Consider the following 52,776-nt stretch of genomic DNA (forward strand, 5'->3'; position numbering starts at 1 on the left):
TGCCACAGTCGATGATCTCACCGGTCTCCACGTCGTCGTGCAGGGACAGTTCGGCCCCACATTCGGGACAGTTCGCCATTGTGTCCCCACCTCACCCGGGAATCCGCTTAAACCCTTCGAACCTGTTCGATAGTTTACAAAAGATATGAACGGCTCTCGACGTCGAAATCGGGCGGTTCGCGCGTTTCGTCGGTATCGACGAAGTGAAATGTTCCCCCTCGCGGGGGCGGTCGCTCAGGCAAACTCACCCACCTCCGCTTCGAGTGCGCGCTCGGCAGCGACGAGCGCCTCGCGACGCTCGGCAAGCTGCTCCCGATCGTCCTCGATCCCGACCTCCATCTCGTCGAGCACCGCCGCGACCGCACCGGGTGCGGGCCCGCCAGGAGAATTACGGCTCGCCACGCTCGCATCCGGGTCGAGCGCCGCCTCGACAGCCTCGCGCTCGACATACGTCGAGAGCGTATCGTCGAGCACGTCCTCGGCGGCCGCCTCGACGGCCGCGTAGTCAGCACCCTCCTCGGCAGCCTGCGCCAGTATTTCGTGGGCAGACCGAAACGGCACGCCGTGCATCGCGAGCAGATCGGCGACGCCGGTCGCGGTCGCGAACCCGTCGCCCGCCGCCGCAGCCAGTTCGGATTCGTTCCAGGACGCGGTCGCGACCGCATCCGCCGCGACCTCCGTCGCGGGGACGACCGCATCGACGGCGTTCCAGATGTGGGGCGTCGCCTCCTGGAGATCGCGATTGTACGCCCGAGGCAGCCCCTTGAGCGTCGCCAGCAACCCATTGAGGCCGGCGCTCGCGGTCCCGGCGGACGCCCGGACGAGTTCGAGCGTGTCGGGGTTCTTCTTCTGGGGCATGATCGACGAGGTCGAAGCGTAGTCGTCGTCGATCTCGACGTACCCATCGGCCGCGAACTCGACGAGATCGGTCGCGAGCCCAGAGAGCGTCACCGAGAGGGCCGCCAGCGCGCTCGCCACCTCGACGAGGAAGTCCCGCGTCGAGACCGCGTCCATCGAGTTCTCGAGAACCGAATCGAATCCGAGCAGCTCGGCGGTGCGCTCGCGGTCGACGTCGAAGGGCGTTCCGGCGAAGGCCGCCGCGCCGAGCGGCGAGCGGTTCGTCCGGTCGTAGGCCGCACGCAACCGCTCCGTATCGCGTCCGAGCGCTTGCGCATACGACGAGAGGAAATGGCCCACGGTGATGGGCTGGGCAGGCTGGCGGTGCGTGTAGCCGGGCATCGTCGTTTCGGCATGTGCGCGCGCTTCCTCGACCAGTGCCTCACGGAGCACGAGCGTCGCCTCGATCGCATCGAGGAGCTCCTCGCGCAGGCGATACCGGATGCACGTCGCCACCTCGTCGTTGCGGCTTCGTGCGGTGTGCATCCGCCCGCCCTCTTTCCCCGTGCGCTCGATAACTGCCGTCTCGATGGCGGCGTGGATGTCCTCGCCGTCGAGCGCGTCGTAGCCCGTTTGCTCCACGTCGGCGAGCGCATCGAGGATCGTGCTCGCGCTCTCGTCGTCGATGATCCCCTGCTCGGCGAGCATCACGACGTGCGCACGGTCGACCGCGAGGTCCGCTTCGAAGAGCCGTTCGTCCGCGTCCATCGAGGAGAGAAAGCCACGGGCGGGGCCGCCGCTGAAGCGCTCGCGGCGCACCACGTCGCCTCTCTCCTCGCTCATCTCAGTCGCCCCCGATCTCGTCGCTCACGCCGCCGTCGGCGGCTGCTTCGGGCGTCTCGGCCTCGTCGATGACCTGTCCGGCCAGCCGCGACTGGAAGCCGTGGTACTTCGCCACGCCGGTGGCGTCGTTCTGCTCGATCCCGCCGCCGACGTCGGCGGTGTTGAACGAGGCTGCCGAGGCCGAATACACGCCGTAGGGACTCTCGCGGCCCACGGGTCTGGCCTGCCCACCTTCGAGTTTGATCGTGACGGTGCCGGTGACGCGCTCTTGGGTCGAGTCGATGAACCCGTCGAGCGCGTCGACCAGCGGCGCGGCGAGCAGTCCTTCGTAGGCTTTCTCGGCCCACTCGTGATCGATCTGCGTCTTGAAACTGCGCTCCTCCTTGGTGAGCACGAGCGACTCCAGGGCTTCGTGCGCGTTGAGGAGCACCGTTGCCGCGGGATGCTCGTAGTTCTCGCGGACTTTGAGCCCGAGCATCCGGTCTTCCATCAGATCGGTGCGCCCGACGCCGTGTGCACCCGCGATCGCGTTCAACTGTTCGATGAGCTCGATCGCACCGGTCTTCTCACCGTCGAGCGCGACCGGACGCCCCTCGTCGAACTCGATTTCGAGCAGTTCGTGTCCGCCCTCGGGGGGCTGTGTCCAGTCGTAGATCTCCTCCGGGGGGACGTAGGAGGGCTCTTCGAGGTCCGACCCCTCGACCGAGCGGCTCCAGAGATTGGTGTCGATGCTCCACGCACCGCCGTCGCCGCCTTCCACTGGAAGATCGCGTTCGGCGGCGTACTCCTGCTCGGCCTCGCGGGTGAGACCGAGTTCGCGCACCGGTGCGACCACGTCGAGGTCGGAGGCGCGCCACACGGTTTCGAAGCGGAGCTGGTCGTTGCCCTTGCCCGTGCAGCCGTGAGCGAGCGCCGAGCAGTCGTTTTCGATGGCGGTTTCGAGGATGGCCTCGGCGATCACGGGTCTGGCGAGCGCCGTGCCGAGGGGATAGCCCTGATAGGTGGCGTTCGCGCGGACGGCGTCGAGGCACGTCTCGGCGAAGGCCTCGCGCGCGTCGATCACGTGATGTTCGAGATCGAGCGCGGCGGCAGTTTCCTCGGCCTCGTCGAACTCGGCTTCGGGCTGGCCGACGTCGACGGTGACGCCGACGACCTCGTCGAAGCCGTACTCCTCTTCGAGGATCGGGACGCAAACGGTCGTGTCGAGCCCGCCGGAGAAGGCGAGTGCGATGCGGTCGGAATCGGCTGTGGATGTCGTATCTGTCATCTGGTGTGGTAGTGATGGTTCGTCCAGCGAACCCTTCGGGTAGGCTGGAGAGCGTATCGGATCGGTTGGAGAGAAGTGTATGCGGGCCTAAAGGCCCGGTCGTCGCGGTCGGAGCGCCCACGCGCCGGCGGTCGAAAACGAGCCGGCGTCGTGTGTCCGCGTCATATGCAGCCTGTGGATGGCCGCCCTATTAAATGCTTCCGGCTCGGCAACGCTTGCACCGCCGACCACCACGGTCATTCCGCTCGCTCCCCTCTCGCGAACGTGTTCAGCCTCAACGTCCCGGCTCCCGGACGAGTGAAACGCCTCGCGGCGACACTCCATCCCCGGCTTGCAGGGTTCGAGCGCGCGCGCGAGCGCCACTCGCTGGTCTGCAAGCGCTTCGAGTCCGAGGACTACGCCCATCTCTCCGAGCGCGTTCGGCGGGTACTCGACGGGACGACATCGATCGAAGCGCGCGTGACGGGTATCGAACTTTTCGAGGAGCCCGTTCGTGGTCCCGGGCCGGTGGTCTATCTCGCCGTTGCGAGTCCGGGACTCGTGGCGATCCACGAGCGCCTCGTCGATACCTTCGGCGCGATCGCCGACCTCGAAGGCGAGGCGTACGTCCCGCACATCACCCTCGCCCGTGGGGGGAGCGTCGATCGTGCCGAAGCGCTCCGTTCGCGCACCGTCGACCCGATCGAGTGGTCGATCTCCGAACTCCGTTTTTACGATGCGATCCACGACGAGCGCGCTGGAACCCTCTCGCTGCCGGTATCGTACTGAAAAAAAAAGTTTACTGCCAGTCGGCGAGCGTGGCTGCCTCGGCGAGCGGGAGCGAAAGCCAGGCGTCGTCCCGCGAGATATCGGCGATGACGAACCGCTCGACGCTACCGTCATCGTCGACCGAGCCCATGACGTCCTCCGCGGAGCCGGCTGTCGCCACAGCGGCCGTATCTGGCGTCATACTATGTGAGTACATACCAACGATATATAAATTCACCGGACTGTGGTAACGACACTGCCGGACGGCAGTTCCCGCCATCGTCGTTCACATCACGACGATAATGTAAAACAACGGCGTCGAAGTTGGGCGAAGCGTTAACACAAAACTTATGCGCATACGGCAAAGCTTCACTAACTGGAATGAGAGACGATAACAGCCAGACGCGACGTCGTTTCCTGAAAACGACCGGTGGTGCGGCGGGGGCGCTCGCGCTCGCCGGCTGTACGGGTGGCGGCGGAGGGAACGACTCCGGCGGCAACGGTTCCGGTGGTAACGGGAGCGGTGGTGCCAACGGCTCGGGTGGCAACGGGAGCAGCCAGCAGACCCAACAGAACATCGAGGCCGACCCCTCGAAGGTGCTCCAGCGAATCAACAGCACCATCACCACGTTCGACCCGATCGAGGCGACCGACGAGGCCAGCGGCTACGTCAATCAGCAGCTCTACGACATGCTGATGAACTATCCGGACGGGAAAGCCGACCCGAAAAAGGGCCTCGCCAAGAGTTTCGAGCTCTCCGACGACAACACGACCTACACGTTCACGCTGAAGGACGCGACGTTCCACAACGGCGATACGGTCACGGCACAGGACGTCGTCTACTCCTGGGAACGACTCGCGGCCTCCTCCAGCTCGAAACGAGCGTACTTCATTCTCGATTCGCTCGGTGTCAAACACGAGACGACGACGCAGGACGGCGAGGAGACGTACAAACCCGGCTCGCTCGGGCTCAACGCCAAGGACGAGAAGACCCTCGAAGTCACGCTCTCGGCCCCGTTCCACGCGGCCCAGGAGATGATGGCCTACAACTCCTTTGCCGTGCTGCCCGAGGGGTACGTCGGCGATATCGAGGGCTACGACGGCGAAGTATCCCAGCAGAAGCTCTCCACCAGCGACCCGGTCGGTGCCGGTCCGTTCAAACTCAAGGAGTGGAACTCGGGCACCAGCGCCGAAGTCGAACGGTTCGACGACTATCACGGCGGGAAGGCCTCCGTCGCGGGCGTTCACTGGCAGATCATCGAGAAGGCATCACCGGTGTTCAACTACGCGATGAACAAGAACGCCGATGTCTTCGGGATCCCGATCTCCCAGTACGACCCGAGCAAGGTCAACGTCCAGCGCGGCCCCGACGATCTCGGCCGGCAGTTCGGCACCTACGGACCGGTCCGCAACGGCTCGACGGTCCAGTATCTCGCGGTCCCCGAGATCAACACCTACTACCTCGGCTTCGATATGTCGAAGGTGCCGAAGCCGGTGCGACAGGCCTTCGCCTACGCCGCGAACCAGCAGCAGTTGACCAAACAGGTGTTCAAGGGCCGCGGCGAGCCGGCGTTCCACGTCACGCCGAAATCGATCTACCCGGGTGGCGGCTCGAAGGCCTACAAGAAACACGCCAAACAGAACTACCCCTACGGCTACAACAAGACCCAGCTCCAGAAGGCCAAGAAGGTGATGAAGGACGCGGGCTACGGGCCGAACAATCGCTTCACCGTCCAGTGGACCCAGTATCAGGACGACTCGTGGCTCTCGCTCGCCAAGCTGTTCCGTGACCAGCTATCGAGCGCGTTCATCGACATGCAGATCCAGCAGACCCCGTTCGCGACCCTCACCGAGCGCGGTCGCAGCGGCAAACTCGAGGTCTACACGCTCGGCTGGATCGCCGACTGGCCGGCCCCGGACAACTTCCTGCAGCTGCTCAACCCGCCACAGACCGACACCTCCTCCGACGCGCCGCTGTCGTACATCAACTGGACGCCGGAGAACGGCGACGCAGCAAAGCAGGCGTCCAAGGCGTACAAGACGGTCTCGAACAACCAGGCACCGACGAAGCAGGCCCAGCAGGCCCGCAACAAGGCCTACGTCAACATCGAAGAGGCCAACTGGGAAGACGTTGGCTTCCTGCCGCTCTACCACAGTCTCGGTGAACGCTTCGCGTACAACTGGGTCGACATTCCGCCGTACGGCGGAATGGGCGACAGCCGCCAGATGTACAACGACGTGAAGATCGCGAAACAGCGTCAGTAACCACACCCTTCACGGTGTGTGGTTTGCAGTTCCGATGTTCGGTGGTGATCGATCGCGCCGAGAGCCGTCCGAACCTAACCGAAAACTATAATGAATCCACATCACATACGAACGTGCAGCATGAGAGCTAGTTTCGCGGTGAGTACTGTCCCATGAGTCGCTGGAGCTACTTCCTCCGGCGGCTCGTGCTCTCGATCCCGGTCATCCTCTTCGGGACGACGATCGTCTTCATGCTCGTCCGTCTGGGACCGATCGACCCGGCGGCGGCGATCGTCGGCATGGGCAACCCGCAGGGGATCGAACGGATCCGTGAACAGCTCGGTTTGACACAGCCGCTCTGGCAGCAGTATATCGACTTCATGATCAACATGTTCACCCTCGATCTCGGCCAGTCGTGGGTGATCCAGCCCGGCCGGGACGCCTACAGCCTCGTCGCGAGCTACGCGCCCCGGACGATCTGGCTCGGCTTCTGGTCGGTCGTCATCGCGCTGTTCATCGGCATCCCGCTCGGCTTCTACGCCGGGCTCAACCCGAACACGGGCGGGGACTACTTCGCCTCGTTCGGCGGGATCGTCTGGCGGGCGATGCCGAACTTCTGGTTGGCGATCCTCCTCGTGAGCGTGCTCGTCCAGTCCCAGGACCTCCTCTTCGGCTTCAACTGGTCGAACTGGCTCGTCACGACCGATATCCTCTCGCCACCGAACTTGCGATTCCTCTCGACCCCGCTCGAAGCCATCACGAACCCGATCGACTGGTGGGTTTCGACCGGCGCGAACGGCTCGTTCCTCGCGGCGCTGAAACAGATCGCGCCCGCGGCGCTCGTGCTCGGATCGGCCTCGATGGGCAACGAGATGCGCATCGGTCGCACCGCGATTCTGGAGACGATCAACTCCGACTACGTCGAGACGGCGCGCGCAAAGGGTGTTTCGGGGCGCAGCCTCATCTGGAAACACGTCTTCCGCAATGCGCTGATCCCGTTGGTACCGATCATCACCGGTGAGGCGTTCCTCCTGGTCGGTGGATCGGTGCTCGTCGAGACGGTGTTCGCCATCAACGGGATCGGCTATCTGTTCTATCAGGCAGCGCTCAACGCGGATCTCCCGCTGCTGGGTGCGCTGATGTTCATCTTCATCCTGATCACCGTCTTCACGAACATCCTCCAGGATCTGCTGTACACGCTGATCGACCCGCGCGTCGGCTACGAAAGCGAGTAATCCATGAGTGAGACACAATCCGACGAAGAAGTACCGCTCCGAGACCGCATCGCGGCGAACCCGCGTCCGGCGCTGCAGTGGCTCGCCGGTGCGATCGTCCTGCTGGCCGTCGAGTTCGGCGCGTTCATCGGCGTCATCATCCAGCTCGCGTTGACGGTGGTCCGCCTGCTCCCGTCGAACCCGGGGGCGGCCGCGCTCGCGAGCGCCGGTGAGGCCGCCGAGTCGATCCCGACGCTGCTCACGCGCGGTCTCATCCCGAACCAGGGCTACCAGACTGCGAGCGGCGAGTGGATGGGGACGTTCCTCGGACTGGAGCCGGCGTACGCGTGGCTGCTGCGGGTCGTCCTCATCTACGCTTACGCGTTCGTCTGGCTCGGCTGGTTCTGGGTCGGCTACCGCTGGTTCCGCGATCACTACCGGTACGCCGACTGGACGCCACGGGACGACGTCGTCGACCGGCTGCGCTCCCATCGGTGGGGTCAGTTCGGCTTCGTGCTCGTGCTTGCCTTCTTCGTGCTGGCGCTGTTCGCGCCGGCGCTCGGCCCCACGACCGTCGACGCGAACATCCAGAGCCCCTACACGCATTACACGAAATACTACGACGACGAGATCGAGTCGGTCTCGAACGTCACCGTCGGCACCGCGAATCTCGGTTCGACCTCGCAGGGGGCCGGCGGCGAGAACGTCGGTCCGTGGAGCTACGACGACTACGGACGATTCCATCCGTTCGGGACGCTCACGGACGGAAAGGACCTCTTCACGTTCATGGCGGCGGGGGCGCGTATCTCGCTGATGATCGGGCTCGTCTCCCTGATGATCGCGGGCTTCATCGCCACCGCGCTCGCCATGCTGACGGCCTACTACAAGGGCCTCGCCGATCTCGCGGCGGTCATCACTAGCGACTCGATTCAATCGCTGCCCGTCCTGCTGGTGTTGATCCTTGCCTCCGCGGTCTTCGGCAACACGTGGATCGCGAACCTCTACAACGGGGCGGTACTGCTGATCGCGATCTTCTCGGTCACGTACTGGCCCTTCTTCTGGCGGGCGCTGCGCGGTCCGGCGCTCCAGATCTCCGAACAGGAGTGGATCGACGCCGCAAAGAGTTTCGGCCAGAAGCCACGAGTCATCATGCAGAAACACATGTTCCCCTACGTCGTCGGCTACCTGCTGATCTACGCATCGCTGACGCTCGGCGGCATCATCATCGCCGTCGCGGGACTGTCGTATCTCGGTCTCGGCATCACGCCGCCGACACCCGAGTGGGGGCGGGCGATCTCCGCCGGCCAGCCCTACGTGGCGACCGCCTCGTGGCATATCTCGCTGATCCCGGGCATCATGATCACGCTCATCGTCGTCGGGTTCAACGCGCTCGGTGACGGCATCCGCGACGCGCTCGATCCGCAGAGCGAGGGTGGCGAGGAGACCGGTGGCGAGGCCGCCGTCGCCGGAGGTGGTGGCGCATGAGCATGCAGTCCCCGCGCGAACGTACCGCGGGCGAGACCGTGCTCTCCGTCGAGAACCTCCGAACGGCCTTCTTCACCGACAAGGAGACGATCCGTGCGGTCGACGGCGTGAGCTTCGACGTTCGGGAGGGCGAGACGGTCGGCATCGTCGGCGAGAGCGGGTCGGGAAAGAGCGTGACGGCACGCTCGATCATGGGGTTGATCAAATCCCCGGGGCGCGTTCTCGACGGCGCGGTCAACTTCCGCGATCGCGACGTCCTCTCCCAACTGGTCGACTCCAATCGGAAGCGTACGGCCGATGTCGCCGGTCTCTCCGATACGGAGCGGGCCAACGCCGTCGACGAAGACGACTTCGCGTTCGTCGAGGAGTGGGACGGCGACGAGCCCACCGACGGCTACATCGACGTCACCCGGGTGCCGGATTCGGCGCTCAGAACGCTCCGTGGCAACGGTATCGCCATGATCTTCCAGGATCCGCTGAGTTCCCTCAACCCCGTCTACACCGTCGGCAACCAGATCAAGGAGGCGCTCAGGCTCCATCAGGGGCTCCGGGGGCAGGCGGCGACCGAGGAGGCGATCAACCTGCTCGAAGCCGTCTCGATCCCCGACGCCAAACGCCGCATCACGGAGTATCCCCACCAGTTCTCCGGCGGGATGCGCCAGCGCGCGGTGATCGCGATGGCGCTGGCCTGCGAGCCGAAACTGCTCATCTGTGACGAGCCGACGACGGCGCTCGACGTGACGATTCAGGCACAGATCCTCGAACTCCTGTCCGATATTCAGGAAGAGCGCGGGCTGTCGATCGTCTTCATCACCCACGACATGGGTGTGATGGCCGAAATCGCCGACCGGCTCAACGTGATGTACGCCGGTGAGATCGTCGAGACCGCGCCCGTCGAGGAGGTGTTCGCGAACCCGAAACACCCCTACACGCAGGGGTTGCTCGAATCGATCCCGGGTCGCCATCCCGGCGAGGATCGGCTGCGAACGATCGAGGGCGACGTGCCGACGCCGAACGAGCCCGCGACCGACTGTCGGTTCGCGCCGCGGTGTCCGGAGGCGTTCGCCGAATGCGAGAGCGTCCATCCGGTCTCGGTGCCGGTGAACGAGGGGGCGAGCGACCACACCGCCGCCTGCCTGCTCTACCCCGACGACCAGTCGCGCGAGAGCGCCGTCGAGACCCATCGGCGGCGCGGCGATGACAGCGAGGAGGCACTCAATGAGTGAAACGATTCAGCGCGAGACGGAGGTATCGAGCGGCGAGACGCTGGTCGACGTCGAGAACCTGAAGACCTACTACGAGGACGGCGGGCTGCTCTCGGACGAACCGGTCAAGGCCGTCGACGACGTGACGCTCCACATCGAGCGCGGCGAGACGCTCGGGCTGGTCGGCGAATCCGGCTGTGGGAAGACCACGCTCGGGCGGACGCTCGTCCAGTTGGAGTCGGCGACAGCGGGCACGGTCGAATTCGACGGCACCGACGTCACGAAGCTGTCCGGCAGCGAGCTGAAGAACTGGCGGCGGAACGCCCAGATCGTCTTTCAGGACCCCGAATCCAGTCTCAACGACCGGATGACCGTCGGCGAGATCATCCGTGAACCGCTCGACGTCCACGACTGGAAGTCGCCACGGGAACGCCGTCAGCGCGTGCGCGAACTGCTCGAAACCGTCGGGCTGCGCGAGGAGCACTATTATCGATACCCCCACCAGTTCTCCGGTGGCCAGCGCCAGCGCGTCGGCATCGCACGGGCGCTCGCGCTCTCGCCGGAGTTCATCGTGCTTGACGAACCCGTGAGCGCGCTCGACGTCTCCGTGCAGGCGAAGATCCTGAACCTCCTGGAGGAGCTCCAAAACGAGTTCGGGCTCACCTATCTATTCATCGCGCACGATCTCTCGGTGGTGCGCCACATCTGTGATCGCGTCGCGGTGATGTATCTCGGCAACATCATGGAGGTCGGCCCCGCCGAGGAGCTGTTCGCCGACCCGGCGAACCCGTACACGCACGCGCTGCTGTCGGCGATCCCCGAGGCCGATCCCCAGAGCGACAAGGAGCGCATCACGCTGCGGGGAACCCCGCCGAGCCCGCGCGATCCGCCGACGGGCTGTCCGTTCAGCACGCGCTGTCCGGCGAAGATCAGGCCCGAGAAATATCGTGATACGGACGACGAGCTCTGGGAACGCATCGAGGTGTTCCGGGAGGTGCTGCGCGAGCGTGATCGTGCCGAGCGCTCGCTCTCCGAGCGTGCGCGCGCACTGATCGGGATGGACACCCGTTTTTCGGACGTCGACGAGATGCACGAGGAGCTGTTCGGCGATGTCGCGGTGCCGCCGTCGATCCAGGAGCAGCTCGATGCGGTGGAAGAACACCTGCGTGACAACGACGAGGCGGGCGCGATCGATCTCCTGCGCGAGGAGTTCGGCAGCGAGTGCGACAGGGAGACCCCGGCTCACCACGAGGTGAGCGCGGCCGGCCGGACGAGCCTCTGCCACCGCCATAAGGACGAGCACGAGGAGCCGGCCGAGTTCTTCACCCACACCGTCTTCGGCGAGCAGTGATGGCCGCCGACCGGCCGCACCCGGCGGCGCTCCGACTGCGCCAGGCGATCGACGCGCTGGTCTACGCCGTCGCGTTCGTGGCCGTACTCGTCGCGATCGCGGCGATCGTGAGCGTCCCGCTCGGCTGGGGGCTGGTCGGCGTGAAGTTCGCCCTGTTCTTCGTCGGCTTCTTCGTCTTCGGCATTTCGGCGTTCCAGCTTCGACCGACGCCGCCCTGGAAGGACGACGACCCGGCCGACGAGCGCGAGGAGACGCGCTTTCAGGCGGCCGTCCAGCGGCTGCCGCCGCTCGGGCGCTACGGGCTCGCGCCCGACGACCGGCTGCCGGCGTCGGCGAAGCTGTTCGTCGCGAGCGTGCTCGTGTTGGTGACCTCGTTCGTGATGGAGGCGGGCTTCGGCATCGCCGCCTGAGACCGCGCCGACAGGCTTTACACGCCACGAGTCCCAGCGCGCGTATGCCCGAAACGAGCGAGAACCCGGATCAAGGCGACCGGCTCGCCGCCCGTTCCGACGGTCTGAAGGAGGCGTGGGCGGCCACGCTCGACGACATGGACGCCCTCGCCGCCGAGTACGAGGCCGACGGCTGGGAGACACTTACCATCCCGGCCGGCCACACGTCGACCGAAGCGCCCGAGAGCGGCGACGAGGAGCGCTTCGGACTGGTCTACGTGGTTCCCGACAACTACGCCGAGGAGTTCTCCGATGTGTTCGAGGACGGCGAGTTCCCGCGCTACGACGTCTTCCGCAACGAATCGCACGGTCAGGTGTTTCTGGTGACGCTGCTTGCCGATCCCGAGAGCGAGACGGCGGTGTTCGTCGCCGGCGGGTTCGAGCGCCGTGGCTCGCGGCCGCTGATGGGAGCCGCCAGCGACGCCGGGGCGATGTACACGCATCTCCAGACGCTCGACGGCACGCAGCTGGGTTCGTTCGAGCACGACGACCCCGAGAAGTTCTTCCCGGCGACCGATTACGACGCCGTTCGGTAGCCCGCGAAGTGGAAGGACTTTGTAGGTGGGAAGCCAGTGAATCCTCATGAACGTCGCCGACGCGATGACGCCGCGCGAGTCGCTCGTTACGGTTTCGCTGCCCGGGACGCGCGACGATGCGCTCGAATACCTCCAGGAACGAGCGTTCTCCTCGGTTCCCGTCGTCAAGGGTGAGGGCGACGACGAGGAGTTCCGGGGGCTGGTCTCGCGACAGACGCTCATCGAACATCCCGACGAGGACCAGCTCGCCCTGCTGGTCGAGGAGGGACCGACGACGACCACCGAGACCGCCATCGAGGCGGTCGCCGCGACGATGGTCGAAGAGCGCGCCCGTCGCGTCCCGGTGGTCGACGGCTATTTGGAAGGGATCGTCACCGTCACCGACGTCGTGCGAGCCATCGCCGAGGGCGAGGCTGCCGGCGACACGCAGGTCGGCGAACTCGCCTCTCGAACTGCGAACGCCGTCTACGTCGACACGCCGCTGACGGTCGCCGAGCGCGAACTCTCGCATTCGGGCGTTCCCTACGCCGTGGTGCTCGACGACGACGGCGAGATGTGTGGCATGCTCACCGAGCCCGATGTCCTCGAAGTGGCACGGGTCGTCGAGGGCGAGGCCGAGACCGGCGAGTCGATCGCCGATCAGGACGACGACTGGATGTGGGAGGGGATCAAGGCCGTCGGCAACCGCTACTTCCCGACGCGCAACGTCGAGATCCCCCACGAGCCGGTGCGCGAGTTCATGACCGCCGACGTCGTGAGCGTCGGCACCACGCGAACCGCACAGGAGGCCGCACGGGCGATGATCACGAACGACATCGAGCAGATCCCGCTGGTGGGTGGGAGCGAGCTCATCGGGATCGTCCGGGACATCAACCTCCTGGAGGCGCTCGATGGCTGATGTGACGACCGGCGCGGACGCCGACACGCTCGCGGAACTCGCCAAACGCCGCGGCTTCTTCTTCCCCGCAAACGAGGCCTACGGCGGCGCGAGCGGCTTCTACACCTACGGGCCTGAGGGCGCGGCGCTGAAGCGCAACCTCGAAGCGAGCTGGCGCGAGCGGTTCGTCACCCGCGAGGACAACATGGAGATCTCCTCGCCGACGGTCACGCCGGAGCCGGTGTTCGAGGCGTCGGGTCATCTGGATGGCTTCGACGACATGATCCTCGAATGTCCCGAGTGCGCCACGAGCCACCGTGCCGACCACCTCGTCGAGGACAACACCGATATCGAGGAGGCGGAGAGCCTTGGCACCGAGCGCATCGCCGAACTCATCGCCGATCACGGGATCGCCTGTCCGTCGTGTGGGACCGAGCTGGCCGACGAGCCCGTCGAGGCGTTCAACCTGATGTTCGAGACGACGATCGGGCCGGGCTCCTCGTCGCCGGGCTATCTGCGGCCCGAGACCGCACAGGGCATCTTCGTCGAGTTCCCCCGTCTGGCCGAGTACGCGCGCAACCAGCTTCCCTTCGGCGTTGCCCAGATCGGTCACGGCTATCGCAACGAGATCAGCCCTCGGCGCTCGCTCATCCGGGTGCGTGAGTTCACGATGGCCGAACTCGAACAGTTCGTCGATCCCGAAAGCGACGAGCCACCCATCGAGCGCGTCGAAGACGTCACGCTGCCGCTCTATTCGGCGACTGCACAGGAGGGTGAGGGAAGTATCGAGCGCATGACCGTCACCGAGGTGCTCGACGCGGGTGTCGTCGAAAGCGAGTGGATCGCCTACTACCTCGCGATCGCACGGGAATGGTACGAGGCGGTCGGCGTCGACATGGAGCGGTTCCGCTATCGCCAGCATCTACCCGACGAGCTCTCGCACTACGCAAGCGACTGCTGGGACGCTGAGGCCGAACTCGACGGCAACTGGATCGAGATCACCGGGTTCGCCGATCGTGGGGCCTACGATCTCTCGAAACACGACGATCACTCCGACGAGGCGTTCTCGGTGTTCAGACCCTACGACGAGCCGAAGACCGTCGAGCGCCCCTCGGTCGAACCCGACATGAGCTATCTCGGGCCGGAGTTCGGTGCGGACGCCGGCGACGTGGCCGACGAACTCGCTGCGCTGGCCGAGCGGGACCCGTCGGCGTTCGACGGTGACGAGGTTGCGGTCGAACTCGACGGCGAACAGTACGAACTACCGACCGAGCAAACCGGATTCGCGGTCCGCGAAGAGACCATCACGGGCGAGCACGTCACGCCCCACGTCATCGAACCCTCGTTCGGTATCGGGCGCGTGCTCTACACCGTTCTGGTCCACAGCTACCGCGAGGACGAAGTCGAGGGCGAGCCACGGAGCTATCTCGCCCTCCCCTCGGACCTCGCACCGACGTTCGTGGGCGTGTTCCCGCTGATGGACAAGGACGGGCTCGGCGAGCACGCCCACGAGATCGCCGCCGACCTGCGCGCGGCTGGCTTCACGGTGAACTACGACGACTCGGGCAACATCGGGCGGCGCTACCGCCGCCAGGACGAGGTCGGGACGCCCTACTGCGTCACCGTCGATTACGAATCGCTCGACGAGGGGACGGTGACGGTGCGCGAGCGTGACTCCACGACTCAGACGCGTATCGCGATCGACGAGCTGCCCGCCCGACTCGCGGCGCTGCGGGCGGGCGAGTCGCTCGTCGACTGATGGGCGAGCTCAAGCGCCGGGCCGTCCACGCCAGCGGCACGGCGCTGCCGGCGGCGTATCTCCTCGATCTCATCAGCTACGAGCAGTTCCGCTGGCTGCTCGTCGCCGGCTCGGTCGTCGTCTGCTGTCTCGAAGCTCTGCGCCTGTTCGTCGGCCTCGACTGGCGGCTCTACGACGAACTCACCCGCGAGTACGAACAGGATAACCTCGCTGGCTACGCGCTCTACACGTTCAGCGGCACCGCCGTCGCGCTCGTCTTCCAGCCCGCGATCGCCATCCCTGCAATCCTGATGCTGACGATCGCCGACCCGCTCAGCGGCCTGCTGGGCTCCGGCGAACTCCAGAGCATGAAGGAACTGTCGGTGATCGCGGTCACGTTCGCGGTCTGTTTTCTCATCGCGTTCCCGTTCGTTGCCCTCGTTCCCGCCGTCTGCGGTGCGTTCGCCGCCACGCTCGCCGATGGCGTCAAACCCGTCGTCCGGGGCTACGTGGTCGACGACAACCTCACGATCCCGATCGCGGCGGCGGTCGCCATCACGATTGGACTCCGGCTTACCGCTCACGGGCTCCCATTTGCTTCCGGCTAGCGACCGCCCCGAAACTCGATTCGCTCTTGTGTAGTGTAGCGGAACCGAGTCACGGAGATTACGGCATCCCGCCGACAGCAGTCGTACATGACCAATGAACGCGCTGCTCTCGGCGGAATGCTTGAGCAACTCGTTGACCTCGGAGCAATAGAGTTTCGGCCGGAGCCGCTCGACGCCATCGTCGAGCGGCGACTCAAAGCCATCTGGACCACCCGTACCTGCCCGAGCTGTGACGCCGACGCCCTCCACGCCCTCGATGGTTCGGCCCGTATCTGGTGTGGCCGCTGTGACTGGAAAACCACCTACACCCGTGGCACACCCTTCTATGACTCGGAACTCGCCCCCGGCGAGTTCCTCGTCGCCTTCGTCCTGTACGCTGATTCCCTCCTCAGCATCAACCAAATCGCACCGCTGCTTGACCGCACCTACAAAACCGTCTTCGAGGCAATTAGCGACGTGGAAACCGCGTTCGCTCGCGGTTTCCCGACTGTTTGGGAACGCATCGAGCACACGATTGCTGGGCCGACACAGGTGGACGAAACTCAGCGGGTGTGCTCGGGGTTCAAAGGCCAGAACCCACCGCGGGACGGACTGTCCCGCGGCGGGTCCCCTGGACCCGGACGGGCGCGATGGACAGGAGAGCAGGGCGATGAGATGACGCTCGTCGCGGCCTGCCGCGACGTGCTCCAGGTGATCTCAGCCGAAGAGGGGTCGAAATACGACGAGAACCTCGGGCCAGTGATTGAGGAAGCAGGCGATCTCTCCCAGCCGCTGGGAGAGATCTGGACCGACGAGCTTCCCGCGTATCAGCAAATGGAACACGAGCATCGAACCGTTGTCCATGATGATGAGTACGTCTCAGAGGAAGGTATCCACACGAATCAGGTCGAATGCCTCTGGTCGTTAGTGCAACCGTGGCTGGCGAAATTCCGCGGCCTGTCCAAGCAAGGCTTGGAGCAGGCCGCTCGCACCTTCGGGCTTCTTCGCTCCCTGAATCTTGTTCAAGCACCCATCCACAGCCTTGTCGATTGCGTCGCTGTCAACGTATTCCGCTAATCTACACAAGAGCGACTCGATTTCACTTTCACCCGCATCTGCGAACGCTTATTCGGGATGGCCCGGTAGAACGGCCCAATGGCGACCACCGGTGAGGAGTCCGTCGAGCGCCCGCTCGTCGAACCGGGCGTGCTCGAACGCCGGCGCTATCAGGCCGAACTCGCCGACCAGGCCGCGAGCGGGCACACGCTCGTCTGTCTGCCCACCGGGCTCGGGAAAACCACGGTGAGCTTGCTCGTGACCGCCGAGCGCCTCCACGAACAGGGCGGGACGTCGCTGCTACTCGCCCCGACGAAACCCCTGGTCACCCAGCACGCCGAGTTCTATCGCGAGGCGCTCACGATTCCCGACGACGAGATCGTGGTGTTCACCGGCGAGGTCAGCCCCGACGACAGGGAGGAACTGTTCGAGCGTACGCGAATCGTCATCGCCACGCCACAGGTCGTCGAGAACGACCTCATCGGCGGTCGCATCGATCTTGCCACTACTACTCATCTCACCTTCGACGAGTGCCATCGCGCGTCGGGCAACTACGCCTACAACTACATCGCCGAGCGCTATCACGCCGACGCCGAGCAACCGTTGGTAACGGGAATGAGCGCCTCGCCGGGTGGTGATGAGGAGGCGATTCAATCCGTCTGTGAGAACCTCGGACTGGCGAGCGTCGCGGTGATGACCGAGGAGGACGCCGACGTCGCCGACTACACCCACGACACGTCCGTCGAGTGGGAACGCGTGACGCTGCCTGACGAGATCCTCGCCATCCGGGATTCGCTCGTCGCGGTGATCGAAGAACGGCTGGAGAAACTGAAGGAACTCGGCGTCTCGCACACGACGAGCGCGGACATCTCTCAGCGCGACCTCAACCGGATCCGGAGCGAGCTCCAGCAGCTCATCGACAACGACCAGTCGGAGGGCTACGAAGGGATGAGCATTCACGCAGAGGTGATGAAGCTCCGGCGGGCGGTGACGCTCGCCGAAACTCAGAGCGTCGAGTCTCTCAGACGGTATTTCGAGCGCCAGCGCAACGCCGCCCGCTCGTCGGGTGCGTCGAAGGCGAGCCAGCGGCTCGTCTCCGAGGCCAAGGTCAGGGAGGCGATGGAGCAGGCGGAGACGTACGACGATCTCCATCCGAAGTTCCGTCGAGCGCGGATCCTGCTGGCGCAGTGTCTCGGCATCGAGGGCGGCGAGCGCGTCATCGTCTTCACCGAGTCGAGAGATACCGCCGAAACCCTCACCGAATTTTTGGGCGCACACTTCGAGACCCGGAAGTTCGTCGGGCAGGGCGACAAGGAGGGGTCGGACGGGATGACCCAAAACGAACAGCAGGAGACCCTCGACGCGTTTCGCGCCGGGGAGTTCGAGGTGCTGGTCTCGACGTCGGTGGCCGAGGAGGGGCTCGACGTGCCGGAGGTCGATCTGGTGCTGTTCTACGAACCCGTGCCGACGGCCATCCGCTCGATCCAGCGCAAGGGCCGAACGGGGCGACAGACCGAGGGTCGGGTGATGGTGTTGCTCGCCGAGGACACCCGCGACGAGGCCTACTTCTGGAAATCACGTCACGAGCAGTCCCGGATGACCGACGAGCTCGACAGTTTGAAGAACGCCGCCGGCAGCATCGAGTCCGATCTCGCCCAGCAGGGGCTCGACGCGTTCGAGGGCGATAGGGCTACGTCATCCTCGGAAACCGATGCGACGGCCAACGGCGATGGCCAGCCCGGGCTGTCGTCGTTCGCCATGCCGTCAGAATCCGATTCGACCGACGAAGCGGATGCTGACGAGGAAGGCGAGGCCGGTGACAGCGCAACCGACGACGAGGAAGTGGTGGCGACCGCGGCCAGCGACGACGGCGTCGAGATCGTCGTCGATCAGCGCGAGCTAGATGCCTCGATCGCCCGCGACCTTTCGACGCGGGAGGGCTGTGAGACACGCCTCGAAACGCTCGCCGTCGGCGATTACGTGCTCTCGGATCGGGTGGTCGTCGAGCGCAAATCCGTGAGTGACTTCCTCGACACCCTCACCGGCGGCGATCGATCGCTCTTCGAGCAGGTCGGCGACGCGGCGCGCCACTACGCCCGCCCCGTGGTGCTCATCGAGGGCGACGACCTCTACGGCGAGCGCAACGTCCACCCGAACGCGATCAGGGGTGCGCTCGCCTCGCTGGCGGTGGATTTCGGCGCGAGCGTGCTCCGGACTACTGACGAGTCCGACACGGCCGATCTCCTCCACGTGATCGCGGGCCGCGAGCAGGAGGTGGCCGACCGCGAGGTGAGCGTTCACGGCGAGAAGGGGGCCAAAACCCTCACCGAACAGCAGGAGTACGTCGTGAGTTCGATCGCGGATATCGGACCGGTGACGGCGCGCGCTCTCCTCGAAGAATTCGGCACCGTCGAGGGCGTGATGATCGCCAACGAGGCGGATCTACAGACGGTGTCGGGCGTCGGCGAAGTGACCGCCGAGCGCATCCGCGAGGTCGTCGGCAGCGACTACGATCCCTGATCGGCGGCGATACACTTTTTATTGATCCAATCGTTCGTACGGGCACCATGCGCCGCGGCTTCCGCTGGTTCGGTTACACCATCGTCGCAGTGATGGCTGGCCTATTCGCTCTCTCCGGGTTTTCACTTTCCGGCTCGACCGAGGGACTGGTCGGCTTCGCGGGGCTATTGGCCGTTGGCGTGCTGTTCGTCCTCGCGGGATTTGAGACACCCCTCACGAGGCGGTTCGGCTGGCACCGGATCCTCGGACTCGGCTTCGTCATGATGGGGGTCGTCAATCTACTCACTGTTCTGTTCTCGTGGGCTGACGGTGGACTGCTTTATGCGGTCGCCACCCTCTCGCTGGCCGGTCTGTTCGCGTTCATGGGCTTCGACATCGCACGCGATGGCCCGCATTTCGATATCGATCCGGACGAGACGATCTGACTACTTCCGAGCGGTCCGCACCGCGTCGAGCGCCTCGGCGGCCTCGCGGGCGGCGGCGAGATGCTCGCGCCTCCGCCCGAGATCATCGGTTTCCTCGGCCGTGGTCGTCAGTTCGCGGAGCGTGCGCGACAGCGATGCCTCGGCCGCTTCGAGGTCGCTCGCCCCGCTTGCGGGCCGGGTGTCCCTTTCCGGCTGCTGCCCGCTCGCCTGACTCGTGCCATCCGTTCGAGCCGCTGTCTGCTGGTTCTGTATCGGTTGTGCCGGACTCTGCGGCTGTTGGGTCGGGGCTCGTGTGGCCTGATCCGCGCTCGGATTCGGCTGCGTGCGCGGCTGTTCGCTGGCGGATTGTCCTTCGTTCGCGTTCGCGGGCGTGGGCTCGTCGGGTGCATCCGTGGTGGCTGCTCGGTCGTCCGCCCCGCCATCGTCAGCGGACTGTTGACAGGTCGGACAGAACGTCTGGTCGTCGTAGCGAAAGAGCGGACTCCCACAGCGATCACAGTGAGTGTCGGTCATCGTCGCGCCCTGGAGGAGCAGTTCGCTCATCTGCTCGGTCGTCTCGCGCTTTTCGTCCTCCTCGGCGAAGCGCTTGCGGAGTTTCTCGCGTTCGGCTTCCTTGTCGAACTCGCTCATACCCGATCAAGGCATCGCGCTTCAAAAAGGACTGTGGGTGTGCTCGCAGCGCTGTGACTGCGGGTGACGACCCTCGTGCTGGGGCTTCTGTGGTGCATCGGCGGCGATGGAGGGTTTCCGATCGAGTTCGTCATGCCGCCGAACCGGGCAAACTTGCGTGGAAAATAGTGGGGTTCCGAAGCGCTTTAGCCCGCTCCGCGAGTCATTCAGGTATCATGGTCAAAGTGAGCGTGGTTGGTGCGGCGGGCACGGTGGGGGCGGCCGCGGGCTACAACATCGCGTTGCGCGGCATCGCCGACGAGATCGTCTTCGTGGACATTCCCGATCAGGAGGACACGACCGTGGGTCAGGCCGCCGACGTCAACCACGGCGTGGCCTACGACACGAACACGACGGTCCGGCAGGGAACCTACGAGGACACCGCCGGCTCGGACGTGGTCGTCATCACCGCTGGCATCCCGCGCGAGCCCGGCCAGAGCCGGCTCGATCTCGGCGAGGACAACGCACCAATCATGGAGGAGATCGGCGACTCGCTGGCCGAGCACAACGACGAGTTCGTCTCGGTCACGACCTCGAACCCGATGGACCTGCTCAACCGCCATCTCTACGAGATGGGCGACAGACCCAGAGGTCACGTCATCGGCTTCGGCGGCCGGCTCGACTCGGCACGCTTTCGCTACGTGCTCGCCGACCGTTTCGACACACAGGTCACCAACGTGGACGCGACGATCCTCGGCGAGCACGGCGACGCACAGGTGCCCGTCTTCTCCAAGGTGCGCATCGACGGCGAGGATCGCTCGTTCGGCGACGACGAGCGCGCGGACATTCTGGAAGGGCTCCAAGAGAGCGCGATGAACGTCATCGAGCGCAAGGGCGCGACTCAGTGGGGACCGGCGACCGGTGTCGGCCACATCGTCGAGTCGATCGTCCGCGATACGGGAACGGTGCTCCCGGCCTCGGTCCCGCTCGACGGCGAGTACGGTCACGAGGGCGTGAGCATCGGCGTTCCCGTCAAACTCACGAGCGACGGCGCGGCAGTCGTCGACTGGACGCTTTCGGAGTACGAGCGCGAACAGCTCGGCCAGGCCGCCGACAAGCTCGAAGAGCAGTACGACGCGATCCGCTGAGCCGAGCGAGCTTTCCTTTCGCATCGCATAGCACCGTCGTGGAGCTGCACGTCCGCTACGAGGGTGACGACGATCCGGATAAATGCACCGCCCGCAAGCTCGCCCGCTTCGATCTCGCCACCCTCCATCGTTCGGCCCGCGAAACGCCCCCGGGTGTGGTGTTGAACCCCCACGCCGAGCAGGCGCTGTCGCCGGCCGATCGCCGCGACATCACACCCGAACGGCTCGTCGCGCTCGATTGCTCGTGGGAGACAGCCGAGGCCGAGCAGTTCTCGCTTGGCGGGCCACACCGGGCACTCCCCTTCCTGGTCGCGGCCAACCCGGTGAACTACGGCACGCCGTTCCAGCTGACGACCGTCGAGGCGCTCGCGGGCGCACTCTGTGTTTTCGGCGAGCGCTCCCACGCCGAGGAACTCCTCGCGAAGTTCCGCTGGGGCCACACCTTCCTCGAACTCAACGACGAGCCGCTGCGGCGCTACGCCGACTGTGCGGATTCGGGCGATGTGATTGCCGTCCAAGAGGAGTATCTCGCCGCCGAGTAGCCCGTTTCGGAAACGCTTAACCCCGCCGACCCGTTGCGAGCGGTATGGCCAGATTCGACCAGGCGGAAGCGCGCATTCTCGAGAAGATGATCTGCATGCGCTGTAACGCCCGCAACCCTGCCGGAGCGGACAGCTGTCGGAAGTGCGGCTACAAGAACCTTCGTCGGAAGGCCCGCGAGCGCCGCAGCGCCTGAGACGGCTGCCCGGAATCCTTTTGGGTCGCACACGTCTACTTCGTCCATCATGAGCATGGGCTCGGACATGTACCGCCAGCAGATCCTCGACCACTACAAGAACCCCCGCAACTACGGCGAACTCGACGATCCCACCTTCAGCCACGTCGGCGAGAACCCGATGTGTGGCGACGAGATCACCGTCGACATCGAACTCGCCGACGACGGCGAAACGATCGAGTACGCGTCCTTCCACGGCGACGGCTGTGCGATCAGCCAGGCGAGCGCGAGCATGCTCACCGGCGAACTCCAGGGGATGACCCTCGACGAGCTCGACGAACTCGACCGTGACGATGTGATCGACCTTCTCGGTGTGGATATCAGCCCGATGCGCGTCAAATGTGCCGTGCTCGCCGAGATGGTCGCCCAGGACGGTGCGGCCATCTACCGCGGCGAGAAGACCAACATCGAGAAGACCCAGACCGAGTAGCTCGGACGCGATATCGCCCCGCAACATCTATCCTTCCCGCTCGTTTCGAAACGAACAGTGATGCGATGACGCCCGCACTGCGTCGACGACGGGGCCGACCCCGACCGCGATCGTCCGTGGCGACGGAGCACGGGCGATGAGCCAGCGACTGCCCGAGGAATGGTTCATCGAGGACGAGCGGACGAACGCCGCCATCGCGTGGCTGTTCGCGGCGGTGCTGGCGCTGTCGGCCGTCGGGAACGTTCTCGCCGGCGAGTTGGTGACCGCCACCGCCGCGGGCGTCGCGGTCGTCGTCACCGTCGTGCCGGCCTGGGTCGGGCGTTCGTGGCGGCGGACGATCCCGTGGCCGCTGCTGGCGCTCACCGTGCTTCCGTTCGGTCTGAGCGCCGCCGAGTTGCCGTTCGTCGCCGGCTTCGTGCGCAGCATTGCGGTCGCGACGCTCGCGTTGCTCGTCGTCGTCACTCTCCAGTTGACGACCACCGTTCGAATGACGCCCGGCTTCGCGGTCTGGTTCGCGACGATCGCCACGCTCGGCGTCGCCGGCATCTGGGCGTTCGGCTCGTGGCTGTCGGCGGAGTATCTCGGCACGGCCTTCTTCGAGACGAACACGGAGCTGATGGTGTTCTTCCTGACGACGCTCGTCGCCGGGCTGATCGCCGCCGGCGTGTTCGTCTGGTATTTCCGGCGGCGGCTGCGCGCGAACGCTGCACGCCGTCCGGCGGGTGAGACAGTATGAAGATCCGTCGTCGTATCGGCATCTCGCCGACCCAACAGGCGTGGCTCGTGCGGGCGATGCAGGCGATTCTCGCGGCCGTCGTGCTCGCGGGCGCGCTCACGGGGGCGGTCGGTACGGTCACGAACGCCGGCATCGCCCTCGCGGTCACGTTCCTGCCGGCGGTGCTCGAACGGCGCTACACGCTCACGATGGACGTCGGCATCGTGCTCTGGATCACGACCGCGATGTTCCTCCACGCGGTCGGTACGCTCCCGCTCCCGTTTCTCGACTTCGCGAGCGCATACAGCTCGATCTGGTGGTACGATCACGTCACGCACGCGCTGTCGTCCTCGCTGGTCGCGGGCGTCGCCTACGCGACGACGCGCGCGATCGACGAACACACTAAATACATCGTCATGCCGCCAGCGTTCACGTTCGTCTATCTGCTCCTGTTCATCGTCGCTTTCGGCGTCGTCTGGGAGCTCCTGGAGTTCCTGATCGCCGAGGTCGCGGCCGCCTTCGGCACCGCACAGGTGCTCACCCAGTACGGGCTTGAAGACACCGCGCTCGATCTGTTCTACGACATCCTCGGCGGCGTCCTCGTCGCGGTCTTCGCCACCGCCCATCTCACGGACATCTCCGATCAGCTCGCCGCGCGGCTCGATGCCAGACGAGCGCGCTGAATTGATCGCGACCCGGCCGTGCAACCTGATTCTCTGTCGCTACCGTGCCGAGGGACGACAATTTCGATGGTAATTCAGAGTCCGCCGGAGACGAGCGCGTCGACGACGCCGGGTAGCGACGTCGCCGCGGAGACGATCGCCAGCAACACCAGCGCCGCGTTCACCACCGAGAGCAGCCGCGAGTTGCGGTGCTCGCCCATGATGTCCGAATCGTTGACCGCCCAGAAGAGGAAGACGGCCGTGATCGGCAATCCGACGATGGCGTTGTAGGCCGGAAAGAGCAGGATCATGTCGATGATGCCGAGGCCGAAGAACATCGTGATCAGCGGCGAGAGACCGCTGATCGTGACCAGCACGCCGTAGATGAGCTTGAAGCTCCGGTTCGACGAATCGGTCTCCTTTCCGCGGGCGTGCTGGATGAGATACGAGGGCGTCCACATGATCGGGATGATGCTGTTGAACGCCGCCGCGACCGCGCCGACGAGGAAGACGGTACGCGCCCACTCGCCAAGCACCTCGCCGAGCGCGAGTCCCGGCGTGAGGAACGTTTCGAGCTCGGTGTAGCCCGCCGGTCGGAGCACGGCCGCCGCGAGCACGAGGATGGCGATCGTCGTCACGCCGCCGACGGCGTAGCCGATGGAGAGATCGCGGCGCATCGGGCTGATGTCCGAAATCCCGGTCCAGCCCTTCTCGTCGACGAGATTCGATTCGAGGAAGAAGTTCGGCCAGAGCGCGGTCGTTCCGAGGATCGACGCCACGAGCGTGAGCGCACCGACGTTCGGGACGCTCGGGACGAACCCGCCGACGACCGTCGACAGCGGCGGGGCGGTCGTGCCGGTGACGGCGAGATACACCACCAGAAGGCCGATCATCATGGCGGTCATCAGTTGCTCGATGCCCTCGTAGTTGAGCACGCCGACGGCGACGGCGGCCAGCCCGGCGAGGAAGGCCAGCGGCATCCAGCCGATCGCGCCGCCGAGCAGCAGGGAGAGCCCCTTGCCGACGGCGGCGGTCAGCTCGAACGCCCACAGCAGACAGCCGCTCGACAGGACGAGTGCGAGCGCGGTCGCCAGCCGTCCGCCGACTTTCCGTCTGATGAACACCATCAGCGGTTCGCCGAAGATGCCGAGTCGCGCGCTCATGTCCTGGGCCATGAAGCCGAGCAGCGCCGCGCCGACGACCGCCCACAGCAGCGCATAGCCGAAGCGGACGCCCGCAGAGCTGGCGATGAAGATCGATCCGGAGCCGAAGTAGCTGGCGACCATCACGAACGCCAGCCCGTACTGCTGGAAGAATCCCGATGCCGTGTCACGAAGTCGTTCTCGATACGACGATGTAGTGCCTGACATGTATATACTGGAACCCGGTTTCGCCCCGCGACCGACTCGTCACTGTCGACGTCGATAACGCGAACCGCGGAGCACTACGACGACCGACACTAGCCGTGCCAATCCCCTAAGTTCGTTGCTTGCGAATCGATATCCGTATGTATTTCATTGTATACCACACCACGGAGCGTCCTTCGCCGAAACCGACGGAATCCGAACGTTCGTGTTCACCGACTCTGCACCGATCTACAGGGCGAGCGAGGGAGCCACGACCAGAAGAACGACCCCGAGTAGTGCTTTCAGTCGGTCGGGCTCGATGCGATGTGCGACCAGCCACCCGGCGACGACGCCGAGCAGCAGCGGCAGTCCGACGAGGGCGGCGAGCGAGGGTGAGACCGCGTCCTGGAGGAGATAGCCAAGCGCCGCGAACGAGCCGATGAACACCGACTGCACCTGTGCGACGGCGATGGCGGCCAACATCGGCGTGCCGACGACGATCAGCGCCGGCACCGCGATGACCGGTCCGCCGACGCCGAGCAGGCCGCTACACGCGCCGAGCACGACCCCGAGCACGGCGTAGCCGACGGCACCCGACCGCGTCGTGGGGTCGATGGTAACGATCGCATCGAGCGCGCGTCGCTCGCGATAGAGAATGAGGAGGCCCGTCCCGCCGGCGAGCAGGCCGAGCAGCAGGCCGAACAACCCCCGTGAGACGAAGCCGTTGAGCCACGCGCCGAACAGCGCCCCGACGATACTCCCGCCCGAGAGCAACTCGGCCGTCCACGCGTTCTCCCGCCCGAGTTCGCCGGAGCGAGCGTACGCCAGCGTGGCGACGAGACCGGTCACGACGAACAGCAGCTGGGCCGTCCCGGCGACCGTCGTCGAGGGCAGCGGTGTCAGCGCATAGAGTGCGATCGTCAGAAAGACGCCACCGGGGCCGATGGCCGCGATGCCGATCCCGGAGCCGAAGGCGATGACGACGAGTGCGACGACGACGATGTTTGACAGGAGCATTGGAGCAGGTCGTCCCGTCGGAACGGCGGGAACGACGGTGATATGCCTGTTCGTCCGCGTCTCGATTCACCGCCCGCCTGTGGCGATTCCGATAGTTCGCGTACAACAGTTCGCCGCTCGATCGTCACCCGCCGGTTCGACGGAGCCACGGCGGGCGCTCGCGATCGCATCCCCCCGCAGTCGCTCTCAGCCGAACATCTGGCGCATCATCGGATGCATCTCCATCAGCTGCTCCTCGGCGATCTCCTCGTAGAGCTTGTAGGTGATCGACACCGTGAGCAGCAATCCCGTCCCCGAGACCGCGCCGATGGTGCCCATCATGTTCGCCCCGACGGCGAGCACGCCGACCAGCGCCCCGCCGATGACCGTCACCTGCGGGATATACCGCTCCATCACCTTCTCGATGACGCCGGGGTTCTGCCGGAAGCCTGGAATCTGCATGCCGGAGTTCTGGATCTGCTTCGCGGTCGCCTCCGGCCCCATGTCGGCGGTCTCGACCCAGAAGATCGCGAAGATCGCACCGCCGATGACCATGAAGGTGAGGTCGACGCCGATGCGCAGCGCGACCTGCCAGGCGGCCTGGCTCGCGCCGAGCCACTGTTCCGGCGAGTTGATCGGTGCGAGATAGTAGAACAGCCCGCCGACCGGTTGGCCGCTCGAATAGACGCCGAGCCACGCGGGCAGCCCGACCTGTGAGTTGAGGATCCGGCCGAGGAACTGGATGTTCGCCTGGAGCGCCCGCACGAGGATCATCGGCAGGACGCTCGCGTAGATGAGTTTCACCGGGAAGCGTCCGCGTGCACCCTTGACTCTGGCGTGGCTGAGCGGGATCTCGACGCGCACCGACTCGGCGTAGACCACCACCACGAAGATCAGGAGCGTGGTGAACAGCGCGATGAGCTCGCCCTGACCGAACAGCAGCGTCTGGATACCTTCGCTCGTCAGCGGTGAGACCTCGATCGCTCCGGTGATGATGTCGAGCCAGCTGCTGAAGAACCCGTCACCGCCGAAAAAGCCGCCGATGAGGCTCTGGCTCACGCCGGCGATGATGAACAGGCCGATCCCTGAACCGACGCCCCATTTCGAGATGACTTCGTCCATGAAGAGAACGAGGATCGCCCCGACGAAGATCTGGGCGAACAGCAGCCACTTCACGCCGCCGATACCGATGCCGAGCGATGCCGCTACCTGCTGGCTCGCCGGCAGATAGTTGCCGGCGAACACCATCGGCAGTCCCGTGATGCAGATCATCACGAGCACCAGGAATTTCTGGAGCCCCTGATAGAGCACCTGATCGCGTGGATCGTTCGTATCCAGTCCCAGCAGGTTCGCGCCGCCGAGTAGCTGTAACACGATGCTCGCGGTGACGATCGGACCGATACCGAGCTGGAGGACCGAGCCGGCCTGCCCGGCGAGAATCGAGCGAAAGCGCCCGAAGAGGTCGCCTCCCTGCCCGCCCAACCCGTAGAGGGTGACGTTCGTCAGGAAGAAATACAGCACGAGTACGCCGAGCGTCCAGCCGAGTTTCCGCCTGAACGGGATATGGCCCTCGGGCTGTCTGACCGAGGGCATCCGCGTCAGAACGGGTTCTGCGGTCTCCTTCCAGCCCATTTTCGGTCTATTCCGACTCCGCGTTTGTAGCCTCTTCGGCTTCCTCGTCCTCGTCCTCGCGTTCGGCCAGTCGCTCCTCGCCGCGCTCGCTCAGCGTGGCCTCGCCGCCGGCCGCGTCGATGAGCTCGTGTGCGCTCTCGGAGAACGCATCGGCGGTCACCGTGAGGCTCTGGCGAACCTGGCCGCCGCCGAGCACCTTCACGGCGTCGGCGTCGTGGCCGTCCTCGACGATGTCGCGCGCGTCGAGCTCGTAGCCGTCGTCGGTCTCCTCGGCGACCCCGTCGGCCGCGTAGAGGGCGGCATCCTCGTCGAGCTCGCGCACCTCGACGGTGAGGATCTCCTCCTTCGCCTTTTCCGGGCGGCTGAACCCGTGTTTGCCGAGCGGTCCGTAGTTGTGGAACTCGTGATCGTCGCGCCCCGCGCGCCCGCGCCCGCCCCGATGGCCGGCCCCGCGGCGGTTCTTGTGCGAGCCGCCGCTGTGGGTGCGCGAACCGCGCTGGCGTCGTTTTTTGCTTGTCATCGTTGTAGTCTCCGTCAGCGCATCGCCGTCAACAGCGCGTCGATTTCCTCCGTACTGTGCCTGCCGAGCTCGCCGTCCTCCGGAACGGGGTGTTTCACGCCGTCGTGACCGCCCCGCGGCGGGTGGAGTCGCAGTGCGGGCGTCAGTCCCGCCTCGCGCAGCGTCGTCTCCTCGGCGAGCAGCCCCTCCGCGAGCGCCGAGACGTCGTCGTAGTCGGTGTTCTCGCTCACCCACTCGTCGTCGATCTCGGCCGTTCCCTCGGCGGGCTCGCCACGCGTTTGCAGCAGCGTCGCGATCACACCGGAGCTCGGCTCGCCGAAGGCGACGTAGTCGTTGACCTTCGTTATCATCCCCTCGTAGGTGTCGGTCTCGGGGACGAGCGCGCAGTGGTTCGTGCTGTGGACGTTGAGCATCGAGAGCGTATCGCGTACGCCGCTCTCCATGTTCACCTCGCCGCGCAGCTGGACGAGCGCCTGCATCACTCGATCACCTCACGCTGCTCGACGGCGCGCTCTGGCACCCGTGCCTCGCTGGTTGCCTTGAGCGCGTTGAACGTCGCCTTCGCGAAGTTGACCGTCGTCCGGGTCTTGCCCGAGGAGTTCGTCCAGATGTCCTCGATACCGGCGAGTTCGAGCACCGAGCGGGCGGTCGCCCCCGCCGCGAGACCCAGCCCTCGGGGGGCCGGTCGAAGCTCGACCTCGACGCTGCCGGCCTTTCCGTCCGTCCGCAGCGCAACGGTGTGCGGGCGGCCGCAGCCACACTCCCACGAGCCACAGCCACGCGAGACGCGAACCATATTGAGCTTCGCGATCTCGATGGCCTTCTGGATCGCCGACCCGACCTGGTCGTCGCGGCCCTCGGCATAGCCGACGTAGCCGTTGCGGTCGCCGATGGCGACGACACAGCGGAACTTCACCCGCCGACCGGAGTCAGTCATCCGCTGGACCATGTTGATGTCCAGAACGTCGTCCTCGAGCGAGAGCAGCTGGTCGGTGATCTCCGGCTCCTTCAGCGGGAGCCCCGAGTTGAGCGCCTCGTCCATCGAGGTGATCTCCTCCTCGGCGACCAGTTTGCCGAGCCGCGTGCGCGGCTCCCAGCCTCGATTACTCATCGCCGCCTCCCAGTTCGTGGTCGAATTCGTCCATGATTGTCGTTCTGACTTCCTCGAAGTGGTCGGGCAGCTCGGTCGCGTCGAACGCGCTCGAATAGAGCGGCTCGTCGCGGCTCTCCGCGTAGTCGGCGATATGCTCGCCGCTGGTGCGCTCCCAGTCGGCGAACACCGACTCGTTGTGCGGGACGTCGAGCCCCGCGTCGATCGCGCCCTCCTGGATCGCGAACAGCTTGCTGCCCGGCGTCGCGGCGTTGAGCCCGATGTCGAGCACTGCCTCGTCGATCTCGGTATCTCGCGCGCGCAGCCCGGCCAGCAGTCCCGTGAGATACGCACTGGGCAGGTTCCCCGTGGGAGCCTCCCAGCCGTACTCGTCGAGATCGGCCGAGCTCGCGCTCGCGTGCGTTTCGTCACCGTCGGGACTGGGGGTCACCAGCTGCGCCCTGACGTGGCGGTTGCTCTTTCTGGCAACCAGTCGGGGTTTGCCTGATTTCAACAGGCGCAACCGCTGATGGTAGTCCGTCCGGACCTCGCGCCGGCGGCGCATCGGTACGTTGTATCGTGGTCCTGTTGCCATTATTCGTCCTCCAGTTCGATGTCGAATTCGTCCACGGCGAAGCTCTCCAGCCTGTCGACGCTGTCGAACTCGCCGCCGCCCGCCTTGTCGTACAGCGTGCGGTACTGCGTTCGGTCGATGGTGCCCTCCGCGCGCAGCTCCTTCAACCGACGACGCTGCGCACGGATCCGCGAGACCCATGCGTCCTTGCTGTTCTCGCGCGCGCCGGCGGTCCCCTTCCGACTCCCGGGGCCCTTCCGATGACCGGCGGCGCGCTGGCTGTTGCGCTTGCGTGCGCGGCCACGCGAGTTCGATTTCGCCGCCTTCGCGTCGACCGTTCCCTCCGTGACGAGCTCACGGATGTCCTCGCGGGTGATCGCTTCGGCGATCTCCTCTTGCTGTTCGGGATCGAACCAGACGCGGTTCTTCCCGACGTCGAGGACGTCCGCCGCGAGCCGTCGCTGTGCGCTCAGATCACTCATTCTCGTTCACCTCCACTTCGACGTAGGTCGGGTTGAGCACCCGGATTCCGTCGTCTTCGGCCTGTTCCTCGATGCGTTCGCGCTTGCGACCGCCGACCGTGGAGCCGATCCGCACGGCGTGGGTGTCGCCGTCGACACCCTCCAGATCGTCGGTGTTCTCGACGCGGACCTCCTCGAACCCGCTTGGATGCCGTCCGCGCACGTCCGTCGCGGTCCGGTAGCCCGCCCCGACTTTCGCGCCCTTGCCCTTGACGCCGCGGCGCTGCTTCGAGAGCTGGCCGCGCGGGCGTCGCCAGGAGGTCGCCACGCGCTTTTTCTTGTGGTGGTCCTGCCGGTTGAACTGCGGCTGGGACCGCCGCCGGCGCTCGCCGAGCAGCCGCTGCTCCTCGTCGTCGAGGTCGGGCGTCTTCTCGGTCAGCCCCCGCGGACGGAGTTCGGTCTCGACGTCCTCGGCCTCCTCTTCGGGCGTCTCGTCCTCGACCTCGGTGTCGGTCTCCTCGTCGACTTCGAGCCCGCCGACGTCGGCCTTGATCCGCGCGGCGAGCGCGTTGCCGATCCCCTCGACGTCCGCGAGAGCGGACTGCTCGGCGCGTTCGAGGTCGGCGACCGATTCGAAGTCGGCCTCGCGCAGTGCGTCGGCCTTCTCCTCGCCGACGCCGCTGACCTCGGTCAGTTCTTCGGGCGTCTCCTCGTCCGACCCCTCGACGTCGATCTCGCCGACATCGGCCGCGATGCGCGCGGCGAGGGCGGTACCGATCCCCTCGACCTCGCTCAGTTCGTCCTGGTCGGCGTCGCGGAGATCGTCGATCGTCTCGTAGCCGGCCTCACGCAGCTCGTCGGCCGTCTCCTCACCGACGCCGTCGATGGCCGTGAGTTCGCGTTCGTTACTGGCCACCGGCGCTCACCTCCCGGGTCGGTTTGCCGCTGATGTAAACGCCGTCCTGGAACACCCGCGTGTCCTTCCCGCTGACGCGGGTGAGCTGTTCGATGTCCGCGGCGGTCTGGCCGACGTCCTCCTTGTTCGGCCCCGAGAGCGTGACGTGCTCGTCGTCGACCTCGACGTCCGTGTCGCCGCGGATCGGCGTCCGGCGCGGTGCCTTCTCGCCGAGGAAGTTCTGGATCACGACGTCGCCGTCCTCGACGCGCACCTGCATCGGGAAGTGCGAGTAGAAGACGTCCATCTCGTAGGTCCAGCCCTCGCTGACGCCGTGGAAGGCGTTCTGAATGTGGCTGACGAACGTGCTCATCGTCGCCGTCGTCTTCGCGTCCTCGGCGTCGCTCGCGAGGACCACCGCGTCGTCCTCGACGGTGACGGAGACGTTCGGATACCAGAGCCGTCGCGTGACGCTGCCGTTCTCGCCGGAGATCGTGAGGTCGAAGCGCTCTGCCTCCGCGCTCGTTCCCTCCGGAATCGTGAGTCGTTGTTCTGTCATTATCAGTATACGTATGCGAGCACCTGCCCGCCGAGACCTTCCTCCCTGGCCTCGTAGTGGCTCATCACGCCGTGGCTCGTCGTGACGATGAGTGTCCCGTAGTCACGGGCCGGGAGGAACCGCTTCTCCCATTTCTCGAACTCGTCGGCCCCGGCCGAATACCGGGGCTTGACGACGCCACAGCGGTTGATCTTGCCTCTGAGTTCGACCTCGAACGTCCCGGCACGGCCGTCGTCGACGAACTCGAAGCCGTCGATGTAGCCGCGGTCGTAGATGACCTCCAGGACGGAGCCGATCGTGTTCGAGGCGGGCTGCACGGTGAAGTCGAGCTTGCCGACGCCTTCGGCGTTGTCGATGCCGGAGAGCGCGTCGGCGAGCGGATCGTTGTCGGTCATTGGTATTTTTCGAACCCCATGCCGCGGGCGATCTCGCGGAAACACTGTCGGCAGAGCCAGATGTCGTACTTCCCGACGAGCCCCTGCTTGCGCCCGCAGCGCTGGCAGGCTTCGAGCTGGCCCGTACGTTTGCTCGCGTGTTCGCCAGTCTCCACGTCGCTTTCGCTCATTGTACCTCCATGTCGTAGCTCTCTTCGAGATAGCTGATCGCGTCCTCGATGTCGAGGCGGTGGCGACCCGGGATCGACCGGGTGGCCTTGGTGCGGCGTTTGATGCGTGCGCCCGGGCGGGCGAGGTTCGCCGTCACGTCCATCCCGTAGATCCCGGTGTTCGGATCGTACTCCTGGTTCGGGAACTCCGTATGCTCGGCGATGCCGAAGCTGAAGTTCCCCGTCTCGTCGAACTGCGTCCGTTCGATCGTCGCGAGTTCGAGCGCCGTTGCCAGGAACTCCTCGGCGTCGTCGCCGCGGAGCGTCACCTTCGTGCCGATCGGGTCGCCCTCGCGGATGCCGAACTCCGGCCGGGTCGCCTTCGCGCGCGTCCGGACGCTCTCCTGGCCCGTCACCGCTTCGAGGATCTCCTCGGCGTCGGCGAGCTCGCGCCCGCCCTGGCCGACGCCCATGTGGACGACGACCTTCTCGACGACGGGCTCGCGCATCTCGTGGAAGCCGGCGGCGTCGCTCATTCGTCGTCACCTCCGTCGGTCGGGTCCTCGGCCGCTTCAGCGCCCTCACCGGCCGTCGTGACGGTCTCCTCGTCGTCCTCCTCGACGAAGTTCTCGTCGATGACGACGACGTAGTCGGCGATCGTCTCGAAGCCGTCACCCTCTTCCTGGGTGACGATGACGTTGTTCGCCGAGCTGCCGGGCGTGACCTGGATCTCCTCGATCTCGCCGATCTCGCCGGCGTGCTGACCGCGCACGGCCGTCACGAGCGCACCCTCCTCGTAGGGGAAGTGCGCGAGGATCTCGTCGTCGTGGTCGATGACGATCGAATCGCTGCCGGCGTACTCGCCGTCCTCGATTTCGAGGGTGTGGCCGTCGTGCAGCGCGAGCTGAGTGTTGCCGCCGGGGACCTGCCCCTTGCCGACGATCTTGCCGAGCTTCGAGTCGGCGTCGGCGGCGTCGATCGGCGAGAGCGCGAGCCGGCCGCCCTCGTCGGGGAACACTCGGTAGTGCTCGTCGCGCTCGGTGAACTCGACGATGTCGAACATGCCGATCGGGCGCTCCTCGTCGTCGAGGGAGTCGCCGTTGATCAGGATGGTGCCCTGGTTCAGCGCGTAGCGCGCCTCCTTTCGGTTGTCGACGTAGCCGAGCACGTCGCGGAGCACGATCAGCAGCGGCACGCCCTGCTCGCCGTGCGGACCGGCGGCGGCCTTCACCGTGAACGTCGCCGTCTTGCGCTCGACGGGCCACGAATCCGGCACCGAGAGCCGTTTCTGGTGCTTACTCATCGTCGCCCTCCAGCCGTGCCTCGCGGCGATCGTCGTCGAGCGTGAGCTCCGTGATCCGGAGGTTGCTCGCGTCGAGCGCCCGTGGGACGTCCTCGCCGTCGGCGGTTTCGAGGGTGACGTCCTCGACGTGGACGACCGCGTCCTGGAGATCGACGGCGACGACCTCACCCTCTTCGCCGGCGAAGTCACCGCGCATGACCTCGACGGTGTCGCCCGCGTTCACTCGCGCGCTACGGCGGCCGTACTCCTCGCGGAGATCGCCCGCGAGCGTCGCACGGACCTGTCTGTGCTTCTCGTGGAGCGGCGCGCGCTCCTCGCGTGTCCGTTGTTTGTGTGGTTGTTTGCTCATGGTTGTTCTAGACGATCATCGTCGCCGCGCTCGCGATCGAGCCGAACCGTTCGGCGACCTCGCGGGCGACCGGCCCCCGCAGCTCGGTGCCACGGGGATCCTCGTTGTCGTCGACCACGACGGCGGCGTTGTCCTCGAACGTGACGCGCGTGCCGTCGGGGCGGCGGATCGGCTTGCGCTGACGGATGACGACCGCTTCGAGCACCTGTCGGCGCATTTCCGGCGTGCCCTTCGTCACCGACACGGTGATCTTGTCGCCGAGGCCGGCCTTCGGATGCCGGCTCTTGACGCCCGAGTAGCCCGCGACGCTGATGACTTTCAGCTCGCGTGCGCCCGTGTTGTCCGCACACGTCACGAGCGAGCCCTTTTCGAGCCCCTGCGTGACGTCGGCCGAGAGCGCTTCCATCAGCTCTCGCCCTCCTCTTCGTCGGCCCCGATCTCGCTCAGGTCGACCTCGCTTTCGGAATCCGAGGGCCCCGAGAGACTGCTCGCCCCCAGATCACGCGTCGTGTCGAGCGTCGAGACGACGACGTGTGCTTTCGTCTTCGACAGCGGGCGCGTCTCGGCGATGCGCACCGCGTCGCCGACCTCGAGATCGAGGCAGTCCGGCGCGTGTGCCGGCGTGCGCGACCGTCGTTTCATCTGTCGGTCGTATTTCGGTACCGCGACGTCGTACTCGCGCTCGACGACGACCGATCGATCCATCTCCGTGGAGGCGACCATGCCGTCGACCGTCCCGCCGCGCACGGACAGCGTCCCGTGGAACGGACAGTTCGGGTCGTCGCAGGTCGTCTCCGGTTCCGTTACGTTGAGTCCTAACGCCATTTCGAATCACCTGTCGTTTCCGTCCGCCGGGCCGGCGGCGCGACGAGTCGCTCGCCCGCGACCGTCGCGTACCCGTCTTCGAGCGCGAACTCGAAGGTCGCCCCGGCTTTCGGTACTCGTTTCGTTCGTTCGCCCTGTTCGACCACGAGCGTGTTCTCGCTCTCGGAGACGACCGACCCCTCGATGCCGACCAGCGAGCCGTTGCTCGCCGCGGCAACCCGGGTCTGCAGCCCGCGAAGCTCGTGTCGCGCGACCGTCTCGGCCGTCAGCGCCATCACGACGCCTCCTCGTCTTCCTCGTCGAGGTCGCCCTCCTCTCGCCGGATCGTCTTCAGCCGGGCGATCGTTCGCCGCAGCTCCTTGATCCGACCCGGGTTGTCGGGCGCACCGCCGGCGGCCTGAACGGCTCGCGAGTTGAGCAGCTCGGTTTCGAGCTCCTCCTGTTCGACCTCGCGTTCGGCCGGCGTCATGTCGCGGATCTCCGCGCTGTGCAGGATTGCCATCAGTTCTCACCCTCCACGTCCGCGGGATCGACCTCGCTCGCACCCTCTTTGATGCGCTCGGCGAAGGCATCGCCGACGCCCTCAGCCTCGGCGAGATCGTCCTCGCTCGCGTCCTGGATGTCGGCGACGGATTCGAAGCCGGCCTCGACGAGCGCCCCCGCTTTGGCCTCGCCGACGCCGTCGATTACCGTCAGCCCCGCACCGGCGTCGGCCTCGGTCGACTCCATCTCGTCGAGGATCTCCTCGGCGTCGGCCTCGGTCTCCTCGGAGAGCTCCTCGTCGATTGCGGCGTCGTCGGGCGCGGTCTCGGCTGCACCCTCTTCGGCCTCGACGCCCTCTTCGACGATCTCCTCTTCTTCGATCTCGGCGGCCTCGGCTCCCGCTTCGTCCTCGGTGAGCTCGAACTCCTCGTCGGCGTCCGACTCCTCGGAGCCGTCGGCCGGCTCCTCGGCCTCGCCGAGCAGCGCCTCGACCTCGTCGCCCTCGATCTCGTCGGGGACGAGCGACTCCGTATCGACGTCCTCGTGGATGCGGAAGTCGTCGGGCAGGTCGGCGTTCGGCGGAATGATCTTCACCGTGACGCCGATCGTTCCGAGCTTCATCACCGCGACGCCGTCGCCACGGTCGACGATCTCCTGGGACGGCTCGCCGTTGTGCTTGATGTAGCCGCGATTGAACTTCTCGTTGCGCGAGCGTGCGCCGGTCACTTTACCATTAAGTGTAATTTCGGCACCACGTGCGCCCGCGTCCATGATGCGGTCGATCGTCGTGTGGCCGGCCTTCCGGAAGTACCAGCCGCGTTCGAGGGCGTTGCCGAGCCGGTCGGCGACGATCTGTGCGTTGAGGTCGGGTTCGTCGACCTCCTGGACGTCGATCTGGGGATCGTCGAGGTCGAAGCGCTCCTCGAGCTCGCTCGTGATCTTCCGGATGTTCTTCCCACCCTTGCCGATCACCATCCCCGGTTTCTCCGCCCGGAGCACGATCTGCGTGCCCATCGGGGTCTTGGCCAGATCCATCCCGCCGTAGCCCGCGCGGGCCAGCTCGTCGGCGAAGAACTCGTCGATCTGGGTGCGCTGCATCCCGTCCTCGATGAACTGCTGTTCGGTCGCCATCAGCTCTCACCCTCCTCGGGTTCGGCGACGACCATCTCGACGTCGACCTCGGGCGTGTTCCACGCCGTTGCCCGCCCCATCGCACGGGGTTTGCGACCCTGCACCTCGCCGACCTTGTGGGCGGCGACGTGATCGATCGTCATCGACTCGGGCTCGAACCCCTGATGCTCGGCGTTCGCGCCGACGTTTTCGAGCAGATCGAGGAAGGCCTCGCTGGCCTTCTCGGGGTAGCGACCGGCGTCCCAGCCGTCGATGTCGTTGCGGTGACCGACGCCCGTGTTGTGCGAGCGAAAGGGCACCGACTGATCGCCCGCGATGACCGCTTCGAGATAGTCGCGCGCGTTGGCGACGCTCATCTCCTTGATCTCTCGGGCGATTTCCTTGCTGTGCTTGTGGCTCATGTGGCGCTCGCGGAGCATGGCTTTCGCCGTTTTCTCCGGGTCCGCGTCCACGCTGTAACTGATTCCCATTGCGTTATGCCTCCATTATTTGAGCGGGACGAACTTCGACGAGCGCGTCGCGCCGATGCCCGCCTGTCCGTGTTCGACCGACGTCCGGGTGAGCTGGAACTCGCCCAGATAGTGGCCGAGCATCTCCGGCTCGATCCTGACGCGCTCGAACTCCTGACCGGTGTGGACGGCGAAGGTCTTCCCGACGAACTCCGGCAGCACCGGCATGTCGCGCAGATGCGTCCGGATCGGGTCGTTCGCCGTCTCCTCGTTGCCCTTCTCGCGCGCTTTGGCGAGCAGTTTCTCCTTCTCGACCGAGAGGCCGCGCTCGATGCTGCGGCGTTTGCGCGCCGGCAGCAGGTCGGCGACCTCGTCGAGGTCCATCTCCTGTAGCTCCTCGATCGTGTGGCCGCGGTAGGTGAACTCGCCCTCGCGACCGGTTCTGTAGTCCGAACTCATCTCATTTCCTCCCCGTCCGCTTGCTGGCGATGTCGCCGACCTTCCGTCCCGGCGGGGCATCCCGCGAGACGCTCTTCGGTTGGCCGGGATGCTGACGACCGCCACCGCCGAACGGGTGATCGACGGCGTTCATCGCCACGCCACGCACGCGCGGGTATTTCGTACCCCGTGCGCGCATCTTGTGGTGTTTGTTGCCCGCCTTCACGAACGGCTTCTCGGTGCGACCGCCACCGGCGACGACGCCGATGGTCGCCCGACACTGCGGGCTGAGTCGCTTCGTCTCGCCGCTTGGCAGCTCGACGATCGCCGCCTGCCGATCGTGAGTGATCAGCTGGGCGTTGACACCCGACGAACGGGCGAACTTCCCACCGTCACCGGGCTGGCTCTCGATGTTGCAGACCGGCACGCCCTCCGGGATCTCCGCCAGCGGCAGCGTGTTACCGGACTTGATCTCGGCCGAAACGCCGACCTGGATCTCTTCACCGACGCCGATGCCTTCCGGTGCGAGCACGAGGCGCTGATCGTCATCCTCGAACTCGACGGCTGCGACCGGGGCACTCCGGGCCGGATCGTGTTCGATCCCGACCACGGTGCCCGCGACCACGTCGTCGTCCTCGGTGGTGGGATGCGAAAGCTCCGCCTTGTAGCGATGGGAGGGCGCGCGGAACGTCGGCGTCCCGCGACCGCGCCGTTGACCCTGGATTCGTCGTCCCATCTCAGAACACCCCGATCCGCGAGGCGACGTCCTGTGCGTCGTCGTCCTCGCTCAATGTCACTGTGGCTTTCTTCTCGCCCTGTGGCGTGACCTGCGTGCGCACGTTCGTGATCGCGACGTCGAAGCGCTCCTCGACCTCCTCGCGGATGCCCGGCTTCGCCGCGTCGCTCGCGACGATGAACTGGAGCGTGTTGCGGTAGTCCATGTCGTTCATCGCCTTCTCGGTCACGTAGGGATATTTCACATCGCTCATCTGTCTTCGACCTCCTCGATGGCGCTCTCGGTCCAGATCGTCAGTCGACCCGACTGCGTGCCCGGCGCGAGATCCTCGGTGTTCACCTCGCGCGCGGTGGCGACGTCGGCACCCGCGAGATTGCGGGCCGCTCGCGACGGTTCGTCGCTCGTGACGAACAGGATCGAGGTCGGGCGTTTGTACTTCCGGCCACGGGTCGTCCCGCGCCCGGCGCGCACGGTCTTGTCCTCGGCGCGCTCGATGTCCTCGTCGACGCCGAGCGCTTCGAGCAGCGAGACCACGTCCTGGGTCTTCACGAACTCCTCGAACTCGTCGTCCACGACGATCGGGAACTCGCCGTCGAACGCCGCGACCTCGTGGCCGCGCTCGCTCACGCGCTCGCGATCGCTGGTGGCCGCGATGGCGCTGCGGGTCGCGAGCTTGCGCTCGTTGTCGTTGAGCTTCAGCGAGCGATCGTTCTCCTCCTTCGGTGGGTGGGCCGGTCGCCCGCCCACGGTCTGTGGGACGCGTCGTCCCTGGCCGTTCGATCGGGGGACGTGGGCCATGCCACGACCGCTACCGAACGACTCGGCGGGCGTTCGCATGCCCGCGTAGTCGTCGGAACCGTAGGGCTGTGCCCGGTTGGCCTGTGCGGTGCGCACCGCCTGACCGATGAGCTCCGGGCGATGGGGCGTCTCGAAGACGTCCGGGAGCTCCACGTCGCCGGCCTCCGTACCGTCCGTGTCGTATACTGTCGTCATTGTCCTTGGTTCGATGCCGTCGAGACGTAGCGCACCTCGGGATCGAGGCGCGGCTGGTCTCCGGGTCGGATCGCCGGTCGGAACCTGAGAAGCCGCTGGTCCGGACCGGGAAGCGAGCCTTTGACGAGCGAATAGGGGCCGTCGACCTCACCGTAGCCGACGAAGCCGCCCTCGGCGCTGGCGCCGTCGCCGTCGCCGACGCTCACGAGGCGCTTGTTGAGCTCCGTCCGCTGGTGGTAGCCCGTCTGTCCCTGCTGGGGGACCGTCGAGCGCACGCGCGAAGGGTTCCACGGGCCGAGGTTGCCGATACGCCGCTTGTACCCCTGCCGGAAGTGTTTGCCCTTGCGCTTCTGGACGCCCCAGCGCTTGACGGGGCCCTGCGTCCCTTTGCCCTTCGTGACGCCCGCTGCGTCCATGTATTCGCCGGGCCGGAACACTTCGGTCAGCTCGTGTTCGCCCCCGCCTGCGATGAGGTCGAGGCCGAACTCGACGCGCTCGTCGAGGTCACTGCCGCCGACACGCGTCTCCATCACGTCCGGGCGCTTCTTCGGCACGTTCGCCATCTCGCCCGGCACGGTGTGGGTGATCGCACGGATCTCGCCGATCTCGTTGTTCTCGACTGCCTCCTCGAAGGCACCGGGATCCGATTCGCCGTCGGGAACGTCGAGCGCCCGGTCGAGATCGTCGTGGAACTCGTCGGTCCAGGTCTCGGTGAGCGGGCGGAGTCCGTAGGGTGTCTGTTCGTAGGCTCTGAGCGCGACCGCGCGCATCGGGGGCGTCTCGACCACCGTGACGGGGACGGTCTGCTCCATCCCTTCACGTGGCGAGTTGGCCGCGTCGTCGATCATCACGACGTGGCTCATGCCGGCCTTGTAGCCGGCGAACCCCTGCAGCCCGGGCTGTCCGTCGTCGTCCGGCCACGAGCCGAAGCGCGGCACTTCGCTGTGTGCGCGCGTTCGCGGCCCGTAGCCGAGCGAGCCTTTGCGTGGTCTGGTTGGTTGTACCATGTGTGTGCTACCTCACTGTGGAAGCGTCAGGGGCGCGAGCGTCGCGAACACCGCCTCTTCGGTGCGAACGACCTCGCTGCCCTGCTTCGGAACCGTGTTGAGCCAGCAGTCGAACCCCGCGTGGGGTGTATCGCTCGCCACCGACGCCGCGTCGATGTCGAGCATCGCCGGCAGCCCTCGCTCGGGCGCGCCGAAGGCGACGGTCAGCCCGTCGTCGGCACGACCGGCCAGCGTCCCGAGTCGCTCCGTCGTCAGCACCTCGCCGTGGCGTGACGTTGCGACCCGGAACCCGGCATCCTCACGGCCGAGCGCTGCCGAGAGGTCCGCGCGCTCGACGGCGAACCCCGGTGGGGATTCGTCCGTGATTCGCGCGCGGACCGGCTCTCGCGAAGAGATCCTGACGGTCACGCGCTCCCCCTCGTCGACCGCCATCTCCGGCGGTGCGACGAGCGAGATCGGGTGTTGCAGTCCGCAATTGACCCGAACGCGCCCATCAGGGCCGACCTCGGTCACGATTCCCTGTCTTGACGACCCCGAACCGTTCGATTCGGAGCCGGTCCGAGCGGCCGCGCGAAGCGGCGGCAGGACACCCGCGTACTCCAGTTCGTCCCGCGTGCCCCACGCCTCCTTTCGGAGGTAGGGGGCCGTTGCGGCGTACGCCAGTACCGTGGAAACGAACCCGCCACCCCATCGCCGGTCGCCGTCGAGGTCCGGAAAGACCGTTACGCGGTCGACCCGGAAGACGGTGGCCGCACGAGCGACGAGACCGACCTTGTGGGTCGCCTCGCGTTTGTCGGCGGCCTCCCGGCAGAGCGATGACGGCACGAGTACGCTACGTGTCATGCCGACGCTTTCGCGCCGTGCCACTAGACTGTGGCGCTCCTATCGTACTCGGTGGTAAAAGGATAGCGTTTCCATGCAACCATGTCGACAGTTCACAGGACGTGCAGCCGCGACCGCTTCGGAACGTTTTTACACTCGACCCTCCGACCATGGAGTGCAGGGCGCTGGTAGTGTAGTGGTATCACGTGACCTTGCCATGGTCACAACCCGAGTTCAAATCTCGGCCAGCGCACTTCTCCGCTGACACAAATTTCCCCTACTCGGACCACAGACTCTACTAATATTGGGGTGGATTTCCTTGGAGTGGGTGTGGTCAATATTCGAGATGCGGTTGAAACACTTAAATAAATAAAACCTCTTCTTGAGGCCATGATGGAGACGTTAGAGGAATTCGTTTCGAAAATGGATGATCGAGTGTTTCTCCCCGGATTACAACGGGAATTTGTCTGGACTGAAGACGCTATTGCCCATCTATTTGACTCGTTTATACGCGGCTATCCGGTTGGGCAGGTAACATTGTGGGATACCGATGGTGTCGATGACAAATTTACCGCATATCGATTTATCCGACGATACGTTGACGAAGATGGGCGTATCCCTCCGGCGGTGCTTGATCATGAAGCGCGGCGCTCTAACGAACAAGCAAACACCGACAATATAATCTGTGATTATCTTGTCATTGACGGGCAGCAACGATTAAATTCAGCCTACGTCGGGCTTCGCGGCTCACTGTTTTCGTATACTGGCGGAAGGGGTGGTGACCGCTCAGATGAGCGATTTTGGAGCGAGAAGGTTCTTTGCATTGATCTACTGGGTAACCCGGAATTCTCTGACGCCAGTGGACTACCATTAGCAGGCGACTACGATTTTAAATTCCGAACGATAGACACGTTCGATCCAGAAAACGAGGTTGGACATGAAGAGATGACAGACGGCACGCATCGTCTTTGGTATCCCATTCGTCGATTTGTGAACGAAGACGGTGAAGCATTACCGGGACCAGAGGTCGATGATGACGTGCGCGACCAAGTCAACGCGCTTGAAATCTCTGCAACAAGCGACCAACGGGATATTCTCAAAGACGTTGCTTCCCGTGTCGCAATGCGGTTCCAACAGAAGGTGTTGGGATACGAACTACCGAGCACGACTGTCAAGTACGATCCTGAGGAAGTCCATGAAATTTTCACACGGATCAACCTTAGTGGTGAACGTCCCAAACCTTATCAGTACGTGCAATCGCTGCTTGCAACCTACAGCCCATACGTTGAAGAAGATGATTCGCCGTTCCACCCACGTCTGATTCTAACGAAGGAGATGGAGCGAATGGCTACCAATCACCCTGTCTTCGAGAAGAAAATCACACGGAAACTCCTCACCCGCTGCCTTGTATACGTCGCCAATAGTGATCTAAAGAGGAGCACTGTTGAGAAGTATTCAGAGAAAGACGAGGTACGAACTATCCATGAACAATGGGCCGCTCCCGGCGAGATGGGTAATGCTCACGGTCGATTTGAGCAAGCACTCCGCGACACGTTCTCCACGGTTGAAGGCACCGGATTAACACCGAGGACAATCCCCAGTATGGACCTCATCGCGATCTTAACGAAGTTTTATTACGTGAATCCCGCAGCTGAAGTTACCGAGGAGAACAAGCGGGCGGTCTTCCGTTTTGTCGCAAAGACTGTGTTCACAAACACGTTTAGCCGCTCACGGGGTCGGGCAATGGCGAGGGCGGTGAATGAGGTGTATCCTAACGGTGACGGTGAGGTCTTTTTCGGTGATGCTCTACTTGACGCTGTTGACGTTCGTCTCACGTCCAAACATGTCGACGATGCTGTTGACCGTGCGCGCTACAACACCACGGCAGGTGAGGACGACAGATTCACTCATAGTGGAGTCGCTGCTGTCCTCGCATTACTTGATGAAGCCCACTCCGAGCACGACATCGATAATCTCGCAGTAGACCATATCTATCCTGTGGCACAACGCGAGGCTATTGCGGCTGCCAACGATGGCGAGATCAATCTTCACCGTATCGGAAATCTCCAGTTGCTTAATTCCAGTGAAAATGCAAGCAAAGGGGACAATCTACCTGATGACTGGCTATCTGGCAAGAGTGATGGTCGGCGTGAGTTTATCCGAGACGCGAATCTGTACCCAGATGGGAATGTTTCGATAGATAAATACAACTCGTTCGTCGAACGCCGCGAGAAACTAATGAAGGATTGGCTCACAGAACGGTATGCTGCCTCATCGATGAACCCATAACTCTCCCACTAAGCTATTGCCGCGTCTCATTAATCGATCAATCTACTCGAATACACCCGATGTTTGTGAACATCATTCAGATAATCTCCGTCTCGATTTCATCCAGCTCTTTGAAATCCGAATCTCCTGAATACAGCACATCGCAGTCGGTCATCACCGCGATGGCGAGGTGAATCGCGTCGGCGTACGACAGTTCGCGCTCGCCGCGCTGGTAGTATTTCTCGCGGAGCCGTGCGGCGGTCAGCGCGGCCTCGGTCGTTATCGGCGCGATCTCCAGTTCGTCGAATCGCTGGATGATCTCCACGACCCGGTCGGCGCGCTCGGCATCGTATTTCTGTCCGATCCGATACCGGACTTCCATCAGAACGGTGGGTGCGAGCACGGCTCCCCTCTCGGAAATTCGTTCGATGACCGCCTCGGCATCGCGCCAGCGCTCGTCCTCAGCGAAGAACTCGATCCAGACCCAGCTATCGAGAAATATCACTCGAACGTGCTCCACTGGCGCTTCGACTCGCGCTGCATGCTCTCGATGTCCGTCCCGCTGAAACGGATCTCCTCGCGGAGGTCCCGGAGCTCGTCCAGCGGAGCGTCCTCTTTCCGGAGCCGAACCGTCCCATCCGCCGCGAGCTCGAACGAAACCGTCTCGCCGCGTTCGAGACCGAGGCGCTCGCGAATCTCCTTCGGAACGGTGATCTGTCCCTTACTTGTGACCGTCGCTTCGTGCGTAACGCTCATCCTTACGACTATTCGTGTTCACGGAATTTCATTCTTTTCCTTACTGATTGGCACATCCGCTCCAAGGCTATGCTGGGAGCACATTCTCACTCTTGCAGGCAGAATAGTGATATTCCGATACACGAATTCATGTGTATGAATGGCACGACAGTCGTCCTGGGGTGGGACGGACTCGACCGGACTCTGGTCGAGGAGTACGACCTCGCCGAGGCGTTCGGACCACACTACTCGGCGCTCGAAACGTTCGAGAACCCCGTTCTCGGCAAGCCACACACCTACGAGCTCTGGCCCTCGATCATCACCGGTCGACGACCGGACGAACACGGCGTTCACGCGGCCACCGACGACGATCCCTCCCACCCCGCACTCGAAACGGCTCGGCGGCGGGTGCGCGATCTCGCCCCGCGACGGCTCGACGCGGCGTTCGACCGACGGTTCGGCAGTCGCGGCGCGGAACTCGGTTTGCTCTCGGCGGAGCACTACCGACGGCGCGGGATTTCGACGGTGTTCGACGGTCGTGCGGCCCGCCCGATCGCGATCCCGAACTACCGCGTGCCGCGCGATTACGCCCTCGACATCGTCTTCGACAGGGGCGAGCAGTTCGGGCGCTTTCTCGCGGCGGGCGAGCGGGGGACGGAGAGTCCAGCGCTCGCGGCATCGGTGCCGCGGCTCGAAGAGCGACTGGCCGGCGAGGCGACCCGCAAACTGGGGATCGTCCGGGCGGCGCTCCAGCGCGAGTACGACCTGCTGTTCGTCTGGCTCGGCTTCGTCGACACCGTGGGTCATCTCGCGCCGATCGCCGGCGCGGTGGATCCGGGCTGGCAGGAGCGTACGTACCGGCTGGCTGCCGACTGGACACGCGAACTGCGCGCGGCGCTCGACGCGGACGATCGACTGCTCTGTGTCTCCGATCACGGCATCCGCGAGGGCCACCACACCCCCGACGCGTTCGTCGGCTCGACCCACGAGACGGTTCCCGATATCGCGGACTCCGTGCTCGACGTCCGTGCGGCCATCGATCAGGTGACGCCGACCGGCGGCGACGTGGCCGAGCCGGAGCTCAAAGCGGCTCACCGGACGGACGAGCGTGTGCGTGTTCGCACGGCTGCGGACGTCGAGGAACAGCTCGACGGGCTCGGCTATCTCTGAGGCTGGCCGATGGCGCGGTCGTCGCTAGCCTTTTACCTTCACTCTCGCAATCGGGGCCATGGTCACCGTCCGGGCCCCGGCGACGAGCGCCAATCTCGGGAGTGGCTTCGACGTCTTCGGCGTCGCACTCTCGCGCCCGGCCGATATCGTCCGCGTCGCGAAGGCCGACGAGACGACGATCGAGGTCACGGGAACCGGCAGCGAGTACATCCCCGAAGACCCGGAGAAGAACACGGTCGGGGCGGTCGCGGCGGCGCTCGACGCACCGGCCCGCATCGAGATCGACAAGGGCATCCGGCCGGCCTCGGGACTCGGCTCGTCGGCGGCGAGCGCCGCGGCCGCCGCGGTCGCGCTCGACGAACTCTACGATCGTGGCCACACGCGCGAGGAACTCGTCCCGATCGCCGCGGAGGGCGAGGCGGTCGTCTCGGGCACCGCCCACGCCGACAACGTCGCCCCCTCCATTCTGGGTGGGTTCACTGTCGCCACCGACGAGGGTGTCACGCGCGTCGACACCTCGCTCCCGCTCGTGGTCTGCCTGCCCGAGACCGTCGTCTCGACGCGCGACGCGCGCCGGGTGGTGCCCGAGGAGGTGACGATGGACGAGCAGGTAGAGACCGTCGGCAAGGCCGCGACCCTCGCGGTCGGGATGTGTCGCGGCGATCCCGAGCTCGTCGGGCGCGGGATGGACGATTCGGTCGTGACGCCCGCGCGCGCGGCGCTGATCGACGGCTACACGGCGGTGCGCGAGGACGCGTTTGCGGCGGGTGCCACGGGCGTCACGGTAAGTGGTGCCGGTCCGGCGGTACTCGCGACCTGCCGGGCGAACGATCGGCGGGCGGTCGGCAGCGCGATGCTCGACGCGTTCGCCGACGCCGGCATCGAGGCGCGCGTCTATCGGTCGCGGGTCGGCCAGGGCGCGACCCTGCACTAGGGACGAGTTCTCGTCACTCCGCTGGCGGCGTCGAGCGCTTCTGTAAGTTGCTGATTCACCCGCTCGGGTTCCGGAACGTTCGAGAGGGTGATGTCCATCGTGTCCGAGCCGGCGGTGTAGATCGTGATGTCGCCATAGGAGAACAGTCGTTCGGTCACCGACTGGCTGAACGTCGTGTTCTGGACGCGATCGAGGCGTATCTGGGCGACGCTCTGGTTGAGGACGCCGGTCTTGCGGTAGATCTCCTCGCTCGTGAGGACGTACTGCGTGCTCACCAGCGAGACGTAGGCCCACGCGACGACGGCGATCCCCAGTGGGATGCCCAGCAGGGGGAACCAGCGGATCGATGGGTCGGTGAGAACGGTCGTGAGAGCGATCCCGGCGATCGCGAGCGCGAGGGCGACGACAGCCGACGGGGTGACGAGCCGGAGGCTCGGGTGGCCCTGCCAGAGGACGTCCTCGCCCTCGGTGAGCGTCACCCAGTCGGGAACGTCGGTCCGTGTCATGTGGGTCGCTACTTCCGCGGCTCGCATATATCTCCGGTGTCACGAGGCGAAGCGTATATGCCAATTCGTACTAAACAGTTAGTTAGATATGGCTAACACAGTGACGACTCCACGACCGCAGCGGGTACGGTTCGGGGGAGGCGGATCGACGGCGCGTGATCGGTGGATCGGCGGCGACCGGCGTGGCCGGAACGAACACGATCGGACCTCTCACTCCGAACGGGTGCGTCGGCTGTGAGCGGCGTCGTCGACTCGCTGCGGAGCGTCTCGTTCCGCGAACTGCTCACCTATCTCGGTCCTGGATTCCTGATCAGCGTCGCGTACATGGATCCCGGCAACTGGGCGACGAACATCTCCGGCGGTGCGAAGTACGGGCCGGCGCTGCTGTGGGTCATCGTGCTCGCCAGCCTGATGGCGATGGGCATCCAGATCATCGCGGCGAAACTCGGCATCGCGACCGGGAAAGGCATCGCCCAGCTCTGTCGCGAGCGCTTGCCCACTCGGGTCGTCTGGCTGCTCTGGGCCGCCGCCGAGCTGGCGATGATCGCGACGGACATGGCCGAGATCATCGGCGCGGCCATCGGCTTCAGCCTCGTCTTCTCGATCCCGCTGCCCGCCGGCGCGGTGCTCGCGGGTGCGGCCTCGTTCGCGCTGCTCGGCGTGCGGACGATCCACGACCGCGGCTATCGCTGGGTCGAGTTCGTCATCATGGCTCTGGTGGGTATCATCGCGCTCGGATTCGTCTTCGAGATGCTGCTCGCCCGGCCGACGGCCGCCGAGATCGGACGCGGGCTGGTGCCGTCGATCCCCGGGCCGGATGCCCTGTACGTCGCCATCGGCATCCTCGGTGCGACGGTGATGCCCCACTCGATCTATCTCCACCCCTACATCGTTCAGGACCGGCGGACGAAACTGATGGCAACCGAGGGCGATACCGAGGGGGTCCACCGGCGACACTTCCTGTTCGAGTCGGTCGACACCGTGCTCGCGCTCTCGGGGGCGATGTTCGTCAACGCCGCGATGTTGATCGTCGCGGCCGCCGCCCTGCAGGGGACGGGGATCAGCACGCTTCAGGACGCCTATATCACGCTGCAGAACGTCTTCGGCGCGAGTTCGAGCACGGTCTTCGGCATTGCGCTCATCGCCGCCGGGCTCTCCTCGTCGCTCGTGGCGACGATGGCCGGTCAGACCGTGATGGACGGCTTTCTCGACCTCCAGATCAACGTCTGGCTCCGGCGCTCGGTGACGCTGCTCCCGAGTCTCGCGGTCGTCATCGCTGGCTTCGATCCCACGAGCGTACTCGTCGCCTCACAGGTCGCGCTGAGCTTCGAACTCCCGTTCGTGTTGATCCCGCTGCTGTGGTTCACGCGCGAGGAGGGACTGATGCGGTCGTTCAAGAACCGGACGAGCACGACGACGGTGCTCGGCGTGATCATCGCGCTGATCGTCGTGCTCAACATCTGGCTCATCTACACCGAACTGTTCGGTTGAGGCGGACGGAGCGGTGCGGTTGTGACCGCTGTGCGGTGGCGGCGGTGCGGCAGCGGCTGCCGTGCGGTTGCGGTGGCAGTCCTGGCGGATGAAGGGCGAACGAGCGACTGGAAGGAGCGAGTGAGGGCTTCGGCGGAAGGCGGTGCTGTGCGGGTTGCGGGGTGGTTGCGGAACGCATCAGTCGCCCGACCGCGAACGAGCCGTAGGCGAGTGAGCGGGCCGAGGAACCCCCGAGCGAAGCGAGGGGGGAGGGGGGGGGGTGACGCTGGCTTTTGGTCCAGCTTTTGCGAGGGAGCGAACGAAGTGAGCGACCGTAGCAAAAGCTGGTCCCGTAAATGTTTAGCCCGGTGGCACGCTACGCGCCGCATGGCGGACTGTCCACTCGCCGACGAATGCCCCAGTTTTTCCGAGCGGGTCGCGGGAATGGGATGTCAACACTACGGCAACCGAGGCGGTGCGGAGTGGTGTAACCACTACAGCCAGCCCATCCGCGAACTGAAATCCCAGCCCGTCACCGTCGGCGAGGAGCTCGTCGTCACCGTCGAGGACATGCACGAGAGCGGGGCGGGCGTCGGCCGCACCGAGGACGGGTTCATCGTCTTCGTCGACGGCGTCCTGCCCGACGCGCGCTCGCGGGTGAAGATCACGAAGGTGCGCTCGAACCACGCGCGGGCGGACGAACTCGAACGGCTGCCGATGGACGACGAGGGCGAAGCCGAAGACGGGGCAGACGAGGACGACGGCGAGGTCGATGACGAAAGTGATGCGGACGACGAGACGGGCGGGCGGCCGAAGCATCGCCAGCGGCTCGGCAGCCGCGAGAACTTCTGGGGCGGGTAGGCCGGACTGGACAGTCCGATGGCCGACGAGGCGGACGACGTCGTATCGCGGATCGGGTTCGATCCGGCGACCAGCGTACTCACGCGCCGCCAGGCGACGGTGTTGGCGCTGCGTGAGCGCGGGCTGAAACAGCGAACGATCGCCGAGCGTCTCGATACCTCACGGGCGAACGTCGCCGGCATCGAATCGAGTGCGCGGGAAAACGTCGCGCATGCCCGCGAGACCGTGGCATTCGTCGACGCGCTCGAAGCACCGGTCCGCGTTCCAGTAGCCGCCGAGACCGATCTCTACGACGTTCCTCAGCAGATCTACGACGCCTGCGACGAGGCCGGCGTGAAGGTGAACTACACGGCACCGGAGCTGCTGAACGCCATCGGCGAGCGGGCCGGTGGAGCGGTGCGCGGCCGCGAGGTCCGAGAGCCGTTGCTGGTGAGCGTCACCCGCGAGGGTGAGGTGCGAGTGCGCCACGACGGGACGACCCGAGAACAGGAGCTATAGGCCGGGCGCGTGTCGAGCCGCTATGGATCTCGAACTCGACGACAACGCAGCACTCGTCACGGCGAGTACGAGCGGGCTCGGACTCGCGAGTGCCGAAGCGCTCGCCGCGGCGGGGGTGAACGTCGCCATCTGTGGACGGAGTGCCGACAAACTCGACGCGGCGCGCGAAACCGTCGCGGCGGCGGGAGCAGGCGACGTGCTCGCGATCGAGGCGGACATCACCGACGGCGACGACATCGATCGGCTCGTCGACGAGACGGTTGCGGAATTCGGCGGGCTCGATCACCTCGTTACGTCGGCCGGCGGCCCGCCGAGTGGGCCATTCCTGGACACCGCCGAAGAGGAGTGGTACGCGGCCTACGATCTGCTGGTGATGAGCGTCGTCCGGACGCTGACGGCGGCCCACCCGCATCTCGAAGAAAGCGACGCCGGCACGTGGGTCGCCATCACCTCGACGAGCGTCGCGGAACCGATCGAGGGACTCGTTCTGTCGAACGCGGTCCGGCGCGGCGTCACGGGCGTGGTCGATACCGTCGCACGGGAGTTCGCGCCCGACATCCGGGCGAACGCCGTGCTGCCGGGCAGTCACGAGACGCCGCGGATCGAGGAGCTCGTCGAGGCCGGCGTCGAGCGCGGCGAGTACGACAGTTACGAAGAGGGACTGGCCGACTGGTCCGACGGTATCCCGCTCGAACGGGTCGGCGATCCGCGCGAACTCGGTGACGCGGTGGCGTTCCTGTCGAGCGCGCGGGCGAGTTTCATCACCGGAACGGCGCTGCCGGTCGACGGCGGCACGCTGCGCGGGTGATGCGCACGATCTTATCGTGGAGCGGTGGCAAGGATGCATCGTACGCGCTCGACGAAATGCGACGGGCTGAGGACGTCACCGTCGAGGGAGTGCTGACGACGATCGCGGCCGAGACCGGCAGGAGCAGTATGCACGGCGTGCGCCGCGAGTTGTACGAGCGCCAGGCCGCGGCAGTAGGGTTGCCGATCGAGTTCGTCGAACTCCCGACCGACCCGACGAACGAGGCCTACGAGCGGGCGATGGCTGCGGCCATCGAGAACTATACGGACCGGGGCATCGAGCGCATCGCCTTCGCCGACCTCCTGCTCGACGACATCCGAGCCTATCGCGAGGAGCAGCTCTCGGATACCGATCTCGACGGCTACTGGCCGCTCTGGGGTCGGGACACGGCATCGCTCGCGGCCGATTTCGCCGACCGATTCGAAGCGACGGTCGTCTCCGTCGACGGCGACCTGTTCGACCGCTCGTTCGCCGGTCGGACGTTCGATGCGGAGTTCCTCACGGATCTCCCCGACGAGGTCGATCCCTGTGGCGAGAACGGCGAGTTCCACACGTTCGTCCGGGATGGACCGATTTTCGGCGAGCCGGTGGACGCGACGATCGGTGAGACGGTCACGCGACCCGTCGGCGACGGCGAATTTCACTACTGTGAGCTACTGACGCCGAACGAACCCGCTCCGTGAGCGGTGGCCGTGGTCGTTTTTGCGGTTGCGGAGCGGTTGGCGCGCGCTTGCGCTCGTGTGCGAACGAAGTGAGCACCGAGCGCGAACACTGTGCGAGGGATGAGCGAGTGAGTGAAACGAACGAGCGAATCGGTTGGGGAGGTATGTGGGCTGTTGCGGTGTGTAGCGGGTAGTCTGTATCCGCGCGAACGGAGTGAGCGCGGTTCACTGCGAACGAGCAACGCGAGTGAGCAGGAGTTTTTAGTCCAGGTTTTTCAAGGAGTGGTCGGCGAACGACGTGAGCCGACCCGACGCAGAAAAAAGTGGATCACCAGGTTTCGACGGTGCCTTCGCGCACGTCTTCGAGACAGCCCTCGCAGTCGGGATGGCCCGCTTCGAAGCAGTCGGGTTCGTAGCCGTCGAGGACGACGGTGCGCTTTTGCGCGTAGCGCCGGCAGACGATGCGGGCGTGTTCGTCGTATGGGCCATCGCTGTCGGCGCGGGTCTGGCCGTCGCTGTAGGCACGTTTCGATTCGGCATACCGTCGGCCCGCGGCGCGCGCCGTCGAGTGGAGAAAGCGCACGATCGAACCGTCGTCGCTCATGGAAGTCGATTGGACGGCGCGCTACAAAGACTCGTCGCCATCCCGAATCACTTTCACTCCGTTCGCACAAGTTTTTATACCATCGCGCGCCAACCAGCGATTGTCTCCCATCGAAAACAACGCGGAGACAGGACATCCAATGACGGACGTACAACAGCACGCGACCGAGATACACGAGCAGTTTTCCGATACACTGGATATCAGCGTCGAGGAGGTCGAGGAGCGCCTCGAAACGCTGGTCAACGAGTACAGAGTGCCCGCCGAGGAGGCTCGTCGGAGCGTCACGAGCAGCTACCTCGACAAGGCGGACATGGATCGCGAGGAGCTGGGCGGCGACAGCGAGGAGCGCACGATCGAGAGCATCGAAGTGCCCGAGCAGTGGGTCGATCTCACCGTCGAGGTACTCCAGCTCTGGGAGCCGATGAGCGAGTCGGTCGCACAGGTCGGCCTGCTCGGCGACGAGACGGGCACGATCAAGTTCACCGCGTGGGCGACGTCGGATCTCCCCGAACTCGACGAAGGCGGCACCTATCGACTCGAAAATCTCGTGACCGACGAGTACGAGGGTCGATTTTCGGTCAAACTCAATCGGACCACGAGCATCGAGGAGATCGACGAGGAGATCGACGTACCGGAGTCGGGCGGGACGAGCGAGGAGCGCGAGATCGCCGAGATCGACACGCCCGAGGAGTGGGTCGATCTGACGGCGAAAGTGACCCAGCTCTGGGAGCCACGGAGCGAGTCGATCGCACAGGTCGGACTGCTCGGTGATCCTTCGGGAACGATCAAGTTCACCAAGTGGGCCACCTCCGACCTGCCCGAACTCGACGAGGGTGGCGTCTACCGGCTCGAAAACCTCGTGACCGACGAGTACGAGGGACGGTTCTCGGTCAAACTCAATCGCACGACGGGTATCGAGGAGCTCGACGAGGAGATCGAGGTCGGCGACGACGCGATCGCCGTGGAGGGTGCGCTCGTCGACATCCAGCGCGGGAGCGGGCTCATCAAGCGCTGCCCCGAGGACGATTGTACGCGCGTGCTCCAGAACGGGCGCTGTTCGGAGCACGGCGAGGTCGAGGGCGAGTTCGATCTCCGCGTCAAGGCGGTCATCGACGACGGCAACGAGGTCCACGAGACGATCTTCAATCAGGAGGCGACCGAGGAGCTCACCGACATCACCCTCGACGAGGCCAAGGAGATGGCGATGGACGCGCTCGATACGACCGTGGTTGCCGACGAGATCCGGGGCGACGTTCTCGGGAGCTACTACCGCGTCGAGGGGCCGACGCTCGGGCGGTACGTGCTCGCCAACGAATTCGAACTGTTGGGCGGGCCGACCGATGCCGAGGAGACGCTGATCAAAGCGAGGTCGCTCTGATGAGTGGTG

The 52,776-nt window shown here is 65.4% G+C and carries 67 protein-coding genes, 1 tRNA gene and 1 pseudogene (2 of these 69 running past the window's edge); 32 read left to right on the forward strand and 37 right to left on the reverse strand.

Annotated features, from left to right (window positions below; genetic code table 11):
* From lysW to MUK72_RS02385, 4 genes are all read right to left on the reverse strand, one after another.
* A protein-coding gene (lysW, locus tag MUK72_RS02370) for a lysine biosynthesis protein LysW (RefSeq protein ID WP_004053979.1) crosses the window boundary here: on the reverse strand, nt 1-79 show its 5' portion. The gene continues 86 nt to the left of window position 1, outside the view; only the first 79 of its 165 coding nucleotides appear in the window; its start codon is at nt 77-79; its stop codon lies off the left edge, out of view.
* 155 nt (nt 80-234) lie between these two features.
* Nucleotides 235-1,680, reverse strand: coding sequence for an argininosuccinate lyase (argH, locus tag MUK72_RS02375; protein ID WP_244703484.1), 1,446 nt, complete (start codon nt 1,678-1,680; stop codon nt 235-237).
* Nucleotide 1,681: 1 nt separating this feature from the next.
* Nucleotides 1,682-2,947, reverse strand: a complete 1,266-nt coding sequence (locus MUK72_RS02380) for an argininosuccinate synthase (protein ID WP_244703487.1) — start codon at nt 2,945-2,947, stop codon at nt 1,682-1,684.
* An 87-nt stretch (nt 2,948-3,034) separates the two neighbouring features.
* Nucleotides 3,035-3,187 (reverse strand): hypothetical protein, encoded by a 153-nt coding sequence (locus MUK72_RS02385; protein ID WP_244703489.1) that lies wholly within the window; start codon nt 3,185-3,187, stop codon nt 3,035-3,037.
* A gap of 24 nt (nt 3,188-3,211) precedes the next feature.
* On the opposite strand from MUK72_RS02385, the gene MUK72_RS02390 reads away from it, so the two are divergent.
* A complete protein-coding gene (locus MUK72_RS02390; protein ID WP_244703492.1) occupies nt 3,212-3,715 on the forward strand; it encodes a 2'-5' RNA ligase family protein in 504 nt (167 codons plus the stop codon).
* Between the two features lie 10 nt (nt 3,716-3,725).
* On the opposite strand, the gene MUK72_RS02395 is transcribed toward MUK72_RS02390, so the two are convergent.
* Nucleotides 3,726-3,896, reverse strand: coding sequence for a DUF7556 family protein (locus MUK72_RS02395; RefSeq protein WP_244703495.1), 171 nt, complete (start codon nt 3,894-3,896; stop codon nt 3,726-3,728).
* A 179-nt stretch (nt 3,897-4,075) separates the two neighbouring features.
* Between MUK72_RS02395 and MUK72_RS02400 the strand changes: the two genes are divergently transcribed.
* The 13 genes from MUK72_RS02400 (at nt 4,076) to MUK72_RS02460 (ending at nt 19,381) form a co-directional block, all read left to right on the forward strand.
* Complete coding sequence (locus MUK72_RS02400) at nt 4,076-5,959, forward strand: ABC transporter substrate-binding protein (protein WP_244703497.1); 1,884 nt, start codon at nt 4,076-4,078, stop codon at nt 5,957-5,959.
* A 152-nt stretch (nt 5,960-6,111) separates the two neighbouring features.
* Nucleotides 6,112-7,173, forward strand: a complete 1,062-nt coding sequence (locus MUK72_RS02405; RefSeq protein ID WP_244703499.1) for an ABC transporter permease — start codon at nt 6,112-6,114, stop codon at nt 7,171-7,173.
* A gap of 3 nt (nt 7,174-7,176) precedes the next feature.
* Nucleotides 7,177-8,637 carry an ABC transporter permease gene (locus MUK72_RS02410; protein WP_004053993.1) on the forward strand — a complete coding sequence of 487 codons (1,461 nt, stop codon included), beginning with the start codon at nt 7,177-7,179 and terminating at the stop codon, nt 8,635-8,637.
* Nucleotides 8,634-9,863 carry an ABC transporter ATP-binding protein gene (locus MUK72_RS02415; protein WP_244703502.1) on the forward strand — a complete coding sequence of 410 codons (1,230 nt, stop codon included), beginning with the start codon at nt 8,634-8,636 and terminating at the stop codon, nt 9,861-9,863. The genes MUK72_RS02410 and MUK72_RS02415 overlap by 4 nt, the downstream gene beginning before the upstream one ends.
* The gene (locus MUK72_RS02420) at nt 9,856-11,193 is read left to right on the forward strand and encodes an ABC transporter ATP-binding protein (RefSeq protein ID WP_244703505.1); all 1,338 of its coding nucleotides are present in this window, start codon (nt 9,856-9,858) and stop codon (nt 11,191-11,193) included. The genes MUK72_RS02415 and MUK72_RS02420 overlap by 8 nt, the downstream gene beginning before the upstream one ends.
* A complete protein-coding gene (locus tag MUK72_RS02425; RefSeq protein WP_244703508.1) occupies nt 11,193-11,603 on the forward strand; it encodes a DUF7555 family protein in 411 nt (136 codons plus the stop codon). Before MUK72_RS02420 ends, MUK72_RS02425 begins: the two co-directional genes overlap by 1 nt.
* Nucleotides 11,604-11,647: 44 nt before the next feature.
* Nucleotides 11,648-12,178: a DUF7529 family protein gene (locus MUK72_RS02430; RefSeq protein ID WP_244703511.1), complete on the forward strand. Its 531-nt coding sequence runs from the start codon at nt 11,648-11,650 to the stop codon at nt 12,176-12,178.
* 46 nt (nt 12,179-12,224) lie between these two features.
* Nucleotides 12,225-13,076 carry a CBS domain-containing protein gene (locus tag MUK72_RS02435; RefSeq protein ID WP_244703517.1) on the forward strand — a complete coding sequence of 284 codons (852 nt, stop codon included), beginning with the start codon at nt 12,225-12,227 and terminating at the stop codon, nt 13,074-13,076.
* Nucleotides 13,069-14,814, forward strand: a complete 1,746-nt coding sequence (gene glyS / locus MUK72_RS02440; protein WP_244703523.1) for a glycine--tRNA ligase — start codon at nt 13,069-13,071, stop codon at nt 14,812-14,814. The genes MUK72_RS02435 and glyS overlap by 8 nt, the downstream gene beginning before the upstream one ends.
* Nucleotides 14,814-15,401: a diacylglycerol/polyprenol kinase family protein gene (locus MUK72_RS02445; protein ID WP_244703525.1), complete on the forward strand. Its 588-nt coding sequence runs from the start codon at nt 14,814-14,816 to the stop codon at nt 15,399-15,401. Before glyS ends, MUK72_RS02445 begins: the two co-directional genes overlap by 1 nt.
* Nucleotides 15,402-15,488: 87 nt before the next feature.
* On the forward strand, nt 15,489-16,457 hold the full coding sequence (locus MUK72_RS02450; protein ID WP_244703527.1) for an IS1595 family transposase: 969 nt from the start codon (nt 15,489-15,491) through the stop codon (nt 16,455-16,457).
* 78 nt (nt 16,458-16,535) lie between these two features.
* The gene (locus MUK72_RS02455) at nt 16,536-18,956 is read left to right on the forward strand and encodes a DEAD/DEAH box helicase (protein ID WP_244703530.1); all 2,421 of its coding nucleotides are present in this window, start codon (nt 16,536-16,538) and stop codon (nt 18,954-18,956) included.
* 47 nt (nt 18,957-19,003) lie between these two features.
* Nucleotides 19,004-19,381, forward strand: a complete 378-nt coding sequence (locus MUK72_RS02460) for a DUF7994 family protein (RefSeq protein WP_244703533.1) — start codon at nt 19,004-19,006, stop codon at nt 19,379-19,381.
* On the opposite strand, the gene MUK72_RS02465 is transcribed toward MUK72_RS02460, so the two are convergent.
* Nucleotides 19,382-20,011, reverse strand: coding sequence for an Sjogren's syndrome/scleroderma autoantigen 1 family protein (locus MUK72_RS02465; protein ID WP_244703535.1), 630 nt, complete (start codon nt 20,009-20,011; stop codon nt 19,382-19,384).
* 215 nt (nt 20,012-20,226) lie between these two features.
* Here MUK72_RS02465 and mdh point away from each other — a divergent pair, with 215 nt between their 5' ends.
* From mdh to MUK72_RS02495, 6 genes are all read left to right on the forward strand, one after another.
* Nucleotides 20,227-21,138, forward strand: a complete 912-nt coding sequence (gene mdh / locus MUK72_RS02470) for a malate dehydrogenase (RefSeq protein WP_244703538.1) — start codon at nt 20,227-20,229, stop codon at nt 21,136-21,138.
* Between the two features lie 38 nt (nt 21,139-21,176).
* Nucleotides 21,177-21,680 (forward strand): DUF367 family protein, encoded by a 504-nt coding sequence (locus MUK72_RS02475; RefSeq protein ID WP_244703540.1) that lies wholly within the window; start codon nt 21,177-21,179, stop codon nt 21,678-21,680.
* Between the two features lie 44 nt (nt 21,681-21,724).
* Nucleotides 21,725-21,874 (forward strand): 50S ribosomal protein L40e, encoded by a 150-nt coding sequence (locus tag MUK72_RS02480; protein ID WP_004054012.1) that lies wholly within the window; start codon nt 21,725-21,727, stop codon nt 21,872-21,874.
* A gap of 49 nt (nt 21,875-21,923) precedes the next feature.
* Nucleotides 21,924-22,343, forward strand: coding sequence for an iron-sulfur cluster assembly scaffold protein (locus tag MUK72_RS02485; RefSeq protein ID WP_004054013.1), 420 nt, complete (start codon nt 21,924-21,926; stop codon nt 22,341-22,343).
* Between the two features lie 136 nt (nt 22,344-22,479).
* Nucleotides 22,480-23,079: a hypothetical protein gene (locus tag MUK72_RS02490; RefSeq protein WP_244703543.1), complete on the forward strand. Its 600-nt coding sequence runs from the start codon at nt 22,480-22,482 to the stop codon at nt 23,077-23,079.
* Nucleotides 23,076-23,741 (forward strand): DUF2238 domain-containing protein, encoded by a 666-nt coding sequence (locus MUK72_RS02495; protein ID WP_244703546.1) that lies wholly within the window; start codon nt 23,076-23,078, stop codon nt 23,739-23,741. The genes MUK72_RS02490 and MUK72_RS02495 overlap by 4 nt, the downstream gene beginning before the upstream one ends.
* Nucleotides 23,742-23,815: 74 nt before the next feature.
* Here the strand turns inward: MUK72_RS02495 and MUK72_RS02500 are convergent, their stop codons facing one another.
* From MUK72_RS02500 to MUK72_RS02630, 27 genes are all read right to left on the reverse strand, one after another.
* On the reverse strand, nt 23,816-25,090 hold the full coding sequence (locus MUK72_RS02500; RefSeq protein ID WP_244703549.1) for an NRAMP family divalent metal transporter: 1,275 nt from the start codon (nt 25,088-25,090) through the stop codon (nt 23,816-23,818).
* Between the two features lie 225 nt (nt 25,091-25,315).
* Entirely contained in the window at nt 25,316-26,083 is a 768-nt protein-coding gene (locus MUK72_RS02505; protein WP_244703552.1) for a sulfite exporter TauE/SafE family protein, read from the reverse strand.
* A gap of 186 nt (nt 26,084-26,269) precedes the next feature.
* Nucleotides 26,270-27,694, reverse strand: a complete 1,425-nt coding sequence (gene secY / locus MUK72_RS02510) for a preprotein translocase subunit SecY (protein WP_244703555.1) — start codon at nt 27,692-27,694, stop codon at nt 26,270-26,272.
* Nucleotides 27,695-27,701: 7 nt separating this feature from the next.
* Nucleotides 27,702-28,214, reverse strand: a complete 513-nt coding sequence (locus tag MUK72_RS02515; protein WP_244703557.1) for an uL15m family ribosomal protein — start codon at nt 28,212-28,214, stop codon at nt 27,702-27,704.
* Nucleotides 28,215-28,228: 14 nt separating this feature from the next.
* On the reverse strand, nt 28,229-28,693 hold the full coding sequence (gene rpmD / locus MUK72_RS02520) for a 50S ribosomal protein L30 (protein WP_244703559.1): 465 nt from the start codon (nt 28,691-28,693) through the stop codon (nt 28,229-28,231).
* On the reverse strand, nt 28,693-29,325 hold the full coding sequence (locus MUK72_RS02525; RefSeq protein ID WP_244703571.1) for a 30S ribosomal protein S5: 633 nt from the start codon (nt 29,323-29,325) through the stop codon (nt 28,693-28,695). The genes rpmD and MUK72_RS02525 overlap by 1 nt, the downstream gene beginning before the upstream one ends.
* Nucleotides 29,318-29,899, reverse strand: a complete 582-nt coding sequence (locus MUK72_RS02530; RefSeq protein WP_244703574.1) for a 50S ribosomal protein L18 — start codon at nt 29,897-29,899, stop codon at nt 29,318-29,320. The genes MUK72_RS02525 and MUK72_RS02530 overlap by 8 nt, the downstream gene beginning before the upstream one ends.
* Entirely contained in the window at nt 29,899-30,360 is a 462-nt protein-coding gene (locus MUK72_RS02535; protein WP_244703576.1) for a 50S ribosomal protein L19e, read from the reverse strand. Before MUK72_RS02535 ends, MUK72_RS02530 begins: the two co-directional genes overlap by 1 nt.
* Complete coding sequence (locus tag MUK72_RS02540) at nt 30,353-31,255, reverse strand: 50S ribosomal protein L32e (protein ID WP_244703579.1); 903 nt, start codon at nt 31,253-31,255, stop codon at nt 30,353-30,355. Before MUK72_RS02540 ends, MUK72_RS02535 begins: the two co-directional genes overlap by 8 nt.
* A complete protein-coding gene (locus MUK72_RS02545; RefSeq protein ID WP_244703582.1) occupies nt 31,245-31,793 on the reverse strand; it encodes a 50S ribosomal protein L6 in 549 nt (182 codons plus the stop codon). The genes MUK72_RS02540 and MUK72_RS02545 overlap by 11 nt, the downstream gene beginning before the upstream one ends.
* 2 nt (nt 31,794-31,795) lie before the next feature.
* A complete protein-coding gene (locus MUK72_RS02550; protein ID WP_004054027.1) occupies nt 31,796-32,188 on the reverse strand; it encodes a 30S ribosomal protein S8 in 393 nt (130 codons plus the stop codon).
* Nucleotides 32,185-32,358 carry a 30S ribosomal protein S14 gene (locus tag MUK72_RS02555; RefSeq protein ID WP_004054028.1) on the reverse strand — a complete coding sequence of 58 codons (174 nt, stop codon included), beginning with the start codon at nt 32,356-32,358 and terminating at the stop codon, nt 32,185-32,187. Before MUK72_RS02555 ends, MUK72_RS02550 begins: the two co-directional genes overlap by 4 nt.
* A complete protein-coding gene (locus MUK72_RS02560) occupies nt 32,355-32,873 on the reverse strand; it encodes a 50S ribosomal protein L5 (protein WP_244703594.1) in 519 nt (172 codons plus the stop codon). The genes MUK72_RS02555 and MUK72_RS02560 overlap by 4 nt, the downstream gene beginning before the upstream one ends.
* Complete coding sequence (locus MUK72_RS02565; protein WP_244703596.1) at nt 32,870-33,640, reverse strand: 30S ribosomal protein S4e; 771 nt, start codon at nt 33,638-33,640, stop codon at nt 32,870-32,872. The genes MUK72_RS02560 and MUK72_RS02565 overlap by 4 nt, the downstream gene beginning before the upstream one ends.
* Nucleotides 33,633-33,989: a 50S ribosomal protein L24 gene (rplX, locus tag MUK72_RS02570; protein ID WP_244703598.1), complete on the reverse strand. Its 357-nt coding sequence runs from the start codon at nt 33,987-33,989 to the stop codon at nt 33,633-33,635. Before rplX ends, MUK72_RS02565 begins: the two co-directional genes overlap by 8 nt.
* Before the next feature lie 7 nt (nt 33,990-33,996).
* Nucleotides 33,997-34,395, reverse strand: a complete 399-nt coding sequence (locus MUK72_RS02575; RefSeq protein WP_004054032.1) for a 50S ribosomal protein L14 — start codon at nt 34,393-34,395, stop codon at nt 33,997-33,999.
* On the reverse strand, nt 34,395-34,814 hold the full coding sequence (locus MUK72_RS02580; protein ID WP_004054033.1) for a 30S ribosomal protein S17: 420 nt from the start codon (nt 34,812-34,814) through the stop codon (nt 34,395-34,397). The genes MUK72_RS02575 and MUK72_RS02580 overlap by 1 nt, the downstream gene beginning before the upstream one ends.
* On the reverse strand, nt 34,805-35,089 hold the full coding sequence (locus MUK72_RS02585) for a ribonuclease P protein component 1 (protein ID WP_244703601.1): 285 nt from the start codon (nt 35,087-35,089) through the stop codon (nt 34,805-34,807). Before MUK72_RS02585 ends, MUK72_RS02580 begins: the two co-directional genes overlap by 10 nt.
* A complete protein-coding gene (gene rpmC, locus MUK72_RS02590) occupies nt 35,089-35,316 on the reverse strand; it encodes a 50S ribosomal protein L29 (protein WP_004054035.1) in 228 nt (75 codons plus the stop codon). Before rpmC ends, MUK72_RS02585 begins: the two co-directional genes overlap by 1 nt.
* Nucleotides 35,316-36,428 carry a 30S ribosomal protein S3 gene (locus MUK72_RS02595; RefSeq protein WP_244703604.1) on the reverse strand — a complete coding sequence of 371 codons (1,113 nt, stop codon included), beginning with the start codon at nt 36,426-36,428 and terminating at the stop codon, nt 35,316-35,318. The genes rpmC and MUK72_RS02595 overlap by 1 nt, the downstream gene beginning before the upstream one ends.
* Nucleotides 36,428-36,898 (reverse strand): 50S ribosomal protein L22, encoded by a 471-nt coding sequence (locus MUK72_RS02600; protein WP_244703606.1) that lies wholly within the window; start codon nt 36,896-36,898, stop codon nt 36,428-36,430. The genes MUK72_RS02595 and MUK72_RS02600 overlap by 1 nt, the downstream gene beginning before the upstream one ends.
* 15 nt (nt 36,899-36,913) lie before the next feature.
* Nucleotides 36,914-37,336, reverse strand: coding sequence for a 30S ribosomal protein S19 (locus MUK72_RS02605; protein WP_244703609.1), 423 nt, complete (start codon nt 37,334-37,336; stop codon nt 36,914-36,916).
* 1 nt (nt 37,337) lies between these two features.
* On the reverse strand, nt 37,338-38,051 hold the full coding sequence (locus tag MUK72_RS02610; protein WP_244703612.1) for a 50S ribosomal protein L2: 714 nt from the start codon (nt 38,049-38,051) through the stop codon (nt 37,338-37,340).
* 1 nt (nt 38,052) lies between these two features.
* Nucleotides 38,053-38,304: a 50S ribosomal protein L23 gene (locus tag MUK72_RS02615; RefSeq protein WP_004054040.1), complete on the reverse strand. Its 252-nt coding sequence runs from the start codon at nt 38,302-38,304 to the stop codon at nt 38,053-38,055.
* Nucleotides 38,301-39,044, reverse strand: a complete 744-nt coding sequence (rpl4p, locus tag MUK72_RS02620) for a 50S ribosomal protein L4 (protein ID WP_004054041.1) — start codon at nt 39,042-39,044, stop codon at nt 38,301-38,303. Before rpl4p ends, MUK72_RS02615 begins: the two co-directional genes overlap by 4 nt.
* Entirely contained in the window at nt 39,041-40,051 is a 1,011-nt protein-coding gene (locus tag MUK72_RS02625) for a 50S ribosomal protein L3 (RefSeq protein ID WP_244703615.1), read from the reverse strand. The genes rpl4p and MUK72_RS02625 overlap by 4 nt, the downstream gene beginning before the upstream one ends.
* A gap of 12 nt (nt 40,052-40,063) precedes the next feature.
* Nucleotides 40,064-40,894, reverse strand: coding sequence for a putative RNA uridine N3 methyltransferase (locus MUK72_RS02630; RefSeq protein ID WP_004054043.1), 831 nt, complete (start codon nt 40,892-40,894; stop codon nt 40,064-40,066).
* A 161-nt stretch (nt 40,895-41,055) separates the two neighbouring features.
* Between MUK72_RS02630 and MUK72_RS02635 the strand changes: the two genes are divergently transcribed.
* Both MUK72_RS02635 and MUK72_RS02640 read left to right on the forward strand, forming a co-directional pair.
* Nucleotides 41,056-41,126: transfer RNA gene (locus MUK72_RS02635), tRNA-Gly, on the forward strand.
* Nucleotides 41,127-41,266: 140 nt separating this feature from the next.
* Nucleotides 41,267-43,162, forward strand: a complete 1,896-nt coding sequence (locus tag MUK72_RS02640) for a DUF262 domain-containing protein (protein ID WP_244703629.1) — start codon at nt 41,267-41,269, stop codon at nt 43,160-43,162.
* Nucleotides 43,163-43,238: 76 nt separating this feature from the next.
* Here MUK72_RS02640 and MUK72_RS02645 read toward each other — a convergent pair whose 3' ends face one another.
* Both MUK72_RS02645 and MUK72_RS02650 read right to left on the reverse strand, forming a co-directional pair.
* Nucleotides 43,239-43,646 (reverse strand): type II toxin-antitoxin system VapC family toxin, encoded by a 408-nt coding sequence (locus MUK72_RS02645; protein WP_244703632.1) that lies wholly within the window; start codon nt 43,644-43,646, stop codon nt 43,239-43,241.
* Nucleotides 43,643-43,897 (reverse strand): AbrB/MazE/SpoVT family DNA-binding domain-containing protein, encoded by a 255-nt coding sequence (locus MUK72_RS02650; protein ID WP_244703635.1) that lies wholly within the window; start codon nt 43,895-43,897, stop codon nt 43,643-43,645. Before MUK72_RS02650 ends, MUK72_RS02645 begins: the two co-directional genes overlap by 4 nt.
* Nucleotides 43,898-44,032: 135 nt before the next feature.
* On the opposite strand from MUK72_RS02650, the gene MUK72_RS02655 reads away from it, so the two are divergent.
* Entirely contained in the window at nt 44,033-45,046 is a 1,014-nt protein-coding gene (locus tag MUK72_RS02655) for an alkaline phosphatase family protein (RefSeq protein WP_244703639.1), read from the forward strand.
* 58 nt (nt 45,047-45,104) lie between these two features.
* A complete protein-coding gene (locus tag MUK72_RS02660; protein WP_244703642.1) occupies nt 45,105-45,980 on the forward strand; it encodes a homoserine kinase in 876 nt (291 codons plus the stop codon).
* On the opposite strand, the gene MUK72_RS02665 is transcribed toward MUK72_RS02660, so the two are convergent.
* Nucleotides 45,977-46,486 (reverse strand): PH domain-containing protein, encoded by a 510-nt coding sequence (locus MUK72_RS02665; RefSeq protein WP_244703651.1) that lies wholly within the window; start codon nt 46,484-46,486, stop codon nt 45,977-45,979. The two genes, MUK72_RS02660 and MUK72_RS02665, sit on opposite strands and share 4 nt — an antisense overlap.
* A 234-nt stretch (nt 46,487-46,720) precedes the next feature.
* On the opposite strand from MUK72_RS02665, the gene MUK72_RS02670 reads away from it, so the two are divergent.
* The 5 genes from MUK72_RS02670 to MUK72_RS02690 all read left to right on the forward strand — a co-directional run bounded on the left by MUK72_RS02670 (nt 46,721) and on the right by MUK72_RS02690 (nt 50,806).
* Entirely contained in the window at nt 46,721-47,977 is a 1,257-nt protein-coding gene (locus MUK72_RS02670) for an Nramp family divalent metal transporter (protein WP_244703653.1), read from the forward strand.
* Between the two features lie 366 nt (nt 47,978-48,343).
* Nucleotides 48,344-48,817 (forward strand): TRAM domain-containing protein, encoded by a 474-nt coding sequence (locus tag MUK72_RS02675; protein WP_244703655.1) that lies wholly within the window; start codon nt 48,344-48,346, stop codon nt 48,815-48,817.
* Between the two features lie 18 nt (nt 48,818-48,835).
* Nucleotides 48,836-49,315, forward strand: coding sequence for a Tfx family DNA-binding protein (locus MUK72_RS02680; RefSeq protein ID WP_244703657.1), 480 nt, complete (start codon nt 48,836-48,838; stop codon nt 49,313-49,315).
* 22 nt (nt 49,316-49,337) lie between these two features.
* Nucleotides 49,338-50,123 (forward strand): SDR family oxidoreductase, encoded by a 786-nt coding sequence (locus MUK72_RS02685; RefSeq protein WP_244703658.1) that lies wholly within the window; start codon nt 49,338-49,340, stop codon nt 50,121-50,123.
* A complete protein-coding gene (locus MUK72_RS02690) occupies nt 50,123-50,806 on the forward strand; it encodes an adenine nucleotide alpha hydrolase (RefSeq protein WP_244703660.1) in 684 nt (227 codons plus the stop codon). The genes MUK72_RS02685 and MUK72_RS02690 overlap by 1 nt, the downstream gene beginning before the upstream one ends.
* 307 nt (nt 50,807-51,113) lie before the next feature.
* Here MUK72_RS02690 and MUK72_RS02695 read toward each other — a convergent pair whose 3' ends face one another.
* A complete protein-coding gene (locus MUK72_RS02695) occupies nt 51,114-51,389 on the reverse strand; it encodes a DUF7091 family protein (protein WP_004054052.1) in 276 nt (91 codons plus the stop codon).
* Between the two features lie 139 nt (nt 51,390-51,528).
* Between MUK72_RS02695 and MUK72_RS20410 the strand changes: the two are divergent.
* From MUK72_RS20410 to MUK72_RS02705, 3 genes and pseudogenes are all read left to right on the forward strand, one after another.
* A pseudogene (locus tag MUK72_RS20410) lies at nt 51,529-51,711 on the forward strand (replication protein A); the annotation flags it as partial.
* A gap of 150 nt (nt 51,712-51,861) precedes the next feature.
* Nucleotides 51,862-52,767 carry a replication protein A gene (locus MUK72_RS02700; RefSeq protein WP_425311081.1) on the forward strand — a complete coding sequence of 302 codons (906 nt, stop codon included), beginning with the start codon at nt 51,862-51,864 and terminating at the stop codon, nt 52,765-52,767.
* On the forward strand, nt 52,767-52,776 hold the start of the coding sequence (locus MUK72_RS02705; protein WP_244703661.1) for an RPA family protein. The gene runs 584 nt beyond the window's last position; only the first 10 of its 594 coding nucleotides appear in the window; its start codon is at nt 52,767-52,769; the stop codon falls past the right edge of the window. The genes MUK72_RS02700 and MUK72_RS02705 overlap by 1 nt, the downstream gene beginning before the upstream one ends.

This window comes from Halococcus dombrowskii (assembly GCF_022870485.1).
Lineage (GTDB): Archaea > Halobacteriota > Halobacteria > Halobacteriales > Halococcaceae > Halococcus > Halococcus morrhuae.

Excerpts from the sequence above, each read along its gene's own strand:
- MUK72_RS02490 (WP_244703543.1), top strand. The coding sequence starts at position 22,480 with ATGAGCCAGCGACTGCCCGAGGAATGGTTCATCGAGGACGAGCGGACG.
- MUK72_RS02395 (WP_244703495.1), bottom strand. The coding sequence starts at position 3,896 with ATGACGCCAGATACGGCCGCTGTGGCGACAGCCGGCTCCGCGGAGGAC.
- MUK72_RS02610 (WP_244703612.1), bottom strand. The coding sequence starts at position 38,051 with ATGGGACGACGAATCCAGGGTCAACGGCGCGGTCGCGGGACGCCGACG.
- MUK72_RS02450 (WP_244703527.1), top strand. The coding sequence starts at position 15,489 with ATGACCAATGAACGCGCTGCTCTCGGCGGAATGCTTGAGCAACTCGTT.
- argH (WP_244703484.1), bottom strand. The coding sequence starts at position 1,680 with ATGAGCGAGGAGAGAGGCGACGTGGTGCGCCGCGAGCGCTTCAGCGGC.
- MUK72_RS02550 (WP_004054027.1), bottom strand. The coding sequence starts at position 32,188 with ATGACCGACAACGATCCGCTCGCCGACGCGCTCTCCGGCATCGACAAC.
- MUK72_RS02555 (WP_004054028.1), bottom strand. The coding sequence starts at position 32,358 with ATGAGCGAAAGCGACGTGGAGACTGGCGAACACGCGAGCAAACGTACG.
- MUK72_RS02530 (WP_244703574.1), bottom strand. The coding sequence starts at position 29,899 with ATGGCAACAGGACCACGATACAACGTACCGATGCGCCGCCGGCGCGAG.
- MUK72_RS02695 (WP_004054052.1), bottom strand. The coding sequence starts at position 51,389 with ATGAGCGACGACGGTTCGATCGTGCGCTTTCTCCACTCGACGGCGCGC.
- MUK72_RS02535 (WP_244703576.1), bottom strand. The coding sequence starts at position 30,360 with ATGAGTGATCTGAGCGCACAGCGACGGCTCGCGGCGGACGTCCTCGAC.
- MUK72_RS02655 (WP_244703639.1), top strand. The coding sequence starts at position 44,033 with ATGAATGGCACGACAGTCGTCCTGGGGTGGGACGGACTCGACCGGACT.
- MUK72_RS02615 (WP_004054040.1), bottom strand. The coding sequence starts at position 38,304 with ATGAGCGATGTGAAATATCCCTACGTGACCGAGAAGGCGATGAACGAC.
- MUK72_RS02650 (WP_244703635.1), bottom strand. The coding sequence starts at position 43,897 with ATGAGCGTTACGCACGAAGCGACGGTCACAAGTAAGGGACAGATCACC.
- MUK72_RS02495 (WP_244703546.1), top strand. The coding sequence starts at position 23,076 with ATGAAGATCCGTCGTCGTATCGGCATCTCGCCGACCCAACAGGCGTGG.
- MUK72_RS02675 (WP_244703655.1), top strand. The coding sequence starts at position 48,344 with ATGGCGGACTGTCCACTCGCCGACGAATGCCCCAGTTTTTCCGAGCGG.
- MUK72_RS02485 (WP_004054013.1), top strand. The coding sequence starts at position 21,924 with ATGAGCATGGGCTCGGACATGTACCGCCAGCAGATCCTCGACCACTAC.
- MUK72_RS02575 (WP_004054032.1), bottom strand. The coding sequence starts at position 34,395 with ATGGAAGCGCTCTCGGCCGACGTCACGCAGGGGCTCGAAAAGGGCTCG.
- MUK72_RS02460 (WP_244703533.1), top strand. The coding sequence starts at position 19,004 with ATGCGCCGCGGCTTCCGCTGGTTCGGTTACACCATCGTCGCAGTGATG.
- MUK72_RS02500 (WP_244703549.1), bottom strand. The coding sequence starts at position 25,090 with ATGTCAGGCACTACATCGTCGTATCGAGAACGACTTCGTGACACGGCA.
- MUK72_RS02410 (WP_004053993.1), top strand. The coding sequence starts at position 7,177 with ATGAGTGAGACACAATCCGACGAAGAAGTACCGCTCCGAGACCGCATC.
- rpmC (WP_004054035.1), bottom strand. The coding sequence starts at position 35,316 with ATGGCAATCCTGCACAGCGCGGAGATCCGCGACATGACGCCGGCCGAA.
- MUK72_RS02690 (WP_244703660.1), top strand. The coding sequence starts at position 50,123 with ATGCGCACGATCTTATCGTGGAGCGGTGGCAAGGATGCATCGTACGCG.
- rplX (WP_244703598.1), bottom strand. The coding sequence starts at position 33,989 with ATGAGCAAACAACCACACAAACAACGGACACGCGAGGAGCGCGCGCCG.
- MUK72_RS02400 (WP_244703497.1), top strand. The coding sequence starts at position 4,076 with ATGAGAGACGATAACAGCCAGACGCGACGTCGTTTCCTGAAAACGACC.
- mdh (WP_244703538.1), top strand. The coding sequence starts at position 20,227 with ATGGTCAAAGTGAGCGTGGTTGGTGCGGCGGGCACGGTGGGGGCGGCC.
- MUK72_RS02415 (WP_244703502.1), top strand. The coding sequence starts at position 8,634 with ATGAGCATGCAGTCCCCGCGCGAACGTACCGCGGGCGAGACCGTGCTC.
- MUK72_RS02630 (WP_004054043.1), bottom strand. The coding sequence starts at position 40,894 with ATGACACGTAGCGTACTCGTGCCGTCATCGCTCTGCCGGGAGGCCGCC.
- rpmD (WP_244703559.1), bottom strand. The coding sequence starts at position 28,693 with ATGCAGGCGCTCGTCCAGCTGCGCGGCGAGGTGAACATGGAGAGCGGC.
- MUK72_RS02680 (WP_244703657.1), top strand. The coding sequence starts at position 48,836 with ATGGCCGACGAGGCGGACGACGTCGTATCGCGGATCGGGTTCGATCCG.
- MUK72_RS02445 (WP_244703525.1), top strand. The coding sequence starts at position 14,814 with ATGGGCGAGCTCAAGCGCCGGGCCGTCCACGCCAGCGGCACGGCGCTG.
- MUK72_RS02480 (WP_004054012.1), top strand. The coding sequence starts at position 21,725 with ATGGCCAGATTCGACCAGGCGGAAGCGCGCATTCTCGAGAAGATGATC.
- MUK72_RS02405 (WP_244703499.1), top strand. The coding sequence starts at position 6,112 with ATGAGTCGCTGGAGCTACTTCCTCCGGCGGCTCGTGCTCTCGATCCCG.
- secY (WP_244703555.1), bottom strand. The coding sequence starts at position 27,694 with ATGGGCTGGAAGGAGACCGCAGAACCCGTTCTGACGCGGATGCCCTCG.
- MUK72_RS02595 (WP_244703604.1), bottom strand. The coding sequence starts at position 36,428 with ATGGCGACCGAACAGCAGTTCATCGAGGACGGGATGCAGCGCACCCAG.
- MUK72_RS02420 (WP_244703505.1), top strand. The coding sequence starts at position 9,856 with ATGAGTGAAACGATTCAGCGCGAGACGGAGGTATCGAGCGGCGAGACG.
- MUK72_RS02435 (WP_244703517.1), top strand. The coding sequence starts at position 12,225 with ATGAACGTCGCCGACGCGATGACGCCGCGCGAGTCGCTCGTTACGGTT.
- MUK72_RS02425 (WP_244703508.1), top strand. The coding sequence starts at position 11,193 with ATGGCCGCCGACCGGCCGCACCCGGCGGCGCTCCGACTGCGCCAGGCG.
- MUK72_RS02515 (WP_244703557.1), bottom strand. The coding sequence starts at position 28,214 with ATGACAAGCAAAAAACGACGCCAGCGCGGTTCGCGCACCCACAGCGGC.
- MUK72_RS02505 (WP_244703552.1), bottom strand. The coding sequence starts at position 26,083 with ATGCTCCTGTCAAACATCGTCGTCGTCGCACTCGTCGTCATCGCCTTC.
- MUK72_RS02455 (WP_244703530.1), top strand. The coding sequence starts at position 16,536 with ATGGCGACCACCGGTGAGGAGTCCGTCGAGCGCCCGCTCGTCGAACCG.
- glyS (WP_244703523.1), top strand. The coding sequence starts at position 13,069 with ATGGCTGATGTGACGACCGGCGCGGACGCCGACACGCTCGCGGAACTC.
- MUK72_RS02625 (WP_244703615.1), bottom strand. The coding sequence starts at position 40,051 with ATGGTACAACCAACCAGACCACGCAAAGGCTCGCTCGGCTACGGGCCG.
- MUK72_RS02665 (WP_244703651.1), bottom strand. The coding sequence starts at position 46,486 with ATGACACGGACCGACGTTCCCGACTGGGTGACGCTCACCGAGGGCGAG.
- MUK72_RS02600 (WP_244703606.1), bottom strand. The coding sequence starts at position 36,898 with ATGGGAATCAGTTACAGCGTGGACGCGGACCCGGAGAAAACGGCGAAA.
- MUK72_RS02640 (WP_244703629.1), top strand. The coding sequence starts at position 41,267 with ATGGAGACGTTAGAGGAATTCGTTTCGAAAATGGATGATCGAGTGTTT.
- MUK72_RS02545 (WP_244703582.1), bottom strand. The coding sequence starts at position 31,793 with ATGACAGAACAACGACTCACGATTCCGGAGGGAACGAGCGCGGAGGCA.
- MUK72_RS02380 (WP_244703487.1), bottom strand. The coding sequence starts at position 2,947 with ATGACAGATACGACATCCACAGCCGATTCCGACCGCATCGCACTCGCC.
- MUK72_RS02430 (WP_244703511.1), top strand. The coding sequence starts at position 11,648 with ATGCCCGAAACGAGCGAGAACCCGGATCAAGGCGACCGGCTCGCCGCC.
- MUK72_RS02685 (WP_244703658.1), top strand. The coding sequence starts at position 49,338 with ATGGATCTCGAACTCGACGACAACGCAGCACTCGTCACGGCGAGTACG.
- MUK72_RS02525 (WP_244703571.1), bottom strand. The coding sequence starts at position 29,325 with ATGAGTAATCGAGGCTGGGAGCCGCGCACGCGGCTCGGCAAACTGGTC.
- rpl4p (WP_004054041.1), bottom strand. The coding sequence starts at position 39,044 with ATGACGACAGTATACGACACGGACGGTACGGAGGCCGGCGACGTGGAG.
- MUK72_RS02560 (WP_244703594.1), bottom strand. The coding sequence starts at position 32,873 with ATGAGCGACGCCGCCGGCTTCCACGAGATGCGCGAGCCCGTCGTCGAG.
- MUK72_RS02580 (WP_004054033.1), bottom strand. The coding sequence starts at position 34,814 with ATGGCGTTAGGACTCAACGTAACGGAACCGGAGACGACCTGCGACGAC.
- MUK72_RS02385 (WP_244703489.1), bottom strand. The coding sequence starts at position 3,187 with ATGACCGTGGTGGTCGGCGGTGCAAGCGTTGCCGAGCCGGAAGCATTT.
- MUK72_RS02565 (WP_244703596.1), bottom strand. The coding sequence starts at position 33,640 with ATGAGTAAGCACCAGAAACGGCTCTCGGTGCCGGATTCGTGGCCCGTC.
- MUK72_RS02465 (WP_244703535.1), bottom strand. The coding sequence starts at position 20,011 with ATGAGCGAGTTCGACAAGGAAGCCGAACGCGAGAAACTCCGCAAGCGC.
- MUK72_RS02585 (WP_244703601.1), bottom strand. The coding sequence starts at position 35,089 with ATGGCGCTGACGGCCGAGACGGTCGCGCGACACGAGCTTCGCGGGCTG.
- MUK72_RS02605 (WP_244703609.1), bottom strand. The coding sequence starts at position 37,336 with ATGAGTTCGGACTACAGAACCGGTCGCGAGGGCGAGTTCACCTACCGC.
- MUK72_RS02660 (WP_244703642.1), top strand. The coding sequence starts at position 45,105 with ATGGTCACCGTCCGGGCCCCGGCGACGAGCGCCAATCTCGGGAGTGGC.